Here is a 57671-nt window from a genome sequence, read left to right as displayed (position 1 = left end):
GGCGGGGGAGGAGCTCTGGAACGTCGTCGTGCCGCCCGGCTGAGGGGTTCCCCGGACGGCTGCCCCGGCCGTGCCTGCTGGTCCATTGGACGGACGAGCGATACCTCCGACGGTCCAACGAAGAGTGCGCCTGCGTGCAGTCGGCCGCTCGGGGTGGTTGCGTCGCGCGTGCAGGCTCGGTCGCTCTCGGCGCCCGGGCACACCAGCGAGGGGAGACGGCAGTGACCTCACCGGCGGACAGTGGACCGCAGCCGATGGCGCTGCCGCTGCTGCGAGGGCAGAAGGCGCTGGTGACCGGGGCGAACTCCGGTATTGGCCTGGCGACGGCGATCGGGCTGGGCCGCGCGGGGGCGGATGTGGTCGTCAACTACGTCTTCGGCAAGGAGGCAGCCGAGGACGTGGTCAGCAAGATCCAGAGCTTCGGGGTACGGGCGTTCGCGCACGAGGCGGACGTGTCCGACGAGGGCCAGGTCGTCGGCATGTTCGCGCGCATGATGGAGGAGTTCGGCACCATCGACGTGCTGGTGGCCAATGCCGGCCTGCAGCGCGACGCCGCTGTGACGGACATGACCGTGGAGCAGTGGCACAAGGTCCTGGATGTGAACCTCACCGGCCAGTTCCTGTGCGCCAGGGAGGCGGCGAAGGAGTTCCTGCGTCGGGGCGTCGTGCCCGAGGTGTCCCGTTCCGCGGGGAAGATCGTCTGCATGAGCTCGGTGCACCAGATCATCCCCTGGTCCGGGCATGTGAACTACGCCGCCTCCAAGGGCGGTGTCCTGATGCTGATGCAGACCCTCGCGCAGGAGCTCGGCCCGCACGGGATCCGGGTCAACGCCGTCGCGCCGGGTGCCATCCGCACCCCCATCAACCGCAGCGCCTGGGACACCCCCGAGGCCGAGCAGGAGCTCCTCAAGCTGATCCCCTACCGCCGGGTCGGCGACCCGGAGGACATCGCCGACGCGGTGACCGTGCTCGCGTCCGATCTGATGGACTACGTCGTCGGCACGACGATCTACGTCGACGGCGGGATGACCCTCTTCCCCGGCTTCGCCACCGGAGGCTGACGCCCGGTGGAGGATCATGTCACCCCGCGCCGGGTGGTCATCCTCGGTGGTGGCTTCGCCGGACTGTTCGCCGTCCGGGCCCTGCGCAGGGCACCCGTCGAGGTGACGTTGGTGGACCGCTGCGCGCACCACCTGTTCCAGCCGTTGCTCTACCAGTGCGCCTCCGGGATCCTGTCCAGCGGTCAGATCGCGCAGCCCCTGCGCGCCGTGCTGCGCCGTCACGAGAACGTGCGCTGTCTGCTCGCGACGGCCACGGACGTGGACGTCACCGGTCGGGTCGTGCACGCCGTGCGCCCGGACGGCAGCAGCCTCACCGTTCCCTACGACGACCTGATCGTGGGCGTCGGTGTGCAGCAGTCGTACTTCGGGCACGACGAGTTCGCCGAGCACGCCCCGGGTATGAAGACCCTGGACGACGCTCTCGGTCTGCGGCGCAGGATCTATCGTGCGTTCGAGATGGCGGAGGCGGCCGAGGATCCGCCAGAACGTGCCGCCTGGCTCACCTTCGCGCTGGTCGGGGCCGGTCCCACCGGGGTCGAGCTGGCCGGGCAGATCCGGGAGATCGCGAGCCTCACCCTGGACCGGGAGTTCACCAGCATCGACCCGAGCCAGGCGCGGGTGCTGCTCTTCGACGGCGCGGACGCGGTCCTGGCCGCGTTCGGTCCGGTCCTGGCCCGCCGCGCGGCCCGGACGCTGCGCAACCTCGGCGTCGAGATTCGCCTGGGTGCGATCGCCACCGAGGTGGACGAGCGGGGGTTGACGGTCCGCCGGCACGACGGCGGCACGGAACGCTTCGAGGCCCGCACCGTCCTGTGGACCGCCGGGGTCGAAGCCCCGCCCCTGGCTGCGGCGCTGGCCCGGGCGACCGGAGCCGAGCGGGACCGGGCGGGGCGGATCATGGTCGAACCGGACCTCACCATTGCCGGCCACCCCGAGATCCGGGTAGTCGGCGATCTCATGAGCCTGAACAAGCTGCCGGGTCTGGCCGAGGTCGCGATGCAGAGCGGCGCCTACGCGGGCCGCCGGATCCGGCACACCCTCGAGGGCCGGACCGGCAAGCCGCGCCCGTTCCGCTATCTGGACCTGGGCAGCGCGGCCTACATCTCCCGTGGCCGGGCGGTGGTGAAGATGGGCCGGTTCCACGCGTCGGGGTTGCCGGGCTGGCTGATCTGGCTGTTCATCCACATCGTCTTCCTCACCGGCTTCCGCAGCCGGTTCGGGGCACTGATCAGCTGGGCGGTGGTCTTCGCCTCCGGTTCCCGGCGTGAACGGGCTTTCACCTCATCCCGATCGCGGGGCGCGATGGCGGACGCGCCGTCCCTGTCCGGTTCCCCGGCTGATCGGACGATCACCCGGCACGATCCACCGAGGCCCGCATGAACACCCTCACGGCCCTGCTGGCCAGCGGCGGCCCCGCGCAAGAGGCGCCCGCCCGCCAGATGATGGCCTTCACCCTGGGCTACCACATCCTCCTGGTGCCCTTCGGCGTGGCACTGCCGTTCATCACCCTGGTCATGCACCACCGGGCGCTGCGCAAGAACGACCCGGTCGCGCTACTGCTTGCGCGCCGCTGGTCGGCCGTGATGGCGGTCCAGTTCGCCGTCGGCATCGTGACCGGCACCGTCCTGACGTTCGAGTTCGGCCTGCTGTGGCCGAAGATGATGGGCACCTGGGGAGACGTCTTCGGCCTGGGCTTCGGGGTCGAGGCGTGGGCGTTCTTCCTGGAGGCGGTGCTCATCGCGATCTACCTCTACGGCTGGCGCCGGCTCAAGCCGTGGACGCACTTCTGGCTCGCCGCGCCGCTGCCGTTCACCGCGCTGATGGGCGCCTTCGGCATCATCGGCGCCAACTCCTGGATGAACACCCCCCAGGGCTTCACCCTGGACTCCAGCGGCAAGCCCGTGAACGTGACCGTCCAGCAGGCGATCTTCACGCCGATGTTCGGCCCCGAGTACTGGCACTTCGTGGCCGCCATGTTCCTGACGGCGGGGTATGTCGTGGCCGGCGTCTACGCGGTGGGCTGGCTGCGCGGACGCCGCGACCGCTACCACAAGCTCGGCTTCTGCGTCCCGTTCACCCTCGCCGCCATCCTCACCCCGGTGCAGTTCTTCCTCGGCGACAACATCGCCCGGCAGATCTACCACAAGCAGCCCGAGAAGTTCGCCGCAGCCGAGATCGTCTGGAACACCGGCACCCACGTCCCCGAGTACCTCTTCGGCCGACTGCAGTCCGACGGCAGCGTCAAAGGCGGCCTGAAGATCCCCGACCTGGACTCCTTCCTCGCCGGATTCAGTGCGAAGACACAGGTCACGGGCCTGACCTCGGTCCCGGCCGACGACCGGCCCACCACGGCGGAAGCCACCCTGGTGCACTTCACCTTCGACATCATGGCCCTGATCGGCAGCGTGCTGATCCCACTCGCCCTGTGGTATGCCGTGTACTGGTGGCGGCGCCGGGACCTGCCCAGGACCCGGTGGTTCTTCCGCTGCGCCGCCCTGGCCGGCGTGGCCAGCTGGATCACCGTGGAATGCGGCTGGATCACCACCGAGGTGGGCCGCCAACCCTGGATCGTCTACCAGTACATGCGGGTCTCCGACGCGGTCACACCCACCAAGGCGAGCTCGCTGTGGACCACGTTCGCCATCATCGTCGTGGTCTACCTGCTCCTGGGCGGCGCCTTCGTGGGAGTGCTCCGGATGATGAGCCGACGCTGGCGCCGCGCCGACCTGGGCCTGGCCCGCCGAACGGACGAAGGCCCCGAGACCGACACGCCCTACGGACCCCGGCCGGAACCGGCAGCCGTCGCCCCGGGGTCCTCCGGTGCCTCCGGGTCCTCCGCGTTGCCGCCCGACCCCGGGACCGGGCCGACGAGGGGAGGCACCCAATGACCGCCGGCGTCGTGGCGTGGATCCTGCTCGTGGCGGTCGCCGCCTACGCCTGCGGCGGAGGAGTCGACTACGGTGCGGGGTTCTGGGACCTGGTCGCCGGCGGCACCCAGCGCGGAGAGCGTCCACGCTGGCTGATCGACCACGCGATGGAACCGGTCTGGGAGGTCAACAACGTCTGGCTGATCTTCGTGTTCATCCTCATGTGGACCGGCTTCCCGGTCTTCTTCGAGGCCGTCTTCAGCGCGATGTGGCTGCCGTTGGCCCTGGCCGCCGTCGGGCTGGTGCTGCGCGGCGCGGGATTCGCCCTGCGCAAGCCCACCACGCGGTTGGCCCGACGCCGGCTCTACGGTGCCGTCTTCGCGGTCTCCTCCCTGGTGACGCCGTTCTTCCTGGGAGCCGCGATCGGCGGAGTGGCATCCGGTCGGGCAGCTCCGGGCGTCACGGCCTCGGCCGAGGTGTGGGCCAACTCCAGCTCCGTCATCGCCGGCCTGCTCGCGGTCGCGGCCACCGCCTTCCTGGGTGCGGTGTTCCTCACCGCGGACGCCCGCCGCTTCGACGCACCTGACCTGGAGAAGTACTTCCGGCTGCGGTCCTGGTGCGCCCTGGTCGTCGTGGGCGTCCTGGCCCTGATCGGCCTCGGCACCACCCATAGGCACAGCTCCTACGTCTACCACGGGCTCACCCACGGACTCGGACTCCTCCTGGTGCTCCTGTCGCTGGTGGCCGCCCTGGCCACCGCAGGGCTGGTCGTCGGGAAAGCGGGTTGGGCCCGGTTCACCTCCGTCGCCGCCGTGGCCCTGGTCATCTTCGCCTGGGGCACCGCGCAGCGCCCCTACCTGGTGCCGACCTCCCTCACCGTGCAGCAGGCCGCCGGCGCGACCAGACCACTGCAGTGGCTCATCCTGGTATTCCTGATCGCGATCGTGCTCGTCGGGCCTCCGCTGTTCCTGCTCTACCGCCTCGACACCCGCGGCCTGCTCGAAGCGCAGACCGAAGCGGACGTCGAGGGCGGCTCCACCCACCCCGACACCCCGTCCACCTGATACGGCGGTTGCGGAGGGGCGCATGACGAAGCGTCGGGCATCCGGAGGCATGTGTTGACGACAAATCAGATTCTGGTGGGCCTCGGCCTGATCGTCGTGCTCGCCGTCGGCTCCCAACTGCTGGCGAGCCGGTTGCGCATCCCCGCGCTCATCGTCCTGCTGCCGGTCGGATTCACCGCCGGCGCACTGACCAGCGACGTCAACCCCGACCGCCTGTTGGGCCCGGCCTTCTCCCCGATGGTGTCGCTGGCTGTGGCAGTGATCCTCTACGATGCCGGACTCGAACTGGACCTGCGCAGACTCCAAGGACACAAGCGCCGTGTCGTGGTCCGGCTGATCTGGATCGGCACACTGGTCACCTGGGCGTCCGCCGCAGCCCTCGCCGCCCCGCTCCTGGGCATCTCATCCGGTTCGGCCGTGATGCTGGGAGCGATCCTCGTCGTTTCGGGACCGACGGTCGTGGGGCCGCTGCTCAACTTCGTGCGTCCGACCGAGCGGCTGCAGCGCATCCTGGTCTGGGAGGGCTCGCTGATCGACCCGGTCGGCGGCATCCTGGGCGCGCTTGTCTTCCACGGCGTCATCTCCAGCACCCACAAGGGTCTGGGCGCCCAGGTGGCGCAGTTCGCGGCGAGTGCGGCGGTCGGCCTGCTCGGGGGCGCGGTGGGAGCCGCCCTGCTCTGGGTGCTCTTGCGCAGTCTGAGGCTCGGTGAGGTCCTCGGGACGACGGTGCAACTCGCCGCCGCGGTGGGCGTTGCGGCGGCCTGCGACGCCATCCGTGACGACACCGGGCTGATCGCCGCGGTCGTGATGGGGATGGCGCTCGCCAACCTTCCCGGCCTGGACCTGCCGGCCCGGCGGCCGTTCTTCGAGACCCTGGTGTCGCTGATCATCGGGCTGCTGTTCATCTCCATCTCCGCCACGGTCACCCCCGCGTCCCTGCGGCATCTGCTGCTGCCCACGCTCGGCCTCGTCGCCGCGCTGGTCCTGGTGGTCCGGCCGCTTGTCGCGGCCCTCTCCACCGCCCGAAGCGATGTCCCGCGCGGGGAGCGCGCGTTCATCGGCTGGATGGCGCCGCGCGGCATCGTCGCCGCGGCCACAGCGTCGACCTTCTCGGCCACGCTGGTCACCAAGGGCGTCGGTGGCGCCGAGAAGATCCTCCCGGTGACCTTTCTGGTGATCGTCGCCACGGTCACGCTCTACGGCCTGACGGCCTTCCCCGTGGCCAGGCGCCTCGACGTGCTGCGACCGGCGCGCTCGCGTCCACTGCTGGTCGGCGGGGAGCCGTGGGCGGTCGATCTGGGGCTGGCGCTGCGTTCGGCCGGCCTGGACGTCCTGATGTGGGCCGGCAGCGACCGCCAGCGCGAGCAGATCAGCGAGGCCGGGCTGGAGCTGGCTCAGGGCGAACTGTTCGCGGCGGCCACCGGCGAGGGCGCGGAGCTGGAAGGGATCACCGGAGTCCTGCTGCTCACCGAGGAGGACGACTTCAACGCACTGGCCGCGGTGACCCTGCGGGGCAGCGTCGAGGGTCCGGTCCAGCGCCTCGGGCCCCCCACGCGCAGTCACGGCGTGGTCGCCCCGTTCACCGGCGGGGAGCCGCTCTTCGGAGCAGGGCTCACCCGACCGGAGCTGGCCCGCAGATATGAGACCGGCGCCCGGATCGTGACGCACCGGGTCGACGGTGGCGGCATCCCTGCCGGGCACGACGCGCTGTTCCTGGTGCACCCGGACGGGCGGCTCACGCCGGTCACTCAGAGCCGGCAGGCGACGCCGCAGGCCGGAGACATCGCCGTCCTTCTCAGCCCCGCCTCCGCGTCCCCGCCCGGGTAGGCGGCAGGCGCGGAGGCGGGAGCCGGGGCTGAGCCGTCGTCAGCGCAGGCGGTCGGTGATGTGGTCACCGACGCGCATGGCGTTGGCGATGGCGGTCAGCGACGGGTTCACCGCGCCGATGCTCGGGAAGAAGCTCGTGTCCACGACGTAGAGGTTGTCGAGGTCGTGGGCCTTGCAGTTGACGTCGAGGGCCGAACTGCTCGGGTCGTCGCCGAAGCGGACGGTGCCCGCCTGGTGTGCGGTGGCGCCGATGGGCATCCCCTTGTGCAGGTAGAGGCTGTGCGGCATGAGGTGGTGCGGATGCATGCCCAGATGCCCCAGCATGCCCTGCAGCTTGCGCTGCAGGTGCTTGAGCCCCTCGATGTTGTTCTTCTCGTCCAGGGCCAGGTGGATGCTCCCCTCGCCGTCCAGGGTGACCCGGTTGTCCGGCTGGGGTAGGTCCTCACCGCACAGCCAGAAGTCCACCGCGTGGTGCGCCAGCACGTCGAACGGCATGTCCGGGGAGGCCTTGCCGGCCCAGCGCGGGGCCTCACCGCGGATCTGGTCGGCGTCGGACTTGCCCAGCATCTGGATGCCGCCGAGTGGGTAGTCCCAGTCGTCCGCCCCGAGGTACCAGTCGTTCATCGCGAGGGTCTTCTGGAACTCGGTGTCGTTCGGCTCCTTCGAGACCGCCATCAGGGCGAGGTTGTTGTGCCGCATGTAGTGGCGGCCCACCACGTCCGAGCTGTTGGCCAGGCCGCGCGGGTGCCGGTCGTTCGCCGACCGAAGCAGCAGCGCGGCGGAGTTCACGGCCCCGCAGGCGACCACGACGATGTCGGCGCTGAAGTCGGCCGTGGATCCGTCGTCGAGCACGGTGACCACCTTGGTGACGACCCGTCCGGTCGCGTCGGTCTCCAGACGCTGCACGTTGGCGCCGGTGACCATCCGCACGTTGTCGTGCTCCAGGGCCGGCTCGACACAGATGACCTGCGAGTCGGCCTTGCCGCGTACCAGGCAGGGAAAGCCGTCCACCCGGTTGCAGCGGATGCAGACACTCTCATGGGTGGCCCGGCCCTGCTGGTCCTGGGTGAGGTTGACCCCGATCGGCAGGTGGAACGGGTGCAGCCCCTGCTTCTCCAGATCATCACTGAGCTGCTGGATCCGCGGCTCGTGCTCCACCGGCGGATAGGCGTACTGCGCGCTGACCGGGCCCTCGCCGGGGTCCTCGCCGTGCCGGCCGTGCACCAGGTAGAGGTGCTCGGCCTGGGTGTAGTACGGCTCCAGATCCTGGTAGTCGATGGGCCAGGCGGGTGAGATGCCGCCGTGGTGCCGCAGTTCGCCGAAGTCCTCGGGACGCAGTCGGAACAGGGCGGCGCCGTAGAACTTGGTGTTGCCGCCGACGTAGTAGTTGACCTCGGGCTGGAACTCGTTGCCGTGTTTGTCGTACCAGGCCTCAGGGGCGAGGTACTTGCCCTTGACGAAGACGGCCGTGGACTCCCAGTTGTCACGTTCCCGCGGCAGGTAGCCGCCGCGTTCCAGGATCAGGACCCGCTTGCCCGAGCCGGCGAGCCGGTGGGCGAGGGTGCCTCCGCCCGCGCCGGTTCCGATGACGATGACGTCGTAGTGCTGATCGTCGGCCATGCTGGCCTCCGTCCTCAGGTCGTCGGCCTCGCCGCGGCGCGGCCAATCCATGTCAAATCGCAAGCTATCGGGCGCTGCTCCCCTGGGCGAGTCGGGCATCGGGGCGGGGCGTTCGTTCACTCGAACGCACCGGCTCCTCAGAGAATCGCGATCGGATTGACGGGGGAGCCGGTGGCCCCCGGCAGGCGCAGCGGCGCGACGACGCACAGGAACGACCAGCGGTCCTCCTGCTCACAGACCGTCAGCAGGTCCTCGAACTGGAGGTAGTCGAGGAGGTGGACCCCGAGAGCATGGATCCCGAGGACGTGCACGGGGAAGTCGACGCCGTCCGTCGAACTGCGGGCCGTGTCGTTGTTGCTGTCACTGCCCAGCACCGCCACGCGACGCTCCGCCAGGAACTCCATGGCGGTGGGGTGGAGCCCGGCGCGGGCGGTTGCCGAGTCCCAGGGTCCGGATTCAGTGCGCCGGCGTCGGTGGCCGACGCGGACGAAGAGCAGGTCGCCCTCGCCGACCCTGACCCGCTGGGCCGTCTCTGCGGCGACGAGGTCGCCGTACGTCACATGGTCGCCCGGTTCGAGCCAGGGCACGCCACGCAGCCGTGGGATGTCGAGCAGCACGCCGCGCCCGACGATCCCGTCGTGGGCGATCTCGACGGAGAGGGCGGTGGCTCCGGTCGGCTTCAGGGTGTCCGCGGGGACACCGCCGTACAGGGTGCCGTCGTAGACCACATGGCAGAGCGCGTCCAGGTGGCTGTCGGCGTCGCCGTGCACGTTCATGCTGAAGTGGTCTGTCGCGAAGTGCAGCCCGACGGGTGCTGCCTGGTCTTCGGGCGGACTGGTGAACCGATGACCGGCGGGCTGCGGATTGTCGGGTCCGGGGTCGGTCTCCACCGGCGCGGCCAGGGTCACGGTCCGGCCGGTGCGGACCTCGGCGGCCGCTGCCCGAACCCGCTCCGGCGTGATGATGTCCAGGGCGCCACGAGCACCGCCGGAGGACTGCCCGCTCAGACGCTCGTACAGTGCCCGGAAGTCGTCCGGGCTCATCCGCCCTGCGCCCGAGGGCCCTGGCTGCGTGTGGGTGTCCATGGACTGGTCCGTTTCCCGTCAGTTCCCGGTCGTACTGCCGGCACGATCCAATATCGGACAGGAGCGGCGTTCCCGCCTGGCCTGCGGCGGAGCTTGGATTGCCGATTTCCGCGGCCGCGCTGTTACTGGAGGTGACCGCAGGGTGCGGAGAGTGCGACGACGGAACGCGGAGGTTCTGCATGGACATGATCCATGTCCGCCTTGTCAGCCCCGCGGATCTCACTGAGCGGGCGCTCGAGATCCTCGGCAGTGAGCCGAGCGTGCTCAACCTGGTCGTCCAGAGGGAAGCCGCGCGAAACCCGGACGGCGACCAGATCGTGTGCGACGTGCTGACCGGAGGGGCGAACGAGGTCCTGCGCCGCCTGCGTGTCCTGCGCTTGGACCGGCGCGGCTCAATCGTCATCGAGCCGGTGGACATGGCCTTCTCCGATCGGGCCGACGAGATCAGAGCCGGCAGACTCGGCGCGCTCGGCAACGCGCCGGTCTGGGAACAGGTCGAGGCCCGCATCCGCGCGGAGGGGACGTACGCGCCGAGCTTCTACCTCTACCTGGTCGTCGCGGGCCTGCTCGGAGCTGTGGGGATCGTCACCAACTCCCAGATCCTCATCGTCGCCGCGATGGTCGTCGGGCCCGAGTACGGGGCCATCGTGAGCATCGCGCTCGGCATCGACCAGCGCTCGCGGCCCAGGATCCGCCAAGGCCTGGCCGCGCTGCTCGTCGGCTTCCTGCTGGCCATCGTCGCCACGTTCCTGTTCAGCCTGCTGATCCGCGGATGCGGGTTCCAGTCGAAGGCGTTCAGCGTCGGACTACGCCCCGTCTCCCATTTGATCGACACGCCCGACTTCTTCTCGTTCGCGGTCGCGGCGCTGGCCGGAATCGTGGGCGTCGTCTCGCTGACGGAAGCCAGGACGAGTGCGCTGCTCGGAGTCTTCATCTCCGTCACCACCATCCCGGCGGCCGCGGACATCGGCGTCTCGACGGCATTCGGCAGCTGGAGCGAGGCTCGCGGATCGTTGGTCCAACTACTTGTCAACATCGTGGTGTTGATCGCGGTCGGCACACTCACGCTCAAGGTCCAGCGAGCCATCTGGCGCCGGGTCGGCCGACGCGACGCGGGCCTGCGCGATCACGGGGCGGCGTGAGGGGCCGCCGCGGCTGCTTCCTGTCGGCTCAGCTCCGGTGGTTCCACTCCGGCTCGACCTGAGCCCACTCGTCCTCCCAGGACCGCTCCACTCGCCGGTTCAGTGCCTGCCCGGCCCAGGCGTGTCCGCCGACCAGGAGCGTGGCGCACCCGGCGAACGCCGCCATCGCGTACGCCACGGCGGTTCCCGCGCTCTGGGCTGCCCCAGGCGGGGCCGCCTGCGGGACGTCGTTCCGGTCGACCCAGAGGACCACGTGGTCGCCCGGCCTCGTCGTGGCCGGAACCGGGTCCTGCACGACGTGCTTGCCGGAAGCGTCAGTCCAGTCGAGCGTCGCGATCCTCGCTCCGGCGCCGCCGGGCAAGGGTTGTGCCACGGCTTCCGCGGTGACCCGATGCAGTCGCTCGGCGTGCCGGACCACGGAAGCGCGGTCGGCGGCGTAGAAGTGGAGGCCCAGCAGGACGCACAGGGCGGCGGTGACGGCCAGGCTCACGACCAAGAGCGCCCGCAACCAGCCCCGGAGGAAGTCACTGCGGCGCCTCAGTGGATTCCGCGTACCGAGCCCGGGCCCCGGTGGGTGCGGCTCGAATGATGGCGTGGCCACCGCCTCCCTTCTCCTCCCGGAGAAGGCAACGGGGTCCGGATGGCCGAGGCTTCTCGAGTGAGGGGCTGCAGAACGTGGCCATTCCATGGTGTGCCGATCGGCCGACCTGCGCCTGCCGAGCAGTGTCGCGCGTCAGCGCCTCATGGGGCCCGGCGGCGCCTCCTACGGGTCCGAGGGTGCGACCGCACGGACGATGAGCTCGACCAGGTCGTCCACGAAACGTCCGTCGGGCAGCTCGCGTTCCGCCAGCAGCCGGTAGACCAGCGGCGCCGCCACGAGCGTGGCCGCAGACCGGATGTCGACGTCCGACCTCACTTCACCACGGACCAGTCCGCGCTCGAGAATGATCCGGGTCTCACTCGTCACGCGGTCTTCGTACGCGGTGTACGCCTCCCGGTCGAGGCTGCCCCTTCTGGCCGCGCCGATCAACTCGGTCAGCAGTCGGTCGGTTCCCGGCAGCCGGTAGGACGCCAATCGCGCGGTGAACACTTCGCGCAGCTCCGCCCGGAGATCTCCCTGGTCCGGCACCGAGAGCGGCCCGATGCGGCTCTCGGCAGCCGCGACGATCAGGGCCTGCTTGGACGGCCAGCGACGATAGATCGCGGGCTTGCTCACCCCGGCTCGCGCGGCCACCGCGTCCATGGTGACGGCCGCGACACCCTGCTCGGTTATCAGCTCGATCACGGCCTTCATGGCCGCGCTGGTGACACGTGCCTCCCGCGGACGCCCCGGCCCCCGCTCGACCCCCAGTGCCTGTGTGCCGACCATGGTCCGAGGATACGGGCCGACGCAGGGTGTCGGTCGTGAGCCCGGAGAATGATTACCACAGGTAACGAAATTAAGACCCGCAGACCCTTGCCGAGTGCGCGGCAGATATCGATACTTCCGGTAACGAATCAGTGGTCGCCCCTTGGAGGTACCCCATGGCCACGTCTGCCGCGCCCGCATCCGTCCTGGACAAGCCCCTGATCCACTTCGGGCGCCGGGTCCTGGACCGCACCGCCCCCGGAGCCCCGGCGGCCGAGTACCGGATCCTGGACATCTCCCCGCTCACCCCGCACATCGGTGCCGAGATCAGCGGTGTCGACCTCGCGCAGCCGATCGGTGAGGATCTCGCCGGCGAGCTGCGGCAGGCGCTGCTGGAGTGGAAGGTGATCTTCTTCCGCGGTCAGCGCGACTTCGGGCCGGAGCGCCACCTGGCGCTCGCCGGGGTCTGGGGCGAGCCGGAGGCGAACCCGTTCTTCCCGACGGGGGACACCCCGGGCGTCTCGCGGCTGGCCAAGGACGCGATGGCGGTCGGTAACGAGAACATCTGGCACAGCGACCACTCCTTCATGGCCGCGCCCGCCTTGGGTTCGGTCCTGCGTGCCGTCGAGGTGCCGGATGCCGGCGGCGACACCATGTGGGCGGACATGGGGGTCGCGTACGACAACCTCAGCGAGGAGATGAAGGCCCGGATCGAGGGGCTGACCGCGGAGCACGACTGGGTGCCGACCTGGGGTTCGTTCATGACGGAGGAGCAGATCGCCGGGCTCCGCAAGACCCTGCCGGCCGTGCAGCACCCGGTGGTCGTCCGCCACCCGCAGTCCGGACGGAGGGTGCTGTACGTCAACGAGCCCTTCACCACGCGGATCGGCGGCCTCTCCGACGCCGAGAGCCAGGACCTGCTCAACGAGCTCGTGCTGCAGGCCCGGATCCCCGAGTTCCAGGTGCGCTTCCACTGGCAGCCGGACTCCGTCGCCATCTGGGACAACATCGCGGTCCAGCACTACGCGATCAACGACTACTACCCGCAGCGCCGCGTCATGGAGCGCATCGCGATCGCCGGAGCCCCGCTGTCCTGAATCCGTGAGCACCGCAGCGGCCACCCCGCGCCCGGTCCGCGCCGTGGCGCGTCCGCTGTCGGCGTTGTCCGCGCCCCTGACCAGCACACTCTCGGAGGACTCCGGTGACAGCCGCCGACACACCCGCCAGAACGCTCCGCGCAGACCCGGCAACCGATCGGGGACCCGGCACCCGCGCCTGGGTCGTCACCGGCCTCCTCGTGCTCTTCATGATGGTGAACTTCGCGGACAAGTCCGTGTTCGGCCTCGCAGCCGACCAGATCCGCGCGGACATGGGGCTCTCCGCCACCCAGTTCGGGCTCGCCAACAGCGCCTTCTTCCTGCTGTTCTCGGTGGCTGCGGTCGCCGCGGGCCTGCTGTCGGACCGGGTGCGACCGAAGTGGCTGCTGCTGGGCATGGCCGTGCTCTGGTCACTCGCGCAGGTGCCCGCGGCTCTGGGCGGCGGTCTGGCCGTGCTGGTCGGCTCGCGGATCGTGCTCGGGGCCGCCGAGGGGCCCGCGTTCCCGGTCGCCCAGCAGACCGCGCTGTCCTTCTTCCCCAATCACCGCCGGAACCTGCCCGGGGCCCTGGTGACCCTGGGCATCACGCTCGGCGTGATCATCACCGCTCCTGGTCTGACCTGGGTCATCGGACACCACGGCTGGCGCGCCGCGCTGTGGGTGGTCGCGGCCGCCGGTGCGGTGTGGGCCGTGTTGTGGGCCGTGTTCGGCGGCCACGGGACGCACCGCGTCGGCACCCCGGACTCGCCGTGCGCCGAATCCGCCGAGCCTGCCGAGTCCGGCGGCTCCGCAGCGAGGCTCCCGTACCGTCGGATCTTCGGCAGCCGTACCTGGATCGGTACCACCGTCGCCTACTTCGCCACCTACTGGTGCGTGGCACTGATGCTCGTCTGGATGCCCTCCTACCTGAGCAACGGTCTCGGTCACTCCGCCGCCGTCTCCGGACAGCTCGTCGCTCTGCCGTGGCTCCTGGGAGCCTTCGCGCTCCTGGGCCAGGCGGCCCTCACCGGCTGGCTGATGCGACGCGGCGTCGGCAGCCGCTGGTCGCGTGGCGGGGTCGGCGGCGGCCTGCTGGCGCTCGGGGCCGCTGCCTGCCTGGCCCTTCCCCTGGCGCCCGGCGCCGGAGCGAAGACGGCGCTGCTGGTCGTCGGCTTCGGGCTGGGGGGATCCTTCGCGACCGTCGCGGTCACCACCGTCGCCGAACTTGTCCCGCCCGCCCGGCGCGGCGGTGCCCTGGGCACGATGAACGCCGTGGTCACCACCGCGGGTCTGATCGCCCCGGCCATTGTCGGAAAGCTCGTCGACAGCCAGGGGGCGACCGGCTACCAGACCGCCATCGTGGTCTCGGGCGTCCTCCTGCTGGTGGGCGCGCTCGCGGCCGTCACCCTGATCGACCCGGCCCGCGACGCCGCCCGCCTCGCCGCCTGACCCGCCCCCGCTCGACCACCCTTCTGCCCCAGGCGGCACCCCGCGGCTACCCACTGCCTGACGGCCACGGGCGAGGCGTCGCCGAGACCCTGGCCCCCGAGATCGCCCGTCAGCCGCATCGGCGCACGTTGCCTGACGGGAGCCGCTGATCGAGTGGCAGAGCCTTGTGCCCCTGCCTGCAACAGACTTGATGGAGCATCCATGGCTGACCTTGTTGGTGGCGGCACGTGGAGACGCGTCGACACGACCGACGAGGCGGAGTCCTCCACGACAACCGGCACTGCGCCTGCCGATCACTGTCCTTGAGCGGCAGCGTCGACCGCTCCGGATCGTCAGCGGCGCTGCGGTGTCCAACGTGGCAGCCGCGACGGCCCGTTAACTTTGCCAACTCTTTACAGCAGGAGCCGGTGCTGGTTCGTCTCTCCGCCCGATCAGGAACGCAGCACGGCCGACCCCTTGGACGGGGTCGATCGTGCCGATGAGAGGGAAGCTGTTCATGCGTACAAGTGTTGTCATCACTTCCGTGGCCCTGGCCTGCACCGTTGTGCTGGGTGGGGCGGGTTCCGCCCTGGCCGCGTCCGGCTCGGCGCCCGCCGCCGCGACGAGCGCCACGCCCACCGCCGCGCCGGGCGCCGCGACGAGCGCTACTCCCACTGCCGCGCCGAGCGCCGCGACGAGCGGCACTCCCAGTGCCGCGCCGAGCGCGTCGCCCTCGCAGGCGGGGGGTTCGGGTGGTGTGGGCGGCACGCCGACCGTCGCGCCCTCGCAGTCCGCCGCCAGCGGCCAGGTCGGTGCCGTGCCCAGCGGTGCGCCCGACACCGGGGTCGCACCGGTCGCGGGACAGGGTGCCGGGGACACCGCCGTGACCGAGGCGGCAGTCGCTGGAGCGGTGCTGGTCGGCGGGGCCGGCCTGCTGGTCTTGCGCCGCCGCAAGACCCGGGCCTGATCCGTGTCGGTGAAGTACGCAGGCGCGTGGCTGGCTGTGCTGAGCCTTGCGGTCGTGTCGCTGGCCTCCGGATGCGCCGCCGACTCGTCGTCCGCGGTCGGGGCCTCGACAGTCGCGAGCAGCCCTGCCGGTGCGCCGCTGCAGACGCCGGTCGGGACTCCAGGGGCTCCGGCCGACGGGACGTCTGCGCGCGCGCTGGCGCGCTCGGCGCCAGTGCGGCTGGAGATTCCCGTCATCGGGGTCGATACGCCTGTCATGCGACTGGGGCTTGATGCCGACGGGACCGTACAGGTGCCCCCGATCGAGGCGAACGCGCCGGCCGGCTGGTACCAGGGGTCGCCTACGCCGGGCCAGGTGGGTCCGTCGGTGATCCTGGCGCATGTGACGGTGGGTCAGTTCGGCAACGGAGTCTTCCTGCACCTGGCCAGACTCAGGAGCGGCGACCGTGTCACCGTGCGGCTCCAGGACGGTGCCTCGGCGGCCTTCACCGTGTACAAGGTGCAGACCGTCAGCAAGGCGCAGTTTCCGACGAGCGAGGTCTACGGGAACGTCGACCGCCCCGAACTGCGTCTGATCACCTGCGGCGGTCCCCGGGACAGCAGCGGACACGGCTACCTCGACAATGTGCTCGTCTTCGCGTCGCTGGACCCCGGACAGTGATCGGTCGCTAGCAACAGTCAGTCAGCCGGTGGGTGGGGTGCGCGGTGCCGCACGCCCCACCCACCGGACCCCCTCGCACAGCCCTGGAGAACGTTGAGCAGGTCCCAGGACGCCGCAGCGTCCGAGCTGTTCGCTGCCATCTACCCCGGCCTCGCCGGCTGGTGCCGCCATCTGACGGACGATGACGGGACCGCCCACGAGATCGCCGCGGAGGCGTTCACCCGCCTCTGGGCCCGCTGGACCAAGGTGGAAGAGCCGCGCGGTTTTCTCTATGTGACGGCAGCGAACCTGGTCCGCGACCACTGGCGGAAACTCGAACGCGAGCGGCGGGCCATGCGCCAGGCGTCCACCGAGGCCTTCGTCGGGGCGCAGGGCGAGCACGCCGACATGTCCGTGCGGCTGTTGGCGCAGTCGCTGCCGGAACGCCTGCGCACCCCGGTGCTGCTGTACTACTACGCCGATCTGCCGGTCCGGGAGATATCCGCGCTGACAGGGCGTAAGGAAGGAACCGTCAGGGCCGATCTGCACGCAGCCAGGGAACTGCTGCGTGCCAAGCTTGGAGGACATCTTGATCACGCGCGTTGAGGATCCGGAGGACGAGCGCGACAGTCAGCTGTCCGCGTTGCTGCAACCGGACCCGGTGCTGCTGATGCCGCCCCCCGGCACATTCGAGCAGATCCGGCGCGGTGCGACCTGGCGTAAGCGGTTGCGCGCCGTGGCCGGCGGAGGCGGTCTGGTGCTGGCCGCGGCCGCGGCCGTGGTGACACCGCTGTTGCTGAGCGGGACCTCGGCCCGGCAGATCCCGGCGGCCCCGATCGTGTCCCCCACGGCTTCTGGCCACGGCACACCTTCTCCATCACCGTCGGTTTCTCCTGCTCCGTCGGCGTCCCGATCAGCGGGGCCGTCGGCGACCCCGTCCCTCGCACCGTCCACCTCGCCCCCTGCGGGCAACGGGGGAAGCAGCGGCGTCGGCGGCACGAGTGCCGCTCACCAGACCGCGACGCCGAGTTCTGCCGTCAGCACCTCTCCGGCCGGACCGGCCACGATCCCCGCTCGGAGCCCAACCCCGAATCCCAGCCCCACACCGAGCGATACGCCGACCACCGCGCCCAGCGCATCCGCCGGTTCCGGCGGTCATTGAGCCGCCTCGGCGGCGTTGCCGCCGGGCGGGAGGGCAGGAGCGGTGTGCCCCGCAGTGCGGCCTGCGGTGGCCGCGCTGATCGAACTGCGCCATCCTCGACCGGAATCCGCGGACACCCCCGCGATGCGTCAACCGAAGGAGACAAGGCCGTGAGCCGACAGGAACCGAGCTTCGAACGGGACATCCGGCCCCTCTTTCGGGCGAAGGACATCGAAGCGATGTCGAAGGCTTTCGACCTGTCGTCCTACCAGGACGTACGTGCCAACGCCGAAAGGATCCACCAGGCGCTCGCGAAGGGTGTCATGCCCTGCGACGGCGCCTGGCCACCCGAGCGGACGCGAGAATTCCAGGCCTGGATGGAGGCCGGCTACCCCCGCTGACCGCCGACCCCGGCGCTACAGGCGGCCGGCCTGCTGCCCAGGCCATGACGGACCCCGCCTGGCAGGCGCGCTGAACTATCGTGGCGGGATGAGCGACCAAGCCCAGTCCTTGTCCGTACGGACGGCGCGCGCCGACGAGACGGATGCCGTCGTCGCCACGCTGACCACCGCTTTCTTCGAGGACCCGGTGTGGGGGCCGGCCTTCCCTGATCCCGGGCGGCGGGCGACGCAGGCGGGTGCACTGTGGCGGCTTATGGCCACCTCCGCGCTGCGCTACCCGTGGCTTCTGGTCAGCGAACAGGTGGAGGCCGCCGCGGTGTGGATCCCGCCGGGCGGCACAGAGCTCACCGAGCAGGAGGAGCACGGTTTCGCTGACTTCCTGCTCGAGATCACCGACAGGGAGACGGCCGCGGTGATCTTGGGGGTTCTGGAGCCGATGGCGGCGGCCCGCCCGCGCGAGCCGCACTTCTACCTGAGTCTGCTCGGCACCCACGACGCCCACCGCGGCAAGGGGCTGGGCATGGCACTGCTCCGCGAGAGCCTGGCTCGGATCGACGAGCTGAACATGCCCGCCTACCTGGAATCCAGCAACCCCGCGGCCAACGACAAGCGCTACGCCGCCGTCGGCTTCGTCCCGAACGGCGAGCTGAGGATGCCGAACGGCCATGTCGTCACCACGATGTGGCGCCCGGCCCGCGGCTGACCCTCCGTAACCGTCCGCGGGACTGCCGCCCGCGCCGCGAGATCTCCCCGTGGCGCTGTCGGCGCATCGCGCACTCCTTGGACCGGAAAACCTCTGGTCGGGGGTGGCGACACCCTCCAGACGGAGGTGCTCCGGGTGCCGGCAGGTCCGACAGAATCGGCGGCTGGATCACTCGCGTGAGCGATGGAGTGTCCCGGCCGTGGGGGGACGGCCGGGACCTCGATCAGGCCACGTCGGCGGCGATCACTGTCCACGCTTTGGTCGACGTGTCGTCCAGCCGCAGATCGAACGAGAAGGTGATCGGCCCGCGCTTGCGTGCGTCACCGCGGAGCACCTGCTCGCTTCGGCGGTCGACCTCGTAGTAGACGCCCTCTGCGTCGACCGCGACACGGAACACGATGGGGTTGCGCGAGACCAGCGAGCGCACCTTGACCGACGTGATGAGAGCGTCACGCATGACGGTTCGATTGACCGTGCGAACGGACGTGAAGTCGAGGCTGCCGTCGTTCATGACCCACTCCTCGAGGAACCGCTCGACGGCGACCTCGAGAACCGACTTGTCGAACCGGCCGTCGAGCACGCTCAGATCGCCGACGGCGGCGTCGGCATCCGTGCTCCACGAAATACTGGTCAGCGACAGGATGTCGCTTACACCCTTGACCGCGGTCTTCCCGGCCACCTCGAGCACCGCTTCCCGAGCGACCTCCTTCTGATCCCAGCCGTCCGTCTCGATGGCGCTGGTCAGGTGGTGTGCACCCTCGGCCGCCTGCTCCACCGACGACACGATCCACTCCCCGGCGCTGCTCTTGCGCAGCGTCCAGTACTCGACCGGGCGCGTCGAGCCGTCCTTGCGCACGTCGTCCGCGCCGTAGTTGCGGCGGACGTAGTCGTTGAGCGTCGCGGTGATCCGGAAGGTGACGGTGTCGTTCACCTCACCTGCACGGTTCGCGACATCGACCAACTCGACCACCGGGCCGGAGAGGACCTCCACGACGTTGACCTCGCCACGTGACGCGTAATCGCGCAGCTCGTCAGCCCACTTGCCGTAGAGCACCGGGGACAGGATCTGCTGCAGGGTGGCGTGATCGCGTTCCGTCCAGGCCCGTTGGGCAGTCACGTACAACCAGACAGCGCGGCGCTCCAGCGCACCGCGGTCGAAGGTCGCATCCGTGTCGGCGAGCGCATCGACCCGGGCCCCGACCTGGGCGGCGCGGTCGCGCGCCTGTGCGTCCGCGCGGTGCGCCGTGCGGTCCGACACCGTGTTCAGACCGGCTGCCTGCCCCGCCTTCCGGCGCTGGGACCTGAGCCACAAGATCAGGAGGACCACAGCCACGATCAACAGCAAGGGGAAGATCCCACCGCCGCCGACTCCAAGGCCGACTCCGAAGCCGCCGCCGAAACCGTGGCCGAAGCCGCCGCTGGTCGACCCGTGGAAGCCACCACCATGGCTGCTCCCGCCCCCGCCGAACCCGTGACTACCGCTGCCACCACGGGCATACGCGACCGTCGGGCTGCTCAGCGCGACGACTCCAGCGACCACACATATCCACCGACGGGCGCGCACCGGGCCCTCCCCCAGGAATCAGATCAGAGATGTTCCACGCCACCCTACAAGCCAGGTCACCTGGGAAGCTTCGAGGACAACGACCGTCGTCATCACGATGTGGTGCCCGGCGCGCGGCCGGCGCTCAGCCGGTGGCTTCGAGGGCGGGCACCGCCCGGGCCGCGCGCCGTTCGGCGGACAGCGCGGGGTCCAGGACCGGGACCGCCTCCAGGAGCCTGCGGGTGTAGGCGTGCTGTGGTGCGGTGAAGACCCGCTCGGCAGGTCCCGACTCCACGACCTGCCCTCGGCGCATCACCGCGACCCGGTCGCTGACCTGGCGCACCACCGCGAGGTCGTGGGCGATGAAGACCAGCGAGAGCCCCAACTCCCGTTGCAGGCGGCCGAGCAGCTCCACCACCTGGGCCTGCGTGGTGACGTCCAGTGCGGAGACCGGCTCGTCGCAGACCAGCAGGCGCGGGCGCGGGGCCAACGCCCGGGCGATGCCGACCCGCTGGCGCTGGCCGCCGGAGAACTCGTGCGGATACCGGTTGTACCAGTCGGGGTTGAGACCGACCAGGTCGAGCAGCTCGCGGACCCGCCCGGCGATCGCCCGGTCGTCGCGCTCTCCCGCCGCGCGCAGCGGGTCGGCGATGGACTCGCCGATCGAGCGGCGCGGGTTGAGCGAGGAGACCGGGTCCTGGAAGACCATCTGCAGTTCGCCGCGCACCGGCCGCAGTTCGCGCTCGCTCGCCCGTCCGATCTCGCGGCCGTCATAGACCAGCCGTCCGCCGCTGGGGTCCAGCAGCCGTACCAGCATCCGGCCCAGGGTGGTCTTGCCGCTGCCGGACTCGCCGACCACGCCGAGGGTCTCGCCCTGACGCACTGTCAGCGAGACGCCGTCGACGGCGTTCACGGTCGGCGCGCCACGGCGGCGGAACTCCTTGCGCAGGTCGACGGCCTCTAGCAGGACGGGACGGTCGTCGCCCGGCTCGTCCCGCTCGTCCAGCCCGCCCGTTTCGTCCGGCTGGTCCGTCCCGCGAAACTCGACGGCCTCGCGGCGCGCCGTCTCGACCCGTGGCACCGCGTCCAGCAGCTCGCGGGTGTACTCCTCGCGCGGGGAGCCCAGCACCTCGGCCACCGGGCCGAGTTCGACCGCACGGCCGTCCCGCATCACCAGGACCCGGTCCACGCTGTCGGCCACCACGCCCAGGTCGTGGGTGACGAGCAGCAGCCCGGCCCCGGTCTCGGCGCGCAGCTCGTGCAGCAGGTCGAGGATCTGGGCCTGGACGGTGACGTCCAGCGCGGTGGTCGGCTCGTCCGCGACGATCAGACGGGGTTCGCAGGCCAAGGCCATGGCGAGGAGGGCGCGTTGGCGCATTCCGCCGCTGAACTCGTGCGGGCGGGAGCGGGCGCGGCGGGCCGCGTCGGGGATGCCCACCCGGTCGAGCACCTCGACGGCGCGCTGCCGCGCAGCCCGGCGGGAGACGCGGTTGTGCACCCGGTACACCTCGGCGATCTGGTCGCCGACGGAGTAGTAGGGGTCGAGCGAGGAGAGCGGGTCTTGGAAGACCATGGCGGCCAAACCGCCACGCAGCCGCCGCAGTTCGGCCTCGGGTGCGCCGAGCGGGTCGACTCCCGCGACGCGCACGCTGCCGCCGGTCGCCGCGCCGGTGCCGCGATGCAGCCCGAGCAGCGCGTAGGCCGCCGTCGACTTGCCCGAGCCGGACTCGCCGACGATGCCGAGCGCGGCGCCCGGCGCCAGGTCGAAGGAGAGTCCGTCCACCGCGCGCACGGTGCCGCCGCCGTCCACCGGGAAGTCCACGGTGAGGTCGCGGACCTCCACCAGCTGCTCGGTCGCCAACGGCTCGGTCGCCGGCTGATCGGTCATGAGCTCTCCAGTCCTGAGCTCTTCAGTCCTGAGCTTTTCGGTCACGACAGCACCACCCGTCGGTCGGCCGTCGCGTACAGGAGGTCGGCGACGGCGTTGGCCAGTACCACGCAGAACCCGGTGACCAGCACCAGGCCCACCACCACCGGCAGGTCCACGATCGCCACCGAGGAGACCAGCAGCTTGCCCAGCCCCGGCAGGCCGAAGAGCGACTCGGTCAGCACCGCGGAGCCGAACATGGTGCCCAGGTCGAGCGCGCTGAGCGCGATCACCGGGGTGAGCGCCCCGCGCAGGGCGTGCCGGGTGACCAGTCGGCGCTCGGCGACACCGTAGGCGCGGAAGGTGCGGATGTGGTCCTCGGCCAGGGTCTCCAGCATTGAGGAGCGGGTCAGCCGGGCGTACTTGGCGGACTCGATCAACGCCAGCGAGACCCAGGGCAGCAGCAGTCCCCAGAACCACTGCTGCGGATCCTGGGTGAGCCCGACATAGCTCGGGAAGGGCAGCCACTGCAGATAGGCGCAGAAGAGCAGCAGGAGCAGCAGTCCGATGACGAAGACCGGGGTGGCATTGCCGGCCAGGGTGAGCGCGGTCAGCGCCCGCTCGGTCAGCCGGCCCCGGCGCAGCACGGACAGCAGTCCGGAGGCGACGCCCAGCAGCAGCCAGAGCACCATGGCGCCGAAGGCGAGCGAGGCGGTCACCGGCAGCCTGTCCCACAGCATGGTGGTGACCTGCTCGCCGGTCTTGTAGGAGATCCCCAGGCACGGCGCGTCGCAGTGCACCGAGGCCGAACCGGCCCCGAAGTCCCGTCCGGCGAAGATGCCTTGAACGAAGTGCCCGTACTGCGCCCACACCGGGGCGTCGAGCCCCAGCTGGTCGCGCACCTGCGCCACCTGCGCCGGGCTGCACCTGGGGCCGCAGGCCAGCTGCGCCGGGTCGGCGGGCACCAGGTAGAACGCCGCGTAGACGGCGACGGACAGCACCAGCAGCACGGCGACCATGCCGAGCAGCCGGCGCAGCACGAATCGGCTCAGCCCGTTCATGCGGCGGCCTCCCCGGTCTGGGACGTCTGGGACGCCTGGGACGTCTGGGACTTCTGCCGCCGCTTGCCGCGGCGTGGCCGCTCGACGCCCACCCGCAACCGCGAGGCGGCCCGCGGGTCGAGCGCGGTGCGGACGGCGTCGCCGACCACCGTGAAGGAGAGGGTGGTGACGAACAACAGCGCGGCGGGCAGCAGGACGTACATCGGATCGGACTGGAACCAGGTGGTCGCCGAGGAGAGCATCTGGCCCCAGGAGGAGGTGGGCGGCTTGACGCCGACGCCGAGGAAGGACAGACCTGCCTCGCTCACCACGTTGGACGGCAGCAACAGCGCGGCGTACGTGATCACCGGCGCGGCCAGCGGGGGCAGCAGCTCGCGCCGGGCGATCCGCCAGGTGCCGGAGCCGCCCAGCCGGGCGGCGGCGACGTAGTCGAGCTCCTTGAGCGTGAGGGTCTGCGCGCGGACCACCCGTGCCGTTCCGCCCCAGCCGAGCAGGCCGATGACCAGCATCAGCAGCAGCGGCCGGGGGAAGGAGGAGGGGACCACGGCCATCAGCGCGATGGCGAACACCAGCGAGGGCAGCGCCAGCACGATGTCGCTGAGGTTGCCGATCACCTGGTCCGCGAGCCGGTTACCGAGCCCGGCGGCCAGCCCCGCAGCCATCCCGACCACCACCTGGACGAAGGTCGAACCGACCGCCACCAACAGCGAGATCTGGGCGCCGTAGACCAGCCGGGCGAACAGGTCCCGCCCGGTGCCGGGCTCGACTCCGAGCCAGTGGGTGGAGTCGATCCCTCCGAGCGATCCCGTGGGCACGCCGCCGAGCGCCGAGTTCAGCAGCCCGTCGTGATACGTCGTCGGGTCCTGTCCCTCGATCGCGGACAACAACGGCGCGGCCACCGCGACGACGACCAGCAGGGCCAGCACCACGAGCCCGGCCATCGCGGCCCGGCTGGAGCGCAGCCGCCGCCACACCAGCACCCCGGCGGACTCCACCCGGGGGTATTCCTCAATGCTCATGACGGATCGCCAGTTCCCCTACTGCTGCTTCCCCTGCTGCTTCCTTGCTGCTACTTCACCGCGACGTCGGAGACGTCGAGGCGGCCGTCCCAGTCATTGATCACGACATTGCGGATGTCCGTGCCGTACAGCCGCTCGTAGACCGGGTGCAGCAGCGGGACGGTGTAGGCGTCCTGGCCGAGCTTCTTGTCCAGCGCGCCCCAAGCCTGGGCGGCCTGGGCGTGGTCGGTGATCGCGTTGATCCGGTCGATCTCGGCGTTCACCGCGGGGTCGTTCAGCTGCGCGTTGTTGAAGTTGGCGCCGTCGGTGACGATCTGCCGTCCGTCGAAGACCGGCGCCAGGAACGGGCCACCGCTGGGCCAGTCGGCTCCCCAGCTGGCCAGGTACATCCCGGGCTCGGTGTTCACCGAGTTCACCAGCGAGGAGTAGTCGCTGTCCTGGACCGGGTTGAGCTTGACGGTGATCCCGGCGGACTTCAGTCCGGCCTGCACCGCCGTGGCGATCGCCGGTCCGGTGTAGCTGCCGTCCGAGGCGTCGTGGGTCAGCGTGACAGTGATCCCGTTCGGGTAACCCGCCTGCGCCAGCAGCTGCTTGGCCTGGGCGGCGTTGCCGCTCGCGCCCGCCGGGAACCAGTCGTACGGCGTGTAGCCGAAGGCCGCCTGGTTCGGCAGGAAGGTGGTGGCGGCGGTGGCCAGCGCGGAACCGCCCGCCGCGTCCACGACCGCGGTGCGGTTGATCGCGTAGGAGATCGCCTCGCGCACCTTCGGGTTGTCGAAGGGCTTCACCTTTGGGTTGAAGGCGATGTAGTAGGTCTCGCCGAAGTGCCCCGTGCCGACCCGGGAGGCGAGGCCCTTGTTGCCGGCGATCTGCGCCAGCTCCGAGGGGCCGAGGTTGGTGTCCGTGGTCACGGCCGCGGCGTCCGAGCCCGAACTGGTGGACAGCCGCTGGTTGATCACCGCGGGGTCCAGGCCCGAGTCGTAGTCGATGACGTCCGGGTAGGCCTTGCGCTGGCTGTCGGTGGCGGCGCTCCAGTACGGGTTGCGCTTGAACGCCATGGTGGTGCCGTTGTTCTGGTTCTCCGTCACCTCGTAGGGACCGGAGGAGATCGGGTGCTTGTAGTAGTTCGCCCCGGTGTCCTTGGCCTGCGGTACCGGCGAGAACTGCGTCATCGTTGCCAGGTAGGGGAAGTCGCCCTCGGGCTTGGTGAGGTGGAAGACGATCGTGGCGGCGTCGGGCGTCGCGATCGAGGCCAGGCCCTGCTTGTTCTGGTACGGACCCTGATAGCTGGCACCGCCCACCAGCCAGTCCCGCAGGTACGAGGGGCCGCCGGAGAGTTCGGGGGCGAAGCTGCGCTCGATGCCGTACTTGATGTCGGCAGCGGCGATCGGTGTACCGTCCTCGAACTTCAGCCCCGGCTTGAGGTGGTACGTCCACACCGTGGCGTTGTCGGAGGGCTCGCCGGTGTCGGTGGCCAGGTCCGGGACGACCTTCGTGCCGGCGGCGCCGCTGACGTGGGCGCGGGTGGTCAGGGTGCGGAAGACCAGCCCGGGCACGTCCCCGCCGCCGGTGGTGTAGAGCCGCGCCGGGTCGAAGTCGGTCTGCGGGTTCTCGTCGAGGACGGTGAGAGTACCGCCCTGGTGCGCGGTCGCGTCGGCGCTGGAGCCGGTCGCCTTCGGGCCGCAGGCCGCCACCGTCACCAGGATCGCGGAGACCAGCGCGACGGAGGAGGCGGCGCGCAGGCCGCCCGGTATATGAGAGCGCGACATGACTGTTGGGGTGCCTTTCACTTCACTGCGACGAGTACGGAGGCCGGTGTGCGGCCCCGGAGGAAGACTGGGAGAGGACTGGGAGAAGACGGAGCAGGACCAGAGTCGAACCGGGCAGCCTGGGGCGCCCGGTTCAGCCGTCCCGCCGCGGAGGCAGTGCCTCGACGCGACCGGAGAGGACCGGCGTCAACGACAGTGGGTGTCCGACACGCACATCAGCGCCACGCCGATCAGCACGAGGCAGTGACCGTTGGTGGTGGCGGAGGCAAGGGTGGTGCGTGGCATGAAGAGGATACTGAAGGATTTCTTATCTAATGTCAAAGCAGTCCTGATATCTCTGGCCCCGCCCCTGCGTCTGCCGCGAATGTCATCCACGCAGTTCAGAGCCCGGTGGCCGGGTTGCGACAGGATGATCACCTGGGTCGCTGCGCTTCGCCTTCCTCGGTCACCCGCGCCTTCGCGGCGGTGCGGCTGTTGCCGATGAGCGATTGCGAGAAGGAAGCGGAGATCCTGGTCCTGCGCCACCAGATCACCGTCCTTGAGCGGCAGCTCGGTTCCGCCTCGGACAACTGCCCCAACAGACAGTGCACTTTGAACTATCTTGCTCGGGTGGACCAGTTGACCGGCAAAGACCCGCGCTTCATCGGCCCCTACCGCCTGATCGCCCGGTTGGGGGCAGGCGGCATGGGCCTGGTGTATCTGGGGCGGTCCGAGCAAGGACGCACGGTGGCCGTGAAGGTCGTCCAGGCCGAGTACGCCGGGCACCCCGAGTTCCGCCGGCGCTTCGCCCGGGAGGTCGCCGCCGCCCGGCTGGTGGGCGGCAGTTGGACGGCGGCCGTGCTGGACGCGGACCCCGAGGCCGACATCCCCTGGGTGGCCACCCAGTACATCCCCGGGCCGGACCTGCAGACGGTGGTCGCCAAGGACTTCGGGCCGCTGCCCGAGGACTCGGTCCGCATCCTCGGCAACCGGCTCGCGCTCGCCCTGCAGGCCGTCCATGGCGCGGGGCTGATCCACCGCGACCTCAAGCCGTCCAACGTGCTGGTGACCGTTGACGGCCCGCGGGTCATCGACTTCGGCATCGCCCGCGCCATGGACGGCCTCCTCGGAGACAGCCTGCACACGCACACCGGCATGCTGATCGGCTCCCCGGGGTTCATGTCGCCCGAGCAGGTCCGCGGCCTCGAACTCACCCCGGCCAGCGACGTGTTCTGCCTCGGCGCGGTCCTTCTCTACGCGGCCACCGGACGGCTGCTGTTCGGCGCCGGCGAGAGCGGGCTGAACGCACACCTCTTCCGCATCGCGGAGGAGGAGGCGGACCTGACGGGCGTCCCGGAGTCGCTGGCGGAGCTCGTCGGCGCGTGCCTGCACAAGGCCCCGGCCGAGCGGCCCACCCTCCAGCACGTCGTCGAGCAGACGACGACCGATCGGGCCACGGAGTGGCTGCCCAGTCCGGTGCTCGCCCAACTCGGTCGGCATGCGGCCGAGTTGTTGGACTACGTGCCGGCACCCACGCAGGCGCCCGTGGCGCAGCCGACCCCGGTCGCACCCTCCCCGGCATCGGCATCGGCGCCGCCGCAGCCGCAGTCCCCGGCTTACACCCCGACGGCACCGGCGGGGTGGGCGGGGCCGGCGGGCGCGACGCCCCCGGGGTTCGGGCCGCCGCAGGGATTCGGACCGCCCCCGGGATTCGGGCAGCCGCCGGGGCCCGGGCAGGGTGCCTGGGCCGCCTCGCCCCTGTTCGCCCCCGCGCCCCAGGACTCAACGCCCGCCGACCAGATGCCCGCCCACCGAGGACGTTGGTGGGGCCTGATCGCGGTCGTGCTGGCGCAGTTGCTGGTGGGCCTCCAAGTGGGCACGTTCAACATCGCGCTCCCGTTGATCCAGATGGACCTGCACATCTCCAACGCCGAGCGGTCGACGCTGGTCAACAGCTACACGCTCGCCTTCGTCGCGCTCGTGGTGCTGGGCGGCCAGGTCGCGGACCTGCTGGGGCGCAGGGCCACGATGGTCATCGGCCTGGCTGTCTTCGCGGTGGCCTCCCTGCTCGGCGGATCGGCGCCGAACGCCGCCCTGCTGATGCTCGCCCGGGGTCTACAGGGAGCGTCGGGCGCGCTGGTCACCGTGGCCGCCTTCGCGCTGGTGGCCGTGAACTTCACCGACCCGCGGGAGCGTCGCACGGCCTTCGGCCTCTACGCCGCAGTCGCCGGCGGCGGCTCGGTCCTGGGCATGTTCGTGGGTGGCTGGTTCGCCCAACTCATGAGCTGGCGCCTGGCGTTGTACGCCGACGTCCCCGTCGCTGTGATCGCCCTGGTCGGTGCGCTCACCCTGCTGCACGAGGCGCCGCGCGGTGCCGTCGCCCGCTTCGATGTGGTCGGCGTGCTGCTCGGCACGTGCGGGACGGTCGCCGTCACCTTCGGATTCACCCGGGCCGGGACCAACGGCTGGAGCGACATCGGGACGGTGATCCTGCTGGTGGTGGGCGCTCCCGTGTTCGCCGGCTTCCTGTGGTGGCGGTCCCGGAACGAGCCGGCGTTCTCTCCGGGCGTCACCCCGAGTGTCGCCCCGGGCGTCGCCACGGACCGCAACAGGCTAGGCTCCGCTGTGGCCATGGTCCTGACCGGCGCCGGCGTGTTCGCCCTGCTCACGTCGCTGAGCCTGGCCGCACAGAGCGCCCTCGGCTACTCCCCTGCGGCGGTGGGGGAGGCCTTCCTTCCGATGGCTCTCGCACTCCTCCTCGGCGCGACCCTGATCTCCGCCCGCCTCGCGGGCCGCCTTCCGGCCCGCGTCCTGATCGCGGCCGGCCTGGTCACCGCGGCCATCGGGCTGGCACTGCTGACGGACGTCTCCCTTACCGCCGACTACACGACGCAGATCCTGCCCGGCCTGGTCCTCACCGGCCTGGGTGTGGGCGTGGCCCTGATGCCGCTCCTTGCCACCGCGACCTCCGGCGTCGCCCCCTCCCACACGGGCGCGGCCTCATCCACCGTCAGCGCCGCGCTCCAACTCGGCGCGGGCGCCGGCTCCGCCCTCTTCGTCACCGGCCTCCTCCACCTCTCGGGCACCTCCCTCCAACTCACCGAACTCCGCGCCACGATCCTCCACGACTACACCACCACCCTTTGGTGGGCCGCCGCCCTCACCCTCCTGGCGGCCATCGCCGCCGGCCTGCTCATCACCGCCCGCCCCGAGGACCCCGCCCCCTCCCGCTGACATCCACCATCCCGCCTCGGTCGGCGCTGCCCCGGGCACAGCAGCGGCGGGGTAGCCCTTCCGGGCGCCCCCGCTGCGGGGGCGGCTCAGCGCCTGGACATGTAGAGGATCGAGGGCTCGGTGGAGCGGTCCTTGGACGATGTCGGGATCCCAGCGTTGCCGAGCCGCACGCGGGCCCGCTGTCGTGCCCTCAGGTGCCCCATTGCTGATCCCATCTCCGTGGGCGGGTGTCGGAGTTGCGAGTGGGGAGCGTCGTGTCCGAGTGCGACCGGGTGGGGTGTGTCATAGGCGTGCCAGTTCGAGGAGCTGCCCCATTGTCTCGGTGGGCAGGCGGGTGACCGGGCAGAGGCCTTGGCGACCTGCGGGTCCGGGTCGCTGATCAGGGCGATCACTGTGGGGGTGGGCAGTTGGGGGTGGTCCGCGATGCTGCGGCGGACTGCCGGGTCCTCGTCGCGGGCCAGGTGCCTCCGTCAGCGGCCAGGTGCCACCCATGGTCGACGGCTGCAGCCAGACCTGGAGTGACGCCGGCACCCTGAGCTTCAACTTCAACCCCGACAGTTCCGGCTACTACGAGGCCAAAGAGGACTTCCACCTCTGGTAGGCAGAGACCCGTAGCACCACCACGGGCGCCTCAAACAACAGCTCCCATGTACTCAGCCCCTTGGCAAGCACACAGACGCAGGTCCTCGCGGCTCTACAGGTCACCGGCACCATGGCGGTTACCGGCTCCTGGAAGCTCGCCACTCAGCTCAACGCGTGGACCCGCGTCATCGTCCACGTTCCCGACACCTGCGCCACCACCCAACAGGCGATCTACACGATTCACATGGGCGACGGCGCCACCGAGAACCGCATCATCAACACTGCGTCTGCCGAAAATGTCATCCGCCCATTTCAGAGCCTTGCCGGCGGTTGCGGCAGGATGATCACCTGTGTTGCTGCGCTTTGCCTACCTGGCGGTCACCCATGCCTTCGCCGCGCTGCGGCTGCTGCCGATGAGCGACCGGGAGAAGGACGCTGAGATCCTTGTTCTGCGTCATCAGATCGCGGTCTTGGAGCGGCAGCTCGGTGGGGACAGGGTGCAGTTAGGTCCGGAGGATCGTGCGTTCCTCGCTGCTTTGCTGGTGCCGTTGCCTCGGGAGTTCCTGCACCGTATGCGGTTGCTGGTTCAACCGGACACCATCCTGCGGTGGCATCGTGATCTCCTGCAGCAGCGCCACGCGCGAACCTGCCGGCCGAAGCGGTCCGGGCGCCCGCCCACGGTCCGCTCGATCCGGCTCCTGGTCCTGCGGCTCGTGCGCGAGAATCCGTCCTGGGGCTACCGCAGGGTCCACGGCGAACTCTCCACTCTCGGCATCAAGGTGGCTGCCTCGACCGTATGGGAGATCCTCAAAGCAGAGGGCATCGACCCCGCACCGGACCGCGGCGCCATCACCTGGGCCGACTTCCTGCGCACTCAGGCCGATGCGCTGCTCGCCTGCGACTTCATCGAGACGGTCACCCTGACTGGCCAGCGCCAGTACATCCTGGCGGTCATCGAGCACGCCACTCGCCGCGTTCGGATCCTCGGCAAGACTGCGCACCCGACCGCGAACTGGGTCGCCCAGGCTGCCCGGAACCTGGTCATGGACCTGGAGGACGCCGGAGCCACCGTCAGATACCTGATCCGGGACAGGGACTCGAAGTTCCCCGCGCTCTTCGACCAGATCTTGGCCGATGCCGGCATCCAGGTCGTGCTCACCGGCGTTCGGATACCGCGCATGAACGCCATCATGGAGCGCTGGGTGCAGACCTGCCGCCACGAACTCCTGGACCGGACACTGATCTGGAACGAGAGCCACCTGCGCCGGGCACTACGCGAGTTCGAACAGCATCACAACGCCCACCGGCCCCACCAAGCCATCAACCAGGCGGCACCACTACGCCCGGTCCCTGAACCACTCGAACCCGGGCAGATCACCCGCCTGGACATACGTCGGAGAGACCGACTCGGTGGCGTCATCCATGAGTACCGACATGCTGCTTGAACTGCACGGATGAAGTTATCGGCAGGTGCAGTGTTTTGGAAGACGCCCGGGATCGTCGCGTGGGCCCAAGGGCGCGCGTTCGCTTGGGTTGACGACGAGATCACCGACGCGGATCGCGCCTGGGTGGCAGCTCACCATGATGGACCCGCACTGCTGCACCGGGTCGACCCCCGGCTCGGGCTCTCCGTCGACGACTTCACCTCGCTGGCGAAATGGGCAGCGACAGTGCGGTGACGTCTTCGTGTGATCGCGCATGCGGCTGACCAGACCAGTGGGCTCGGAAATCACTCGCAGCCCGAGTGGGTGGCTACGCTCCCGGGACGGAGCGTGGTGATCGTGTGGCGGGGGGCGGCAATGGGATTCGCGGTAGGAGACGCGGGCCCGCTGACCAGCGTAGGACGCGGATCTGACAGATCGCCAGAACCCAAAGCAAATGGGCCACCAGCCGCCGACGATGTGCCGGAGCCATGGCTGCTGGCGCGCAGTTCCGGGTGGAGTTCTCGGGGCTGGCCGGTAAGCGGCCCAAAATTGGCACTTGACCGATCGTGAGGTGCGTCAAGTACGCGCCCGCTGCGCAGCGCCTGCGATTACCGTGAGCGATGAAGTGCTCCGCAACGGTGACCGGATGGCCCGATATGCGGCTGGAAAGGGCTCTAATCGACCCCTCCTGGCTGGGGAGGGCAGCTCGTTCGAGCCCTCGCGTGGCGAGGCGGTTGTGAGAAGCAGGCTGTGGCCTACGCCAGAGGCCGCTTCCTCGCGAGCGAGAAAACGACCTCTGACCTGCAACGACCGGGCGAACCCCAGTCGGGACGACAGGATTTGAACCTGCGACCCCTTGACCCCCAGAAATGCCGTCATGCCACTCTGTTCTCATGGAAGTTGGGGGACGTTCGCAGACGCTCCCAACAATGGAGAGCATTTCATGCGCTCTTGATTGATGTTCGGCATTGTGACCCCGGATGCACTTGCCGCCAATATGTCCATTTTATGACTTCCCTTTGAGGGGTCAATGCCATCCCCGGTCTGGGCTGTCGAAGATTCTCGAATCCACGCGGCGGGAGCTTGGTCCGGCCGGGCGGCGCATTGGGCGGCATGGCGTGCGCCCCCTTGTGCAACCTGCGACCGCCCCCATGCCGGTGGCTACGGTCGTCCGAACCTGGTCGGCAGCCCGTCGTGTTGCTTCATGCCGACGCTCGTCGCCCATGGCGTTGTCGCGGATGAGCGGGAGGGGGAAAGGTGGGGGTCCGAGGTGGCGGAAACAGAACGGGCTTCGAGCAGGTCGTTGCGCAGGCGGTGTCGCGATTCGGCGCCGAAGTCACTCCGAAGCTCAAGGGTGGGGGATGGCCCGAGGATCAACTTCGTGGTCCTTTGGAGAACCTGTTCCATGCTGCCTGCCACGGCCTCGGCCTCACGGTCACCCTCACGGGCGAAGTGCCGCTCATCGAACTGGACGCGCGCCCGGACTACGCGGTCACTGTTGACGGAGCTTGCATCGGATACGTCGAGCTGAAGCGACCTGGCACCACAGCCGATCCACTGAACCTCACGGGCCGCAATGCCGTGCAGTGGAAGAAGCTCGCGAGACTGCCCAACGTCCTGCTGTGCGACGGGAATGAGTTCTCGCTCCACCAGAACGGTGAGCAGATCGGCGAAGTCGTGCGATTGCGCGGGTCGGTGCGCACCTCCGGCTCGCGCCTGGCCCCAAACGACGGCAGGCTGGCTCGCGTCCTTCACGACTTCCTGACGTGGGCGCCTCAGGCCCCCCGAAGCGCAGGGCAGCTGGTCCGATCGGTAGCGGGGCTATGCCGCCTGCTGAGCGACGAGGTCGCGGAGGCCATCGTCCAGGAGAAGGCACATGAACGTCCGCCGACCTTCACTGAGCTCGCGGAGGAGTGGCGCGTTCTGCTGTTCCCGGAGACCACCGACGTGGAGTTCGTCGAACAGTTCGGACAGGTCGTGGTCTTCGCCCTGCTTCTCGCCCGGGTGGAAGGGATCGTATTCGAGGGCGACACCGTCCACGGCATCGCAACGAAACTCGGCAAGAAGCACTCCCTGATGGGCAAGGCGCTGGAGGTGCTCACCGTAGACTCCGCCGCCGCCCTCTCCACCACGTTGGAGACATTGCTTCGCGTCGTCGGCGCGGTGGACTGGGACAGGTTGGACGATGGAACGGGAGACGCGTACTTCCTGCTCTACGAGCACTTCTTGCAGCTCTACGACGCGGACCTGCGGATGCGTACGGGCTCCTACTACACGCCCCATGGCGTCGTGTCGGCCATGGTGCGGTTGACGGAAGCCATACTCACAAGAGACTTCGGCCTCCCAGAGGGCTTCGCATCCCAGGATCTGGTGGTTGTGGACCCGGCCATGGGCACTGGCACGTTCCTCCTCTATGTGCTGGAGCGAGCCGCCGGGGCGATCGCGGAGAGGGAGGGGCCGGGAGCCGTGGGCCCGCGGCTGCGCGAGATAGTCGGTGAGCGACTTGTCGGATTCGAGATGCAGACCGGCCCATTCGCCGTTGCCGAGCTGCGGATGCACGCCATGCTCAAGCGCTACGGCTCCGCGGCCCCAGCCCGGGGCATGCGGTTGCTGGTCGCGGATGCGCTGGACAGCCCGACCGCCGAATTCAACTGGATCCCCCATACCTACCGAGCTCTCGCCGAATCCCGCAAACAGGCCAACAGCGTCAAACGCGACGAACGCGTCATGGTCGTGCTGGGCAACCCACCGCACGATGCCGTCGGGCGCGGCGCCGGCAAGTGGGTGGAGAGCGGAGACCCTGGGGCACTTGAGCCCCCGCCCATCGATGCCTTCCGGATCCCCGGGAACGGCCGCTACGAATCGAAGATGTCGAACCTCTACGCCTACTTCTGGCGCTGGGCCACCTGGAAGGTCTTCGACGCGCACCAGGACGCCCCCTTCGGGGTGGTCGCACTCATCACGCCGAAGGCCTGGCTCAAGAGCCGCGCCTTCGCCGGAATGCGCCGCTACCTGCGTTCCAGAGCCGACGAGGGCTGGATAGTCGACCTCTCACCAGAGGGACACCGGCCCGACGTCTCGACCCGCATCTTTCCCGGTGTCGCGCAACAACTGTGCATCGCCGTGTTCGTGCGCCGCAGCCAGCGAACAAGCTCTCCCGCCACCGTCAGGCACATCCAACTCTTCGGCCGGCGCGAGGAGAAGATCGAACAACTGCAGACACTCGCTTTGGATGATCTCCGATGGCGCGAATGCGCCCATGGGATGACCGACGCATTCCTGCCCCCGAGCAGCAACCTGTGGGCCTCGTCACCTAGCCTGGACGAGCTGATGCCATGGTCCTCGCGCGGGGTAACCCCCGGTCGGACCTGGGTCTACGCCCCGGACGCAGAGACGCTGCGGCACCGCTGGAAGCGATTCCTGGCGGCCGATGCAGATCGACGCCGTGAGCTGCTGGGCGAGGCGCCTGATCGAACCATCGACTCACTGGTGGAACCGCTGCCAGGAGTGGACGGCTACTCCCACAGCACGCTGCGCGAGGAGCGACGGGAGCAGCCGAAGTCCGTACCCGTGGGCTACCGATCCTTCGATCGCCAACTCATCATGCCCGACCACCGATTGATGGTCCGCGGCCGCCCGGACCTGTGGCGTGTCCGCAGTGTCCGCCAGATCTACACCGTGGAGCAGAACGCCCACCCGATCACGGACGGCCCCGGACTCGTGTTCAGCGCCCTGATCCCTGACATGCATTACTTCAATGGCCGCAGCGGCTGCGCCCGTCCGTTGTATCGCGACGCCGAGGGTCGGCATGCCAACATCGCACCCGGCCTTCTCGGCCTCCTCAGCCGCCCGTTCGGTGCGCCCGTCTCGCCCGAGGACCTGCTCGCCTACATCGCCGCCGTGACCGCCCACCCCGGCTACACCGACCGCTTCCGCGAAGACCTGGAAGACCCAGGAGCCCGCATCCCACTCACCGACGAACCGGCACTCTGGCAGCGCGGCGTCGACATCGGCCGCCGCATCCTGTGGGCTCACACCTACGGCGAACGCTACGTAGACCCCGAGAACGGACGGCCCGCCGGAGCGCCTCGCCTCCCCATCCACCGGCCGCAATGCGTGGAAGAAATACCGGACGACGAGGCGTCCATGCCCCAGCAACTGATCTATGACCCGGTCACCCAGGAGCTCCGGGTCGGCGAGGGACGCATCTCGCCGGTGCCGAGCCAGATCCGCGCATACGCCGTGTCCGGGATGAACGTACTCGACAAGTGGTTCGGCTACCGCAGGAAGCAACCGGCCGGCAAGCGCCGCCTCGACCTTGACCACGTCGTCGCACAACGATGGACGCCCGACCGAACGACCGAACTCCTGGACCTCCTCAACGTCATCGGCTTCCTCGTCGAAGAGGAGCCGCACCAGGCCACGTTGCTGGACGAGATCTGCTCTGGGCGTCTCATCACTCAAGCTGACCTGACAGCGGAAACGATCCTGCCCGTGTCCCCAGGGTTCCGCCGACCGGTGAAGGGAGGTGGAGCGCAGGAACCACGGCTCTTCGAATGATGAGCCCGCAACCGACGGACTTTAGCCCACAGGGTTGCAGAGCGTGCGGCACCCCGTCCTCTCTCCACGACCAGGGTTGAGAGGGATACTTCGGTCGCCGGGACCTTTTCGGCTACCTCGGCGCGATCGCCGTAGGTGTGCGGGAGGAACTGACTGCACGCCGGAGCGACCGCGATCCCTTCATCCACGAGGTACCGACCTGCCGCTTGAGCAGCGCGGATGAAAGTGTCGGCAGGCGCAGGTTCCGAAGGCGATCGACACGCAGGCTCGCTGTGCGCCCAACTCATCCTGCCTGCAGCGTCATTGACGAGCCCGGGAACTGGTTACCATACGTGGTCTCGAAGATCGATCGTCAGTGGGGGCGGGACATGGTTCGGGCATGGACGGTACGGGGCGGCCGGCACGGCGAGCGAGAGGACGCGGCCCTTGATGGGGGCTTGGTGATCGCTGGCTGGGAGCAACTCGGTGATCTCACCGAGTGCAAGACGATCGATGACCTCGGTACCCTGCTGCGCTCGACGTATCCGGGCGAGGCGCCCCGCACGTTGGAGAACTGGAAGCACCAACTCTGGCGATTCCGCTCGACGATGGCAGTCGACGATCTCGTGGTCATGCCGCGGAAGTATCGCAAGGTCGTGGCGATCGGACGACTGACGGGGGACTACGAGTTCCGGGCGGACGCCCCGGCGGGACTTAGGCACGTCCGTGGCATCACCTGGATACGCAAAGACGTGGACCGTGCGGTGGTGGACGGTGATCTGCGCGACAGCATGGGTGCCTTCCTGACCATCAGTGAACTGAATCGCCGTGACGCGTCCGCCAGGGTCGCTGCCCTGGCGGAGTCTGGCAAGGATCCGGGGTACCACGGATACGTGGAACCGCCGACGGATTTTGAGGCGTTGCGGTTGGAGGTCGCCGAAGTCGGTACCCGCCAGTTGACGGCCCGCGATCTTATCGGGCTGGCGGGGTGGCAGCGGCGCACCGCCGAAGTGATTGACATCGTCGACCGAGCGCTCGCCGACCTTGCGTTGCAGGTCGAGCCACACTTCACCGAGGTGCCGCTCGATGGGCTGGTGACAGTATCGGCACTGGAGTCCGCGGAGGCCGCCGAGTCGACGAATGATCTGACGCCGGAGCCACAGGGCGGGCAGAGCAAGGGTGTGGCGGACGACCTCGCACTGAGGATCGCGCACCTGCCGCTCAGTCGCGAGGTTCTGACGATAGACGAGGGCGCTCCCTTGGAGCGCGCGATCACCTGGCTGGTGGAGGGGCGGTGCACCCAACTCCCGGTGGTGGATGCACATCAGCGGCTGCGCGGCGTCATCTCCTTGGAGAGCCTCGCCAAGACCGGGCTCGCAGGCCGCGCCGAGTCGCTCGTGGATGCCATGGATCGGCACCCGAAGATCGCCCGTGAGCAGGAGGAGCTCTTCTCTCGGATCGATGACATCCGAAGGCACGGACACCTGATCATCGTCGACTCCGAGAACGTCGTCGTCGGCCTGCTCAGTGCCGCAGACCTCGCTCAGCAACTCAAGCAGCGGATCCGACCCTTTATCGTCCTTGAAGAACTCGAGCGTCGCCTTCGGCGTGCAGTGAGTGGCCTGTCCGTGGATGAGCTGCGAGCGGCACTCGGCCGCAATACGGGCAAGGCATCCAAGATCAAGGAGCCCAAGGACCTCACCTTCGGCAACTACCCCTTCCTACTGGACGACGACGTGCGGTGGTCCAAGCTCGACTGGCCTTATGAGCGGGAGGACATCGTGACCAGGCTCCGGGAGGTCGTCACCTATCGCAACGACCTCGCGCACTGGGCTGTGGACGCACCCGCGGAGGACGTCAAGCGTCTCGCGACGGCGGAGCAGTTGCTGGTTCTGCTGAAGGCGATCGATCGTGATCCGTCCTCCTGACAACTGGACGGCGAGTGGAGAGATCAAGAAGGCCACGAGGGAGCCTCTGATGGGAAGCGTGCGCAAGGCCAAGGTCACCGAAGCGGTGAAGCGCGAGCTGTGGCGTCTCGGCCTCGGGATGTGTTACCTCTGCCGCGAGCCCCTCGACTCCGGAATAGGAGGCACTTCTCCGACCGCTCACTACGCGCACATTGTTGCCCAAGCGGACAAGGGTCCGCGCGCGGTTCCGGGCATGCCTCAGGGCCAACGCGACGCAGTGACGAACCTGATCCTGCTCTGCCCTGGTTGCCACGACTTGATCGACAAGCAGCCGGCCGCATATCCGACCCCGGCGCTCCAGCAGCGCAAGGTCGACCACGAGACCTACGCCGCCTCGCTCCGCGAGTCCGGACGGCTGTGGCGGGTCCGCTACGCCACCGTCGACTACCTCAACATGCCGCGGATGGCGATGCGTGAGTCGGGCGCGCTGCTCCAGCTGGTTGCCGATCGGGTCGGTTTCGACACCAATAAGGCCTTTCATGGCCAGGGCATCAAGTCCGGGCAGTTCGTGGGGCAGTTGCGTTCCGTCTTCGAGGGCTGGAACGAACAGGCCACCCCGCTGGATGAGGATCGCGTCGAGTCACTGGCCGTCGGCATGCTGGTGTCCTTCTCCGGGGCGATGCGTTGCCGCAACGCGCCGACGATCCCGCCGGCTCCGCTGGAAGGCACGTGGGAGCACGATCCGCAGCTGACCTTCCAACTGGGGTTGCGCACCGTCCGGGTCCGGTTCGATCCCGCATGGCTGACGACCACCACCGCGACCACGGACCTTAGGTCCGACGATGCGCAGCACTATGCGGGTGTCGGTTTCGTGGTTGGAATTTCCGACCGGGCGATCAAGGTGTCCGCGCTCGTCTTCGGGCACCCGCAGACTCAGGCCGCTTCCCTCTTCGAAGTCGCCTCTACGCACGACGGTAGCGTGCCGCGGCAGGTGCCCCTTGGTCAGGCGGAGCACTCACCAGCACAGCCGCTGGCAGCAGCGCCCCGGCAGTCCACCGCCATGGCGCCGCCCGTCTCGGTGGCCCTGCACTTCGACGAGGATGAGGTCCTGCCCGGATGGATCGAGCGGGCCACCATCTGCCAGGCCGCACGAGTCGTGCCGGAGTACCGCCGCGATTGCCGGGTCGGGACGATGAGCCTGCTCGTGCGCAAGCTCCTGGAAGACGGAGGGGTTGACGACCTCGCCGCCAAGCTCTTGTCCCTTGGTGGCGAGCGTCACTGGAGTAGCTTCGAGGTGGTGGGGCTGGCGGCCCTGCTGGCCACCAAGAACGTCGCGGTCGCCGTCGTCGAAGGGCTTCGCGCACATCAGCTTCAGGACTTGCACGAGGCCCTGTTGGAGCAGTCCGAACCGTACCTGGGGGCACTGGAACTCGACGCCCGGAGTCCACTGCACCGGCGCGCCTATGCGAGCCGGTCCACTCTGCGCCTCGTGGGTGCCGATCTGCGAGTGCTGTACAGCGTCGGTGATTATCTCCCAGGCGAATGGGACCACCGGGACCACAGCGTGCTCGATACCTGGGAGAAGTCCGGCTTGTTCCCCACGGTCAGCTGGGAGGAGGACGCTGAGCGCAGCGCCGCCGAGGAGCGCGACGCCTGGGCACAGTTCCGTGAGCTCCAGCGACGGTTCGGCGTCGACTGAGTCGAGGAAGCGGTGGTGCCGTTGTGGCTCACGCGAACCGGGGGCCGATGTTGTGGGTGCCGAATACTGCGTCCATACAGGTCAGGAGGTTCCTGCACCCGGGGGTGTTCCGATCCGGCATGATCGCGTCTCGTGTTCATGCGCTTCGCGTACTTGTCGGTCTCCCGGGGCTTCGCGGCCCTGCGCCTGTTTGCGATGAGCGACCGCGAGAAGGATGTCGAGATCCTGGCCTTGCGCCACCAGCTCACGGTCTTGCAGCGGCAGCTCGGTGGTGAGCGTCCGAGGTTCAGGCCGGAGGACCGGGCGTTCCTGGCAGCGTTGCTGTCGGGACTGCCCTGGCAGGCGCTGCGTAGGATCCGCCTGGTGGTCAGCCCGGACACGGTCCTGCGCTGGCACCGTGACCTGATCAGGCGGCGACACTGCGCCTGCCGAGAATGTCATCCGCCCAGTTCAGAGGCTGATGGGGGTACGGCAAGAGGATCGCCTTTGTTGCTGCGCCTTGCCTACCTGGCGGTCACCCACGCCTTCGCCGCCGTGCGGCTCCTGCCGATGAGCGACCGCGAGAAGGACGTGGAGATCCTCGTGTTACGCCACCAGGTCGCCGTCCTTGATCGACAGCTCGGCGGACGCAAGGTGACGTTCACACCGTAGGACCGTGTGTTCCTCGCCGCTCTGCTGCACCGTCTCCGGGCGGACGAGCAGCCGCAGCCGATGCAGGAACATCCGTGGCAACGGCACCAGTAGGAACGCGGTGATGGAACGCACCTTTAGGGGATCGGCACAGGTCAGAGCCTCTGGACCGGCTGCGTGGTCGCCAGGTGGTCGCATGGGCGGCCATACGAAGATCGAAAATGGAGTCACTGGGCCAGCCCTGCTTGGGAGGCGATCACCATGCGTGCCATCGCGGGTCGTGGACGTGTCTACCGTCGCTGCGGATGCCGAGATCCTCAGCGCCGCCAGCTCGGTGCCCGCTGCCCGGACCTGCTCTCGGATCCGGGGCACGGGACCTGGACCTTCGCCGTGGACCTGCCCGGCACCGACCGCCGCACCACGGTCCGTCGAGGCGGCTTCCCCACCGAGCAGGCCGCCCGCGCCGCCCTGCGCCGGCTGCTGGAGGGCACGGCCGTCGGCTTCAACGCGGATCCCAACCAGACGCTCGCCGACTACCTCAGCGCCTGGCTGGAAGCCAAGCAGCTGTTGCTGAAGCCGACGACCTTCGCGCGCTACCGCGACTACGTCGCCAACGACCTCATCCCCGCCCTGGGCGACGTGCTCCTGGACGACCTCGGCTACGCCCACCTGGCCGGCTACGTCCACACCCAGCTCGAACGCGGACGCGGGAAGGTCACCGTCCACCAGATCCTGGCCACCCTGTCCAGCGCGCTCGGCGACGCGGTCCGCCACCACCGCCTCGCCCGCAACCTCGCCCGCCCCACCGTCATCCCACGCCCCGCCGCCGCGGAACGCCACATCTGGACCCCGGACCAGGCGGCCCGGTTCCTGCGCTGTTGCCACACACTCGACCCGCTCTTCGCCGACCTCGTCGAGGTCATCATCGGAACCGGCCTGCGGAAGGGCGAAGCGCTCGGACTGCACTGGGACGACATCCACCTGACGGAGCGCATCCTCTTCGTCCGGTGCACCCTGTCGGCCGTCGACAACAACCGACTGGTCCTCACCAGTCCGAAGACCCGCAGCAGCAAGACCTGGGTCGCGCTCTCCGACCGCGTCGCCCACGCCCTCGAAGACCGTGCAGCCGCAGACGACTTGGCCGATGGGGGAGGGGATCACGGGGGATTCGTCTTCAGCCGGGCCGGTGGACGGCCGCTGCACCCCGCCTGCGTCCTGCGGCGCTTCTACTGGCTCTGCGACAAGGCCGACGTGCCCCGGTGCGCCATCCATGACCTGCGGCATCTCGCCGCCACGATCTCCATCACCAATGGTGTGCCGCTCACCGTGGTCTCCAAGACCCTGCGCCATGCCACCTTGTCCACGACGGCGAACATCTACGCCCACCTCACCGCCCAGGCCGCCCGCCAGGCCGTGTACACCATCGACGACACGCTGGACCGGGCCGACCGCGCCGTCCTGCCGACCGTTGTGGCGCTTCGGGCGGTGTTGCGACCACAGGACGACCACATTGCGGGGCACCGGAACCAGCTGATCGAGCTCAAACCGATTCCAGGTCAAGCGAATTGCGACAGTCGGTCCACGCGGCTGCCGCGTGGTGCGACCACACTGCGACCACCAGGCGCGAAGACAACGAAAAGGCCGTCCCCACCTCTCGGTGGAAACGGCCTCCGACCTGCGAAAACGCTGGTCGGGACGACAGGATTTGAACCTGCGACCCCTTGACCCCCAGTCAAGTGCGCTACCAAGCTGCGCCACGTCCCGTGACTGCGTTGCCTTGCGGCTTTGCGGTCCGTCCCCGGTCTCCCGGGCACAGGAAGAACAATACAGGATCCGGGGCCGTGCTTGTGCACAGGTTTGCCGGGGGATGTGTGCAGGTCACGGGGTCATGGCATCACGGCGTGGGCGTGCGCGAGTCGTAGCGGAGGAAGGACGGGTAACGGGCCAGCAGGAGTACGAGGCTGGCCAGGCAGGCGAGGCCGCCGGAGGTGGCGGAGATGGTGGGGGAGGTGAGCTGGGCGACCAGGCCGGACTCGAAGTCGCCGAGGCGCGGGCCACCGGCGACCACGACGATGAAGACGCCCTGGAGGCGGCCGCGCATGTCGTCCGGGGCGGCCTCCTGCATCATCGTGTTGCGGAAGATCATCGAGACGGTGTCCGCCGCGCCCGCGCCTGCCAGCAGCAGGAGGCCGAGCCAGAGCTGGTGGACCAGCCCGAACCCGGCGATGGTGAGACCCCAGGCGGCGACGGCCCAGGCCGTGGCCAGGCCGTGGCGGTGGACGCGGCTGACCCAGCCCGAGAAGAGTGCGCCGATCAGCGCCCCGACCGCCGGGGCCGCGGCGAGCAGGCCGACGGTGCCCGCGCCACCGCCGTAGAGGGTCAGCGCGAGGGCGGGGTAGAGGGCGCGCGGCATGCCGAACACCATGGCCGCGATGTCGGCGAGGAAGGTCATCCGCAGGTTGGGCCGCTCGCGCAGGAAGCGCAGGCCGTCCAGGACGGAGGCGCGCTTGCCGGAGGCTGCCGCCCGGTCCGGGAGCATGGACGGCAGTCGCCACATCGCGTACAGGGACGCCGAGAAGGCCACGACGTCGAACAGGTAGGCGGCCTGGTAGCCCCAGAGCCCGATGCCGAGCCCGCCCAGCATCGGCCCGACCGTCAGGCCCAGGTTCATGCTGACCGAGGCGAGCGCGTTGGCCGCCGGGAGCTGCTCGGCCGGGACCAGGCGCGGGATCATGGACGAGCGGGCCGGTGCGTTGAGGGCGAAGCAGACGGCCTGCAGCGCGACCGCCGCGTAGAGCAGTCCGACCGTGTGCAGGTTGAGCAGGGCCTGGACGGCCAGGAACACCGACACCACGGCCGCGCCGCTCGCGCCGAGGAGGCCCAGCTTGCGGCGGTCCATCCGGTCGGCGATCGCGCCGCCATAGAGCCCGAAGGCCACCAGCGGGAGCAGTGAGCAGAGCCCGATCAGGCCGGTGGCCAGGGGCGACCGGGTCAGTGCGTAGACCTGGACGGAGACGGCGAGTGCGGTCATCTGCTGGCCGACGCCGGACACGGACTGGCCCAGCCAGAGCCGCCGGTAGTGCGGGTGCTCGCGCAGCGGCGTGATGTCGGCGAGCGCGCTGCCCGCGAGCCGTCGCAGGCGGCCCGCCGCGGACCGCGGTTCGGAGCCGGGCTCGGGCGGAACGCCGGGAGCGGCCGGAACGCCTGCCTCGCGAACGGGCTCGGGTTCGGGCGGATGGGAATCGGACTGCTGTGCGGTGGCCACGGGGCATCTTCGCCCACGTCCGATCGCCGGTGGCAGCCGGTCCCGGTTTCGTGACCTGCTCGCGACCGAGGACAGCTGATCTACCGATCGACCTACTCGATGCGGCGGAAGAGGCCCTCCTGCATCACCGAGACGACCAGCTGTCCGCTCCGGTCGAAGATCTGCCCGTGTGCGAGGCCCCGGCCGCCGACCGCGATCGGCGACTGCTGCTGGTAGAGCAGCCACTCGTCGGCCCGGAACGGCCGGTGGAACCACATTGCGTGGTCCAGTGAGGCCATGTCGAAGTTCCGCTTGCCCCACAGCGGTTCGACCGGAACACGGACCGAGTCGAGCAGGGTCATGTCGCTGGCGTAGGTGACCGCGCAGGTGTGGATCAGTGGGTCGTCCGGGAGGGCGCCGTTGGTGCGGAGCCAGACGGCGCTGCGCGGTTCGAGCTCCTTGACCTCCTCCTCGGTCCAGCGCAGCCGCTCCACGTAACGCAGGTCGAACGGCTGACGGCGGCTGATGAAGGGCGGCAGCTCGCCCAGGACCGAGCCGACCTCCTCCAGCGCGGACGGGACCGACTCCGGTGACGGGACGTCCGGCATGGTGACCTGGTGCTCGAACGGCGACTCCTCCGGCAGGTGGAAGTCGGCGGTCAGCGCGAAGATCGTCTTGCCCTGCTGCACGCCCAGCACGCGCCGGGTGGTGAACGACCGGCCGTCCCGGATGCGGTCCACCTGGTAGACGATCGGGACGCCCGGCGTGCCGGGGCGCAGGAAATAGGCGTGCAGCGAGTGCACCGGGCGCTCGGGGTCGACGGTGCGCCCGGCGGCGATCAGGGCCTGACCGGCCACCTGGCCGCCGAAGACCCGCTGCAGGGACTCCTCGGGGCTGCGTCCGCGAAAGATGTTGACCTCGATCTGCTCGAGGTCGAGAAGGTCCACCAGTCGGTCGACAGGACTGCCCACGAGGTTCCTCGCTCTCCATCTGTACCGCTCCACCGCAGCAGCTGTACCGCTCTACCGCTCTACCGCTGCACTGCTCCACTGCTGCGGATCCATTGTCACAGCTCACCGGGGTGGGTGACTTGTCCGGACGCGTACAGGAGGTCAGAACTTCGGGATCGTCCGGGCCTCGCGGGCTGCCGCGGCGACATCCGCGAGCGACGCGCCGGTCGACGCGGCGACGACGGCCGCGACGCCGCCCTCGACGAAGGGTGCGTCGACCACTACCACGTCGTCGCGGCCCAGCTCGGCCAGGACCAGACGCGCGGTCAGTACGGCGCTGCCCAGGTCCGGGAGCAGCAGCACGCCGGCTCCGGCGTCCGCTGCGGCCACGGCCGCCTCGATCCGTTCGTAGCCGGTGCCCAGCGCGCCCTCGGGACTGCCGTCGTCCATCCCGCCTGCGGGGACCACGCGGACCAGGCCGCCCCCGAGCGGATCGAGCAGCTCGCGCAGACCGTCCGCGAGCCGCGCGCTGTGGGAGACCAGCACCAGACCCACCAGGCCCACCAGGTCAGATGAGCTTTCACGTGCAGGACGTGCGTTCGACATATCAGCACGATCGGTGGGCGCGTTGCTGCTCTCAGTCATGTAGCGATGCTAGTTTCGGCCTCGCCGAAGTCGGAGCATTGCGACACAGAAGTACAGAAGTCAGAGGTACAGACGTACAGAAGCACAGAAGCAGCGCCCGAGGAGGATCTGGTGAAGAAGTTCCTCAACACCCCCGAGTCCGTCCTGGCGGACACGCTCGCGGGCCTGGCGGCGGCGCATCCGTCGCTGCGCGTCGAGACAGGCAGTGCGGGCGGCGGCGGGCCGTTCGTCACGCGGGCCAGCCGGACCAGGCCAGGAAAGGTGGCGCTGGTGTCCGGCGGCGGATCCGGGCACGAGCCGCTGCACAGCGGCTTCGTGGGCCTGGGGATGCTGGACGCGGCCTGCCCCGGCGAGGTGTTCACCTCCCCGGTGCCCGGTCAGATGCTGGCCGCCGCGCAGGCGGTGGACAGCGGTGCGGGCGTGGTGTTCGTCGTGAAGAACTACACCGGCGACGTGCTTAACTTCCAGATGGCGGCCGAGCTGGCGTCCGAGGACGCCGGGATCCGGGTCGAGACGGTCCTGGTCGACGACGACGTGGCGGTGCGCGACTCGACCTGGACGGCCGGGCGGCGCGGCACGGGGGCGACGGTCTTCGTCGAGAAGATCGCCGGTGCCCTGGCCGAACGCGGGGCTGGGATCGGCTCGGTGGCGGACATCGCGCGGCGGGTCAATGCCCGCTCCCGCTCCTTCGCGGTGGCACTGACCGCGTGCACAACTCCCGCCAACGGCAAGCCCGGATTCCAACTCCCGGACGACGAGATGGAGATCGGCGTCGGAATCCACGGCGAACCGGGGAGGAGTCGTCAGAAGCTCGCCCCGGCACGGGAGGTGGCGGCATTGGCCCTCGATGCGATTCTGGCCGAGTCGGTCTTCGACGAGAGTGGCGACAACGAGAGTGGCGACCCGGATCCGCGCGAGGTGATCGCGATGGTCAGCGGGCTCGGCGGAACCCCGCTTTCGGAGCTCTACATCCTCTTCAACGAGGTGGCACGGCAGTTGGACGTCCGGGGGATCACCATCGCGCGCAGCCTGGTCGGCGACTACGTGACCAGCCTGGACATGGCGGGGGCGATGGTGACGCTGTGCCGCGCGGACGACGAACTGCTCGACCTGTGGGACGCGCCCGTGAACACTCCCGCGTTGCGCTGGGGCGTATGACATATCGTCAGAATCTGGAAAGGGACGCCGGCTTGAACATGGACGATCGCCCTGCCGACGGCAGCCCGGCGCAGCAGCCCGACACGCTGGACCTGGTGCGCTGCCGGGCCTGGATCGAGGCGGTGGTGACTGCCGTCGGTGAGCGCAAGGGTGAGCTGACCGAACTCGACGCCGCCATCGGCGATGCGGACCACGGGACCAACCTGCACCGTGGATTCACGGCCGTGCGGGCCGCGCTGGGTGGCGACTTCGCGCCGGGGACGGTGGGGCAGTTGCTGGTGAAGGTCGGCATGACGCTGATCTCGAGTGTGGGCGGCGCGTCCGGCCCGCTCTACGGGTCCGCGTTCCGCGCAATCGGCAAGCAGTTGGCCACGCCGGAGGCCGACGCGGACCAGTTCGCGCTGGCGCTGCGGTCCGGGCTCGACGCGGTCCGGGCGCTGGGCGCGGCGGCGGCCGGGGACAAGACGATGGTCGACGCCCTCGGCCCGGCCGTCACGGCGTTCGACGACGCGGCCGGCAAGCGCCTCGGCTTCGCGGACGCGGCGCGCGCGGCAGCCCACGCGGCGGAGGACGGCGCGAAGGCGACGGTGCCGCTGCAGGCCCGCAAGGGCCGAGCCTCCTACCTGGGCGAACGCAGCATCGGTCACCAGGACCCGGGCGCGACCTCCACGGCGCTGATCTTCACCGCGCTGGCGGATGTCTTCCAGTGATCGAACGGTGATCGAACGAAACGAAAACGAAAGGGCCCGTCGCGTGGTCGTGCCACCCGACGGGCCCTCCGTCGTGTCATGCGCTCAGTCCTGCTCCGACGACTGGTCCCGCTGTTCCCACTGCTCCCGCTGTGGCACCGCGCAGCCGTCCGGGCCGCAGACCGGGACGTCCTCACCCGTCGACGTCGGCAGGCCGGGAAGCTGGAGCAGCGGTACCAAGGGCACCAGAGGGGAGTCGGTGGGTGCGGCCGCGTCGTCGTTCATATGGAGGTCAACGGCCTCCCGCGCGCATTGATTCCGTCTCATCGCGTCAGTGGCCCAGCGTCGAGCCGGGGCGGACGATCATGATGATGGTGACGGCGACCCAGAGCAGGTTGAAGACGCCGGTGAACATCGCCAGCTGCTTGGTGTCCTTGACGGTGACCGCGCGGTCGCCGGCGCCCTTGCCGGTCAGCAGTTCCGTCTGGCGCGGCAGCACCAGGGCGGCGAGGACGACGGCGGCGATCGCGGTGAGGACGATCGAAACGATCACCCAGGTCTGGCCGGTGACCTTCATCACGCCCGCTGCCGCGAAGCCGAACATCGGCACGGCCAGGGCCACCAGGGCGTAGACCTTGCAGATCCGGTTGAGCACGCCCAGCGTCGCGGTCTGCTCGACCTCGTCGGGGGCGGCGAGCACCTTGCGTGCGACCGGCGGGAACATGCTCGCGGCGATCGCGACCGGACCGATCGCGATGATCGCGGCGATGATGTGGATGATCAGGAAGAGCTTCGTCACGGCGTTGAGTCTAGGCAGACCCCGTAACAGCCCCGCCTGCCGGGTCCGGCCTCGTCCCGGACAGCGCCTCAGGGGTCCAGGACAGGGCCATCAGGTGTTGCGGATCGCGGACCGGGGCGAAGCCCGCGCGGGCGTAGACGTCGTGCGCGTCCACGGTGGCCAGCATCAGCCGCTTGAGCCGGTACGGCGCGAGCTCGGCGACGACGGCCTCGGCGATCCAGGTGCCGATGCCGCGTCCGCGCAGCTCGCGGGCGACGTAGACGTCGGCGAGCCAGGCGAAGACCGCGTAGTCGGTGACCACCCGGGCGAAGGCCACCTGTTCGTCGTCCCGGTAGACGCCGAAGACGAGCGAGTGATCGATCGATCGCATCACGGTTTCGTGGCTGCGACCCATCGCCCAGTAGGCGTCGGACCCCAGCCAACCGTGCACCCGGTCGCGGTCGATGCGGGCCGGGTCGGTGTCCAGGACGAGGCCGTCGGGCCGAGCGATCAGCATGCGTTGCAGCGTAGGTGGGACAGGGACGGTCCGCTCGCAATATTGTGCGGGTATGGATCTTGAAAAGATGGACCGGCCTTCGGTCGAACAGCGGCTTGAGGCGATCGAGCAGAAGCTGGACGTGCTCCTTGCCCACTTCGGGTTCGACGCCTCGGGGAACCGTGCCGGGTTCGGCGGCGACCCGGCCCTCGTCGACGTCGAGGACGCCGTGCGCGCGGGCAAGAAGATCCAGGCGATCAAGTTCTACCGCGAGCGGACGGGGGCGAACCTCCGCGACGCGAAGGCGGCGGTCGATGACATCGCCGCCGAGCTGCGGCGACGCGACGGCCGCGTCGAAAGCCGCTGACCGCCGCGCCACCTGACGGTCACACCCCGGCCGCGCGGACGGCCTCGTGGAACTCCGCCGCCAGGTCGATCAGGTGGTGGGCGTCCTTGCCGCTGCCCTGGAGGTCCAGCAGGAGTTCGTGGACGCCCGCCGCCGACGCCGCCGCCACGTCCGCGAGGATCTGGGCGCGGCTGCCGGTGAACTGCTGACGGCCCTCCTCGGTCAGGGCGTCCGGGGTGATCCGGATGTTGGCCCGGCCGATGAGCTCCATGCCCGAGGCGTCACGCCCGTGCGCCTCGGCCTCCTCACGGAGCCGGGCCCAGACGCCGGGCAGTTTGTCGAACGGCACCCCGACCGGCAGCCAGCCGTCCGCGCGGCGGGCCACGCGGGCCAGCGCGGGACGGCTCGCGCCCGCGAGCAGCACCGGGATCGGACGGACCGGCTTCGGCCCCACCACGGCGGGGGCGACCTTCGTCCACCGGCCGTCGTAGCTCACCGGATCCGCGCCCCACACCGCCGCCACGACGTCGAGCAACTCGTCGAGCTGCGCGCCACGTTCGGCGAAGGGCACGACCGAGGCCGCCGCGTACTCGTCGTGGGACCATCCCGTGCCGAAGCCCGCCAGCACCCGGCCGCCGCTGGCGGCGTCGAGCGTGGCGAGCTGCTTGGCCAGTTGGAACGGTATGTGCAGCGAGGCGACCAGCACGCTGCTGCCGATCCTGACCCGTTCGGTGACCGCGGCGGCCGTCGCCATCGTCATCAGCGGTTCGGCGACCGAGCGGTAGGTGTCGGGCCAGGGCAGGCCGGGGACGCCGAAGAGACCCTGGGTGGGCTCCTCGGGCACCAGCAGCCGCTCGAACACCCAGACGCTGTCGTAGCCGATCCGCTCGGCGGCGCGTGCCACCTCCGCGACGTCCTTTCCGGGCGTGTACTGCTTGAACTGAGGCAGGCTCAGCCCGAGGCGCAGTGTCATGGCGGTCCTCTCCGTCGGCGAACTTTCCGTCGGTGAGGTCAATGTGCGGGGGCCCGCGCTTGTTCCCCGCGCCCGACGACCGCCGACTCGAGCCCGACTCCAGCCGGCTTCGAGCCGCGCGACCGTGCGGCGGACGGCGTGCGAACGGTCGATGAACAGTCCCTGAGACCCCTCCCACGCGTCCCGCGCGGTGGGTCAGGATCACGCCGTCTCGTCAGACGCGCACCACTCCAAGCCCCCTGACAAGCCCCCTGAAAGGGACACCCATGCCTCGTCGTCGGATCACGACGGCCTCTGCCATCGCGGTGGTCGGGCTCGCCACGACCGCCGCGCTGCTCGGTCAGGCGTTCGCCGCGGACGCTCAGCCCGCCCACTCGGCCCAGTCGGCGCAATCCGGTCACCGTCACCGGAGCCCGGCGGGCTACTCCGTCGGTACGCCCGTCGTCGACACCGTCCAGGGCGGTCCGTGGACGCTCGCCCAGGGCGACCTGACGGCCGGTCAGTCCTACGGCTCGTCGCTGCCGGTCTACGCGGCGGGCGGCACGGGGACGGTCACCGTCGGGGGCGTCACCTACCCGAACCTGGCCGTCGACCCGGCCGCAGGCAGCGGCACCGTCCCGGCGCAGAGCGGCGTCACCGGCACGCCCGGCCCGCTCCCCGGCTACTGCAGCAGCGGCGGTGCGACGCCGGAGACCGGCACGGTCGTGCGTCAGCCCAAGGGCACCACGCTGCCGATGCAGCCGTACTACTTCCCCTTCGTCACCAGCAGTAACGGCGGTCGCACGCTGACCGGCCTGTTCGACTACCGGCCCAAGGACACCGACGAGGCCGTGGTCTCCGCCGTCTCCCACGACCACGGGAAGACCTGGACCTACACCGGCGAGGCGCTGGAGCAGAACCAGGGCCTGTGCGCCGACGGCAACACCGACGACGACGGCCAGGGCCACGCGTTCACGCTGACGGTCCACGGCAAGGAGTACCTCTACACGCTCAGCCGCCCGAGCGGTGACAATCTCGGCGTCAACCTGATCGTGCATCAGCTTCACCCGAAGGGTGACGACCCGCTGGCCGGGCTGCCCTCCGCCGAGCCGGTCGGCATGGGCGGCGCGACCACCGCGACCGCCGCGGTCTCCGTCCCGGCCGGTCCGGGCGGCGACGGCGTGACCGTCAACGTCGGCGACACCTCGAACTTCGAGCAGGCCGGCCACTTCAACGTCGACGGCCACATCGTCGACTGCAACGACAACAACGCCACCGCGACCGCCTTCACCGGCTGCACCACCCGCGACGGCAACGGCGTGCAGATCACCGCGGGCGACAAGGTCACGGCCGACGCGGTCATCCCGGCCGACGCTCAGCAGACCGGCGGCCTGATCGCGCCCGACGGCATCATCAGCACCGTCTCGCACCTGAAGGGCGCGCCGCGCGGCAGCGTCGGCGTCCTCTACACCGAGAAGATCGTCAACTACTACACGCCGACCACCACCACGGCCGCGGTCACCCTGCCCGCCGCCGCCGTGCCGGTCGGCAGCACGGCGCAGCTGCCGCTGACGGGCGGCTCGATCACTGTCAGCCTCGGCACGGCGGCCGGGATCGTCCAGGTGACCTGCACCGGTGAGGACGCCACCGACCTGACCGGCTGCAGCGGCGGCACCGGTTCCGTCGCCAAGGGCAGCGACGTCGGCGCGCCCGGCGCGGCCGTCGCGCCCTACGCGACGCTGTCCAAGACCGGTGAGGGCAAGAACAAGCCCAAGACGCTCTTCGGCAACAACGAGGACTACACCGTCACCCGCGCCGCCTACACCACGGACGGCCTGCACTTCACCGACCTGGGCCAGGTCAGCGGCCTGAACGACCCGACCTCCAACAGCGCCAGCGTGCTGCGCTGGGTCGGTTCTCGCGGCACCGTCATCACCAACCGGGACGGCAGCTACGGCCTCTTCCTCTCCGGCGCGTACGCGGCGGACGGTGACAGCGACGCGTTCAACCAGATCTTCTACTCGTCCTCCAAGGACGGGATGAACTGGTCCGCGCCGCAGAAGCTGATCGGCACCGACTACACCTTCTCGGCGCTGCAGCAGCTGAACGCCAAGGGCGGCCCGCTGGGCGTCTCCGGCTACTACTCCGGCCGCGTCTACGACCCGACCGTGGTGCCGAACGCCGACGGCACGCTGACCATGCTCTTCGCCGGCTACTCGACGCCGAAGCCGCTGCCGAGCGTCGGCGACACCTACGGCACCAACGCGGCCGCGCTCTACACGGTCGGCGCCGCGCAGCCCGCCGAGTACCGCACCATCCTCAGCGTCACCCTGCGCCCGAACGGGAACGGCTGACACCTCTGAACGTCACCGGCGGAACACTCCCTCCGCCGGTGACACTCCCTCCGCCCGTGCGCTCCGCCCGTGCGCTACGCGCCCGAGTCGCCGTCCTTCGACCGCCCTGCGGTCGGGACGCGGCTCGGGCGCGGTCGTTCCTCCGCCTCCAGCAGCGGCAGGTAGCGCGGCGCGACCACCTGGGACAGCGCGATGACGCTGGTGGACCGGGACACGCAGGGGATCCGGCTGATCTCGATGAGGGTCTGCTGCAGCCCGTCGTGCGAGGTCGCGGCGACCCGGCACTGTACGTCGCTGGAGCCGGTGGTGCCGTAGGCGTCCAGCACGCCGGGAACCTGGGACAGCTCGTTCGCCAGCTCGGCCAGGCTGCCCTGGGAGATCTCCAGGTTGACGAAGGCCATCACCGGGAACCCGGCGGCGGCCAGGTCGACGTCCGGTCCGTGGCCGGTGATCACCCCGTCGGCCTCCAGCCGCTGGATCCTGGCCTGGACCGTCGCCCGCGACACGCCGGTCAGCCGGGAGAGCTCCAGGAACCCGGCACGCGGATGGTCCTTGAGCGCGCGGATCAGCAGCACGTCCAGCTGGTCGGGTTTTCTGCGCTGAGCTTCCATCTGGCGGCCTTCCTTTCCGGATCAAGCTTGGCAGATTGCCTACCTCGACCGCCGGACGTTGTCAGCGAGCGAAGCTAGGCCCTGTACTGCTGATCGTCAATACTGGTCCTGTCAGGGCGCCGGACGGGGTCTGTCCGGGGGCCGAAGGCACAGCAGCCCGGGAGGCGACGAAGGTGGCCTACTACCGCAGCGTGGGGGCGATCCCCCCGAAGCGGCACACGCAGCACCGAGCAGCCGACGGTTCGCTCCACTACGAGGAGCTGATGGGCGAGGAGGGCTTCTCCTCCGACTCCTCGCTGCTCTACCACCGCGCGATCCCTTCGGCCATGGTCGACAGCCGGGTCTGGCGGATCGACGACGCCAAGCCGGAGCCGAACCACCCGCTCAAGCCGTTTCACTTCAAGCTGCACGAGCTCTTCCCGGGCGCGTCGTGGCGGCAGGCCGACCCGGTCCGTGACCGGCGGGTCGTGCTGGCCAACGCCGACGTCCGGATCGCCTATGTCGCCGCCGGGCTGCCGTCCCCCCTCTACCGCAACGGGATCGGGGACGAGTGCGTCTACGTCGAGTCCGGCGCGGGCGTGATGGAGAGCGTCTTCGGCAGCATCGAGGTGCGCCAGGGCGACTACGTCGTCATCCCGCGGGCCACCACCCACCGCTGGCTGCCGACCGGCGACGCGCCGCTGCGCCTCTACGCGATCGAGGCCAACAGCCACATCACCCCGGCGAAGCGCTACCTCTCCAAGTACGGCCAGCTGCTGGAGCACGCGCCCTTCTGCGAGCGTGACCTGCGCGGCCCGGTCGGCCCGCTGGTGGTCGAGGACGGCCCGGACGCGGACGGTTCGGGCGAGGACGTCGAGGTCTACGTCAAGCACCGCGTGGGCGGCGGCATCGGCGGCACCGTGATGGTGATGCCCACGCACCCCTTCGACGTGGTCGGCTGGGACGGCTGCCTCTACCCGTACGCGTTCAACATCGCCGACTACGAGCCGATCACCGGCCGGATCCACCAGCCGCCGCCGGCCCACCAGGTCTTCGAGGGCACCAACTTCGTCATCTGCAACTTCGTGCCGCGCAAGGTGGACTACCACCCGCTGTCGATCCCGGTGCCGTACTACCACGCCAACGTGGACAGCGACGAGGTCATGTTCTACTGCGGCGGCGACTACGAGGCCCGCAAGGGCTCCGGGATCGGCCAGGGCAGCGTCTCGCTGCACCCGGGCGGCCACACCCACGGCCCGCAGCCGGGAGCGTACGAGCGCAGCATCGGCGCGGAGTTCTTCGACGAGCTCGCGGTCATGGTCGACACCTTCCGCCCGCTGGACCTCGCCGAGGGCGCCCGCGCCACCGACGACGGCCGCTACGCCTGGAGTTGGAGCGGACGCGGCCCGGCGGACCAGCCGCACCGCGACACCGACGGGGGGACGGCGGAGTGAGGCCTGCGCACTCGGTGCCGCCGCTGTTCACCGGCCTCTGCGACGACGCGGCCCTCTTCCCGCCCGGCAACGCCCCGGTCGAGGACGCCGTCCCGGCGCACCGGGCCCACCGCAAGGCCTGGTACGCACCGCTGATCGGACCGTTCCTGCTCGGCGCGGACAGCATCGCCGACGTCGGCGCGGCGGCGGGGGAGGAGCCCCTGGACGTCGTGCTGGTGGTCCGCGCCGGACCGGCCGCGTTGCCCGCCGCCATGGCGCAGTTGGAGAAGTGGCCCGCGCTGCGCCCGGTCGGCGTGGAGCTCGGCCCCGACCCCGAAGGCTCCCCGGCCGAGTCCGCCGCACGCGGCTGTGCCGCGCTGGACCGGGAGTTGCCCGGCCAGCACGTCACGGGCGCGGTGGAACTCCGACGTGGCCCGGGTCTCGAACTGACCCTGGACGTCGTCGCCGCGTCGCCGTACCGGGCCAAGTACCGCACCGGAGGCCTGGATCCGGCCGCCTTCCCGAGTGTCGAGGAGCTGGCGGCGTTCGTCACCGGCTGCGCGATGCGCGAGGTCGCGTTCAAGTGCACGGCCGGGCTGCACCATGCCGTACGGAACACCGACCCGGCGACCGGCTTCACCCACCACGGCTTCCTCAACATCCTGCTGGCCGCGCACTTCGCGGTGCAGGGCGCGGACGTCGAGGCGGTGTCGCAGGTGCTCGGCGACCACGGGGCGGACGGACTCGCGTCCGTGGCAGCGGATCTGACGTCCGCACAGTCCGTGGCCGCGCGTGGTGCGTTCACCGCCTACGGGACGTGCAGCGTGCTGGAGCCGCTGGAGGACCTCTCCGCCCTCGGGTTGCTGCCCGCCGACTGACGTCTGCCTGATGGTTGACGATTCATCACCTCCCGCCCGTACCGCTACCGTTCTCTGTCGACCCGTCGACCTGTCGACCACCCCGTGGAGCACCGCGTGACCACCGCCTCCTGGCTGGACCTGCCCGCCGACTCGCCGTTCGGGATCCACAACCTCCCCTACGGCGTCTTCAGCACCCCGGACGACCCGCGCCCGCGGATCGGCGTCGCCGTCGGCGAGCAGGTCCTGAACCTGGCGGCGGTGGCCCACACCGTCGGCGTCGAGCCGGAGCTCACCGACCTGCTCGACGCGCCCACGCTCAACCCGCTGCTGGGCGCCGGACGCCCGGTCTGGACGCGGGTGCGCGCGCTGCTGACCGAGTGGTTGACGGACCCGGCCTTCCAGGCCGCCGTCGAGCCTGAACTGACGCCACGTCAGAACATGACGCTGTATTTGCCGTTCCAGGTCGGCGACTACGTCGACTTCTACGCCTCCGAGCACCACGCCGCCAACCTGGGCCGCCTGTTCCGTCCCGGCAGCGAGCCGCTGACGCCCAACTGGAAGCACCTGCCGATCGGTTACCACGGCCGCTCCGGCACCGTCGTGGTCTCCGGCACACCGGTCGTCCGCCCGCAGGGTCAGCGCAAGGCGCCGGCGGACGCGCTCCCGAGTTTCGGTCCGAGCCGCCGCCTCGACATCGAGGCCGAGGTCGGCTTCGTCGTCGGCGCGCCGTCCGAGCTGGGCGACTCGGTGTCGCTGGGCGGCTTCGCAGACCACGTCTTCGGCGTCTGCCTGGTCAACGACTGGTCCGCGCGCGACATCCAGAGCTGGGAGTACGTGCCGCTCGGCCCGTTCCTCGGCAAGTCCTTCGCCACCTCGGTCTCGCCCTGGGTGGTGCCGCTGGAGGCCCTGCAGCACGCCCGCGTCGCCCCGCCCGCGCGCGACGTCGAGCCGCTGCCGTACCTGGACGACCGCGATGCAAAGGAGCCCTGGGGCCTGGACCTCTCCCTCGAGGTCCGCCTCAACGGGACCGTGGTCTCCCGACCGCCGTTCGCGGCGATGTACTGGACGGCGGCGCAGCAGCTCACTCACATGACGGTGAACGGCGCGTCGGTCCGTCCCGGCGACCTGTTCGCCTCCGGCACGGTCAGCGGCCCGGACCGCGGCACCGAGGGCGCGCTCATCGAGCTCACCTGGAACGGCGAACGCCCCGTCACCCTCCCGGACGGCACCACCCGCTCCTTCCTGGAGGACGGCGACGAGGTCACCATCACCGCGACCGCCCCGGGCCCGGGCGGCACGGTCATCGGCTTCGGCGAGGTCTCCGGCCGCATCCTGCCCGCCCGGGGCTGAGCCTGCTGCGGCTGCGGTTACGGCTGGGCACGAGCCGGGCGTGGGGAGGGCGCGTGCAGCCACCCTTGCGGCGCGTACGGGTGGCGCAGGGGGCCTCGCTCCACCACGCTCGGGAGAGGACCGGCTCGGGACGGGGCCGGCTCGGGAGGAAGAGGGCGTCATGGCATTCCCGCCCGTCGAGGAGATCCGCCGCACCGCCGCCGAGGGGTGGATCTGGGGCTACGCCCTGCTGGAGAACTACCACGTGCTCTACCAGCAGGCGGTCGAGGGCGGGGTGGGCTTCGGCGTGTTCCACCACGAGACCGCGCCCGGCGGCCCCGACGGGCCGCCGTCCGCGTGGGCGTGGCTGGACCTGCGGTCCGAGCCGTGGGTGCTGACCGTCCCGGCCACCGAGCGTGGCTACGTCGTGGCCGTGCACGACCTGGACACCAGCTATGTCGGCTTCGTCGGGTCGGGCAGCACCGGCGGCGAGGGCGGACACCACCTGCTCACCGGCCCCGGCTGGCAGGGCCGGGTCCCGGACGGCGTGACCGGTGTGCTGCGCGCGGACACCACCCTCGTTGGCCTGACCGGCCGCACCCAGCCCGTCGCGGACGAGGACGGCGCGGAGGCGGTGTACACCGCCTTCCGGCGCGGCTTCCGGATCCGGCCGCTCAGTGACTACCTGGGCCGCGGCGCGCCCGAGCCCGCACCCGAGCCGGTCTGGCCGATCTGGCGCGAGGAGGCGATGGACACCGTCGAGTTCTTCGCCGTCCTCGACTTCCTGCTCGGGTTCTGTCCGGTGCTGCCGCTGGAGGCGGTGCTGCGGGAGCGGCTGGCGGCCCTCGGGGTCGGCACGGACGGTGAGTTCGAGCCGGGCGACCTCCCGGCCGGTGCGGAACAGGCCTTCGAGCACGGGATCGCCGACGCGCGCCACCGTCTGGCCGCCGCCAAGGCCGCGCGCGGCCCCGAGTCCGTCCTCTTCGGCACCCGCGCCGAACTCGCCGAGAACCCGCTGGCGCGCGCGGTCGGCGCGTCCGTCGGTCTGCACACCCTGCCGAGCTACGCCTGGTTCTGAGCCAGGTGGCCCCTTGGCCCCATGGCCCCTTGGCCCCATGGCCCTGTGGCGCCTTGGCGCCCTACCTCCCGACGCGGCGCAGCGCGCCCTCCGCGCGCAGGTCGGCCAGGGTCGGGTAGCCGTCGACGGCCATGATCAGGTCCGCCTCGGCGAGCAGCGTGCGCAGCACGTGCCCGATGCCGTCGGTGCCGCCGAGGGCGAGCCCGTAGGCGTAGGGGCGGCCGATCCCGACCGCCGTCGCGCCCAGCGCCAGCGCCTTGACCGCGTCCGCGCCCGACCGGACGCCGGAGTCGAAGAGGACCGGCAGGCCGTCCGCCGCCTCGACCACACCCGGCAGCGCGTCCAGCGCGGGCAGACCGCCGTTGGCCTGGCGTCCGCCGTGGTTGGAGCAGTAGAGCGCGTCCACGCCCGCGTCCTTGGCGCGACGGGCGTCGTCCGGATGGCAGATGCCCTTGAGGATCAGCGGCAGCCGGGTCAGCGAGCGCAGCCAGGCGAGGTCGTCCCAGGTCAGCGGGTTGCCGAAGATCTGCGTCCAGGCCAGCACCGCCGAGGTGGGGTCCTCCTCCGGGGTCTTGTCGAGCCGGGAGCGGAAGACCGGGTCGCTGAAGTAGTTGGCCAGGCAGTGCCCGCGCAGCTGCGGGAAGTTGCCGGTGGAGAGGTCGCGCGGACGCCAGCCGGTGACCCAGGTGTCCAGGGTGACCACGATCCCGGCGAAGCCGGCCGCCTCGGCCCGCTGCACCAGGCTGGCGGCCAGCTCACGGTCGGTCGGGGTGTAGAGCTGGAAGAGGCCGGGCGTCCCGCCGAACTCCTTGGCGACCTCCTCCATCGGGTCCACCGACAGCGTCGAGGCGACCATCGGCACCCCGAGCCGCGCGGCGGCCCGCGCCGTCGCCAGATCGCCGTGACCGTCCTGCGCGCAGAGCCCGATCACCCCGACCGGGGCCATGAACAGCGGGGTCGGCAGCGACAGCCCGCACAGCTCCACGGTGAGGTCGCGCTGCTTGGCCCCGACCAGCATCCGCGGCACCAGGCCCCAGCCGTCGAACGCCGTGACATTGCCGTCCTGCGTCCGCTCGTCGCCCGCGCCGCCCGCGACGTAGGACCAGATCCCGGGCGGCAGCGCGGCCTCCGCCCGGCGGGCCAGCTCGGCG

The 57671-nt window shown here is 70.1% G+C and carries 48 protein-coding genes, 1 tRNA gene and 2 pseudogenes (2 of these 51 cut by a window edge); 31 read left to right on the top strand and 20 right to left on the bottom strand.

Annotation, left to right across the window (positions count from 1 at the left end):
* From ABH940_RS25455 to ABH940_RS25430, 6 genes and pseudogenes are all read left to right on the top strand, one after another.
* A pseudogene (locus ABH940_RS25455) lies at window positions 1-43 on the top strand (NAD(P)-dependent oxidoreductase); its annotated part reaches 506 nt to the left of the window's first position; the annotation flags it as partial.
* Window positions 44-254: 211 nt separating this feature from the next.
* Window positions 255-1061, top strand: coding sequence for an SDR family oxidoreductase (locus tag ABH940_RS25450; RefSeq protein WP_370071400.1), 807 nt, complete (start codon window positions 255-257; stop codon window positions 1059-1061).
* A gap of 6 nt (window positions 1062-1067) precedes the next feature.
* On the top strand, window positions 1068-2441 hold the full coding sequence (locus ABH940_RS25445; protein WP_370106247.1) for an NAD(P)/FAD-dependent oxidoreductase: 1374 nt from the start codon (window positions 1068-1070) through the stop codon (window positions 2439-2441).
* Window positions 2438-3949, top strand: coding sequence for a cytochrome ubiquinol oxidase subunit I (locus ABH940_RS25440; protein ID WP_370071278.1), 1512 nt, complete (start codon window positions 2438-2440; stop codon window positions 3947-3949). The genes ABH940_RS25445 and ABH940_RS25440 overlap by 4 nt, the downstream gene beginning before the upstream one ends.
* Window positions 3946-4992: a cytochrome d ubiquinol oxidase subunit II gene (locus ABH940_RS25435; RefSeq protein WP_370071280.1), complete on the top strand. Its 1047-nt coding sequence runs from the start codon at window positions 3946-3948 to the stop codon at window positions 4990-4992. The genes ABH940_RS25440 and ABH940_RS25435 overlap by 4 nt, the downstream gene beginning before the upstream one ends.
* A 54-nt stretch (window positions 4993-5046) precedes the next feature.
* The gene (locus ABH940_RS25430; protein ID WP_370071282.1) at window positions 5047-6819 is read left to right on the top strand and encodes a cation:proton antiporter; all 1773 of its coding nucleotides are present in this window, start codon (window positions 5047-5049) and stop codon (window positions 6817-6819) included.
* A gap of 39 nt (window positions 6820-6858) precedes the next feature.
* On the opposite strand, the gene ABH940_RS25425 is transcribed toward ABH940_RS25430, so the two are convergent.
* Together ABH940_RS25425 and ABH940_RS25420 are read right to left on the bottom strand one after the other, a co-directional pair.
* Window positions 6859-8439: a GMC oxidoreductase gene (locus ABH940_RS25425; RefSeq protein ID WP_370071284.1), complete on the bottom strand. Its 1581-nt coding sequence runs from the start codon at window positions 8437-8439 to the stop codon at window positions 6859-6861.
* Window positions 8440-8576: 137 nt separating this feature from the next.
* The gene (locus tag ABH940_RS25420; RefSeq protein ID WP_370071401.1) at window positions 8577-9482 is read right to left on the bottom strand and encodes a cyclase family protein; all 906 of its coding nucleotides are present in this window, start codon (window positions 9480-9482) and stop codon (window positions 8577-8579) included.
* Between the two features lie 221 nt (window positions 9483-9703).
* Between ABH940_RS25420 and ABH940_RS25415 the strand changes: the two genes are divergently transcribed.
* Window positions 9704-10666, top strand: a complete 963-nt coding sequence (locus ABH940_RS25415) for a DUF389 domain-containing protein (protein WP_370071286.1) — start codon at window positions 9704-9706, stop codon at window positions 10664-10666.
* Between the two features lie 28 nt (window positions 10667-10694).
* Here the strand turns inward: ABH940_RS25415 and ABH940_RS25410 are convergent, their stop codons facing one another.
* Window positions 10695-11156: a hypothetical protein gene (locus ABH940_RS25410; RefSeq protein WP_370106246.1), complete on the bottom strand. Its 462-nt coding sequence runs from the start codon at window positions 11154-11156 to the stop codon at window positions 10695-10697.
* Between the two features lie 273 nt (window positions 11157-11429).
* Entirely contained in the window at window positions 11430-12035 is a 606-nt protein-coding gene (locus ABH940_RS25405; protein ID WP_370071290.1) for a TetR/AcrR family transcriptional regulator, read from the bottom strand.
* A 155-nt stretch (window positions 12036-12190) separates the two neighbouring features.
* On the opposite strand from ABH940_RS25405, the gene ABH940_RS25400 reads away from it, so the two are divergent.
* The 7 genes from ABH940_RS25400 to ABH940_RS25370 all read left to right on the top strand — a co-directional run bounded on the left by ABH940_RS25400 (window position 12191) and on the right by ABH940_RS25370 (window position 18368).
* Window positions 12191-13111, top strand: coding sequence for a TauD/TfdA dioxygenase family protein (locus ABH940_RS25400; RefSeq protein WP_370071292.1), 921 nt, complete (start codon window positions 12191-12193; stop codon window positions 13109-13111).
* 104 nt (window positions 13112-13215) lie between these two features.
* Complete coding sequence (locus tag ABH940_RS25395; RefSeq protein ID WP_370071294.1) at window positions 13216-14538, top strand: MFS transporter; 1323 nt, start codon at window positions 13216-13218, stop codon at window positions 14536-14538.
* Window positions 14539-15034: 496 nt separating this feature from the next.
* The gene (locus ABH940_RS25390; RefSeq protein WP_370071296.1) at window positions 15035-15484 is read left to right on the top strand and encodes an LPXTG cell wall anchor domain-containing protein; all 450 of its coding nucleotides are present in this window, start codon (window positions 15035-15037) and stop codon (window positions 15482-15484) included.
* A gap of 9 nt (window positions 15485-15493) precedes the next feature.
* On the top strand, window positions 15494-16144 hold the full coding sequence (locus ABH940_RS25385) for a class F sortase (protein WP_370106245.1): 651 nt from the start codon (window positions 15494-15496) through the stop codon (window positions 16142-16144).
* A 93-nt stretch (window positions 16145-16237) separates the two neighbouring features.
* Window positions 16238-16729, top strand: coding sequence for an RNA polymerase sigma factor (locus tag ABH940_RS25380; protein WP_370071300.1), 492 nt, complete (start codon window positions 16238-16240; stop codon window positions 16727-16729).
* 705 nt (window positions 16730-17434) lie between these two features.
* Window positions 17435-17665, top strand: coding sequence for a hypothetical protein (locus ABH940_RS25375; protein WP_370106244.1), 231 nt, complete (start codon window positions 17435-17437; stop codon window positions 17663-17665).
* Between the two features lie 88 nt (window positions 17666-17753).
* On the top strand, window positions 17754-18368 hold the full coding sequence (locus tag ABH940_RS25370) for a GNAT family N-acetyltransferase (RefSeq protein ID WP_370106243.1): 615 nt from the start codon (window positions 17754-17756) through the stop codon (window positions 18366-18368).
* Window positions 18369-18591: 223 nt separating this feature from the next.
* Here the strand turns inward: ABH940_RS25370 and ABH940_RS25365 are convergent, their stop codons facing one another.
* The 6 genes from ABH940_RS25365 to ABH940_RS25340 form a co-directional block, all read right to left on the bottom strand.
* A complete protein-coding gene (locus ABH940_RS25365) occupies window positions 18592-19908 on the bottom strand; it encodes a TIM44-like domain-containing protein (protein WP_370106242.1) in 1317 nt (438 codons plus the stop codon).
* A gap of 148 nt (window positions 19909-20056) precedes the next feature.
* A complete protein-coding gene (locus tag ABH940_RS25360) occupies window positions 20057-21799 on the bottom strand; it encodes an ABC transporter ATP-binding protein (RefSeq protein WP_370106241.1) in 1743 nt (580 codons plus the stop codon).
* 41 nt (window positions 21800-21840) lie between these two features.
* Window positions 21841-22830 (bottom strand): ABC transporter permease, encoded by a 990-nt coding sequence (locus tag ABH940_RS25355; RefSeq protein ID WP_370106255.1) that lies wholly within the window; start codon window positions 22828-22830, stop codon window positions 21841-21843.
* 5 nt (window positions 22831-22835) lie between these two features.
* Window positions 22836-23858: an ABC transporter permease gene (locus tag ABH940_RS25350; RefSeq protein WP_370071312.1), complete on the bottom strand. Its 1023-nt coding sequence runs from the start codon at window positions 23856-23858 to the stop codon at window positions 22836-22838.
* 50 nt (window positions 23859-23908) lie between these two features.
* Entirely contained in the window at window positions 23909-25624 is a 1716-nt protein-coding gene (locus tag ABH940_RS25345; RefSeq protein WP_370106240.1) for an ABC transporter substrate-binding protein, read from the bottom strand.
* A 186-nt stretch (window positions 25625-25810) separates the two neighbouring features.
* A complete protein-coding gene (locus ABH940_RS25340) occupies window positions 25811-26149 on the bottom strand; it encodes a hypothetical protein (protein WP_370106239.1) in 339 nt (112 codons plus the stop codon).
* Window positions 26150-26233: 84 nt separating this feature from the next.
* On the opposite strand from ABH940_RS25340, the gene ABH940_RS25335 reads away from it, so the two are divergent.
* From ABH940_RS25335 to ABH940_RS25295, 9 genes and pseudogenes are all read left to right on the top strand, one after another.
* Window positions 26234-28837 (top strand): MDR family MFS transporter, encoded by a 2604-nt coding sequence (locus ABH940_RS25335; RefSeq protein WP_370106238.1) that lies wholly within the window; start codon window positions 26234-26236, stop codon window positions 28835-28837.
* 661 nt (window positions 28838-29498) lie between these two features.
* Window positions 29499-29858, top strand: coding sequence for a hypothetical protein (locus tag ABH940_RS25330; protein ID WP_370106237.1), 360 nt, complete (start codon window positions 29499-29501; stop codon window positions 29856-29858).
* Window positions 29770-30864: an integrase core domain-containing protein gene (locus ABH940_RS25325; protein ID WP_370106236.1), complete on the top strand. Its 1095-nt coding sequence runs from the start codon at window positions 29770-29772 to the stop codon at window positions 30862-30864. Before ABH940_RS25330 ends, ABH940_RS25325 begins: the two co-directional genes overlap by 89 nt.
* 30 nt (window positions 30865-30894) lie before the next feature.
* A pseudogene (locus ABH940_RS25320) lies at window positions 30895-31098 on the top strand (hypothetical protein); the annotation flags it as partial.
* A gap of 1002 nt (window positions 31099-32100) precedes the next feature.
* A complete protein-coding gene (locus ABH940_RS25315; protein WP_370106235.1) occupies window positions 32101-35403 on the top strand; it encodes a type ISP restriction/modification enzyme in 3303 nt (1100 codons plus the stop codon).
* Window positions 35404-35735: 332 nt separating this feature from the next.
* Window positions 35736-37310 carry a CBS domain-containing protein gene (locus ABH940_RS25310; protein WP_370106234.1) on the top strand — a complete coding sequence of 525 codons (1575 nt, stop codon included), beginning with the start codon at window positions 35736-35738 and terminating at the stop codon, window positions 37308-37310.
* A 49-nt stretch (window positions 37311-37359) separates the two neighbouring features.
* On the top strand, window positions 37360-38988 hold the full coding sequence (locus ABH940_RS25305) for an HNH endonuclease (RefSeq protein ID WP_370106233.1): 1629 nt from the start codon (window positions 37360-37362) through the stop codon (window positions 38986-38988).
* Between the two features lie 138 nt (window positions 38989-39126).
* Window positions 39127-39639, top strand: coding sequence for a hypothetical protein (locus ABH940_RS25300; protein ID WP_370106254.1), 513 nt, complete (start codon window positions 39127-39129; stop codon window positions 39637-39639).
* Window positions 39640-40008: 369 nt separating this feature from the next.
* On the top strand, window positions 40009-41343 hold the full coding sequence (locus ABH940_RS25295; RefSeq protein WP_370106232.1) for a tyrosine-type recombinase/integrase: 1335 nt from the start codon (window positions 40009-40011) through the stop codon (window positions 41341-41343).
* On the opposite strand, the gene ABH940_RS25290 is transcribed toward ABH940_RS25295, so the two are convergent.
* From ABH940_RS25290 to ABH940_RS25275, 4 genes are all read right to left on the bottom strand, one after another.
* Window positions 41306-41382: transfer RNA gene (locus ABH940_RS25290), tRNA-Pro, on the bottom strand. The two genes, ABH940_RS25295 and ABH940_RS25290, sit on opposite strands and share 38 nt — an antisense overlap.
* Before the next feature lie 130 nt (window positions 41383-41512).
* Complete coding sequence (locus tag ABH940_RS25285; protein ID WP_370106253.1) at window positions 41513-42757, bottom strand: MFS transporter; 1245 nt, start codon at window positions 42755-42757, stop codon at window positions 41513-41515.
* 218 nt (window positions 42758-42975) lie between these two features.
* Window positions 42976-43833 (bottom strand): acyl-CoA thioesterase II, encoded by an 858-nt coding sequence (gene tesB, locus ABH940_RS25280; protein ID WP_370106231.1) that lies wholly within the window; start codon window positions 43831-43833, stop codon window positions 42976-42978.
* Window positions 43834-43974: 141 nt separating this feature from the next.
* Window positions 43975-44418: a PTS-dependent dihydroxyacetone kinase phosphotransferase subunit DhaM gene (locus ABH940_RS25275; RefSeq protein ID WP_370106252.1), complete on the bottom strand. Its 444-nt coding sequence runs from the start codon at window positions 44416-44418 to the stop codon at window positions 43975-43977.
* Between the two features lie 150 nt (window positions 44419-44568).
* On the opposite strand from ABH940_RS25275, the gene dhaK reads away from it, so the two are divergent.
* Both dhaK and dhaL read left to right on the top strand, forming a co-directional pair.
* Window positions 44569-45615 carry a dihydroxyacetone kinase subunit DhaK gene (dhaK, locus tag ABH940_RS25270; protein ID WP_370106230.1) on the top strand — a complete coding sequence of 349 codons (1047 nt, stop codon included), beginning with the start codon at window positions 44569-44571 and terminating at the stop codon, window positions 45613-45615.
* Window positions 45616-45653: 38 nt separating this feature from the next.
* Window positions 45654-46325 (top strand): dihydroxyacetone kinase subunit DhaL, encoded by a 672-nt coding sequence (dhaL, locus tag ABH940_RS25265; protein WP_370106229.1) that lies wholly within the window; start codon window positions 45654-45656, stop codon window positions 46323-46325.
* A gap of 84 nt (window positions 46326-46409) precedes the next feature.
* Here the strand turns inward: dhaL and ABH940_RS25260 are convergent, their stop codons facing one another.
* Genes ABH940_RS25260 through ABH940_RS25250 form a run of 3 tightly spaced genes read right to left on the bottom strand, consistent with a single transcriptional unit; the run spans window position 46410 to window position 47599 of the window.
* On the bottom strand, window positions 46410-46589 hold the full coding sequence (locus ABH940_RS25260; RefSeq protein ID WP_370106228.1) for a hypothetical protein: 180 nt from the start codon (window positions 46587-46589) through the stop codon (window positions 46410-46412).
* A 46-nt stretch (window positions 46590-46635) separates the two neighbouring features.
* On the bottom strand, window positions 46636-47103 hold the full coding sequence (locus tag ABH940_RS25255) for a hypothetical protein (RefSeq protein WP_370071328.1): 468 nt from the start codon (window positions 47101-47103) through the stop codon (window positions 46636-46638).
* A 10-nt stretch (window positions 47104-47113) separates the two neighbouring features.
* Window positions 47114-47599 carry a GNAT family N-acetyltransferase gene (locus ABH940_RS25250; RefSeq protein ID WP_370106227.1) on the bottom strand — a complete coding sequence of 162 codons (486 nt, stop codon included), beginning with the start codon at window positions 47597-47599 and terminating at the stop codon, window positions 47114-47116.
* A gap of 52 nt (window positions 47600-47651) precedes the next feature.
* On the opposite strand from ABH940_RS25250, the gene ABH940_RS25245 reads away from it, so the two are divergent.
* A complete protein-coding gene (locus ABH940_RS25245) occupies window positions 47652-47945 on the top strand; it encodes a hypothetical protein (protein ID WP_370106226.1) in 294 nt (97 codons plus the stop codon).
* A gap of 19 nt (window positions 47946-47964) precedes the next feature.
* On the opposite strand, the gene ABH940_RS25240 is transcribed toward ABH940_RS25245, so the two are convergent.
* Window positions 47965-48897, bottom strand: coding sequence for an LLM class F420-dependent oxidoreductase (locus ABH940_RS25240; protein WP_370106225.1), 933 nt, complete (start codon window positions 48895-48897; stop codon window positions 47965-47967).
* A 266-nt stretch (window positions 48898-49163) separates the two neighbouring features.
* Between ABH940_RS25240 and ABH940_RS25235 the strand changes: the two genes are divergently transcribed.
* On the top strand, window positions 49164-51230 hold the full coding sequence (locus ABH940_RS25235; protein ID WP_370106224.1) for a hypothetical protein: 2067 nt from the start codon (window positions 49164-49166) through the stop codon (window positions 51228-51230).
* 74 nt (window positions 51231-51304) lie between these two features.
* Here the strand turns inward: ABH940_RS25235 and ABH940_RS25230 are convergent, their stop codons facing one another.
* On the bottom strand, window positions 51305-51841 hold the full coding sequence (locus tag ABH940_RS25230; protein ID WP_370071338.1) for an Lrp/AsnC family transcriptional regulator: 537 nt from the start codon (window positions 51839-51841) through the stop codon (window positions 51305-51307).
* Between the two features lie 173 nt (window positions 51842-52014).
* On the opposite strand from ABH940_RS25230, the gene ABH940_RS25225 reads away from it, so the two are divergent.
* From ABH940_RS25225 to ABH940_RS25210, 4 genes are all read left to right on the top strand, one after another.
* Window positions 52015-53274 (top strand): homogentisate 1,2-dioxygenase, encoded by a 1260-nt coding sequence (locus tag ABH940_RS25225; protein ID WP_370071340.1) that lies wholly within the window; start codon window positions 52015-52017, stop codon window positions 53272-53274.
* A complete protein-coding gene (locus ABH940_RS25220) occupies window positions 53271-54131 on the top strand; it encodes a hypothetical protein (protein ID WP_370106223.1) in 861 nt (286 codons plus the stop codon). The genes ABH940_RS25225 and ABH940_RS25220 overlap by 4 nt, the downstream gene beginning before the upstream one ends.
* A 96-nt stretch (window positions 54132-54227) precedes the next feature.
* The gene (fahA, locus tag ABH940_RS25215) at window positions 54228-55463 is read left to right on the top strand and encodes a fumarylacetoacetase (RefSeq protein WP_370106222.1); all 1236 of its coding nucleotides are present in this window, start codon (window positions 54228-54230) and stop codon (window positions 55461-55463) included.
* Between the two features lie 160 nt (window positions 55464-55623).
* Window positions 55624-56520, top strand: a complete 897-nt coding sequence (locus ABH940_RS25210) for a DUF1254 domain-containing protein (protein ID WP_370106221.1) — start codon at window positions 55624-55626, stop codon at window positions 56518-56520.
* A gap of 61 nt (window positions 56521-56581) precedes the next feature.
* Here ABH940_RS25210 and ABH940_RS25205 read toward each other — a convergent pair whose 3' ends face one another.
* Window positions 56582-57671, bottom strand: the 3' portion of a protein-coding gene (locus tag ABH940_RS25205) for an alpha-hydroxy-acid oxidizing protein (protein WP_370071348.1). It continues 83 nt past the right edge of the window; only the last 1090 of its 1173 coding nucleotides appear in the window; the start codon falls outside the window, past its right edge — the gene reads right to left on this strand; the stop codon is at window positions 56582-56584.

This window comes from Streptacidiphilus sp. BW17, from assembly GCF_041262485.1.
In the GTDB taxonomy this organism is placed as follows: Bacteria; Actinomycetota; Actinomycetes; order Streptomycetales; family Streptomycetaceae; genus Streptacidiphilus.
Note: the sequence above shows the minus strand (reverse complement) of the source record. Positions and strands in the feature narration are given on the sequence as shown.

Bases quoted from the DNA above. Each gene is read 5' to 3' on its own strand.
- ABH940_RS25450 (WP_370071400.1), top strand. From the start codon at position 255: ATGGCGCTGCCGCTGCTGCGAGGGCAGAAGGCGCTGGTGACCGGGGCG.
- ABH940_RS25440 (WP_370071278.1), top strand. From the start codon at position 2,438: ATGAACACCCTCACGGCCCTGCTGGCCAGCGGCGGCCCCGCGCAAGAG.
- ABH940_RS25435 (WP_370071280.1), top strand. From the start codon at position 3,946: ATGACCGCCGGCGTCGTGGCGTGGATCCTGCTCGTGGCGGTCGCCGCC.
- ABH940_RS25425 (WP_370071284.1), bottom strand. From the start codon at position 8,439: ATGGCCGACGATCAGCACTACGACGTCATCGTCATCGGAACCGGCGCG.
- ABH940_RS25420 (WP_370071401.1), bottom strand. From the start codon at position 9,482: ATGAGCCCGGACGACTTCCGGGCACTGTACGAGCGTCTGAGCGGGCAG.
- ABH940_RS25415 (WP_370071286.1), top strand. From the start codon at position 9,704: ATGGACATGATCCATGTCCGCCTTGTCAGCCCCGCGGATCTCACTGAG.
- ABH940_RS25405 (WP_370071290.1), bottom strand. From the start codon at position 12,035: ATGGTCGGCACACAGGCACTGGGGGTCGAGCGGGGGCCGGGGCGTCCG.
- ABH940_RS25400 (WP_370071292.1), top strand. From the start codon at position 12,191: ATGGCCACGTCTGCCGCGCCCGCATCCGTCCTGGACAAGCCCCTGATC.
- ABH940_RS25390 (WP_370071296.1), top strand. From the start codon at position 15,035: ATGCGTACAAGTGTTGTCATCACTTCCGTGGCCCTGGCCTGCACCGTT.
- ABH940_RS25370 (WP_370106243.1), top strand. From the start codon at position 17,754: ATGAGCGACCAAGCCCAGTCCTTGTCCGTACGGACGGCGCGCGCCGAC.
- ABH940_RS25360 (WP_370106241.1), bottom strand. From the start codon at position 21,799: ATGACCGATCAGCCGGCGACCGAGCCGTTGGCGACCGAGCAGCTGGTG.
- ABH940_RS25350 (WP_370071312.1), bottom strand. From the start codon at position 23,858: ATGAGCATTGAGGAATACCCCCGGGTGGAGTCCGCCGGGGTGCTGGTG.
- ABH940_RS25345 (WP_370106240.1), bottom strand. From the start codon at position 25,624: ATGTCGCGCTCTCATATACCGGGCGGCCTGCGCGCCGCCTCCTCCGTC.
- ABH940_RS25305 (WP_370106233.1), top strand. From the start codon at position 37,360: ATGGGAAGCGTGCGCAAGGCCAAGGTCACCGAAGCGGTGAAGCGCGAG.
- ABH940_RS25300 (WP_370106254.1), top strand. From the start codon at position 39,127: ATGCGCTTCGCGTACTTGTCGGTCTCCCGGGGCTTCGCGGCCCTGCGC.
- ABH940_RS25275 (WP_370106252.1), bottom strand. From the start codon at position 44,418: ATGTCGAACGCACGTCCTGCACGTGAAAGCTCATCTGACCTGGTGGGC.
- dhaL (WP_370106229.1), top strand. From the start codon at position 45,654: ATGGACGATCGCCCTGCCGACGGCAGCCCGGCGCAGCAGCCCGACACG.
- ABH940_RS25260 (WP_370106228.1), bottom strand. From the start codon at position 46,589: ATGAACGACGACGCGGCCGCACCCACCGACTCCCCTCTGGTGCCCTTG.
- ABH940_RS25250 (WP_370106227.1), bottom strand. From the start codon at position 47,599: ATGCTGATCGCTCGGCCCGACGGCCTCGTCCTGGACACCGACCCGGCC.
- ABH940_RS25245 (WP_370106226.1), top strand. From the start codon at position 47,652: ATGGATCTTGAAAAGATGGACCGGCCTTCGGTCGAACAGCGGCTTGAG.
- ABH940_RS25240 (WP_370106225.1), bottom strand. From the start codon at position 48,897: ATGACACTGCGCCTCGGGCTGAGCCTGCCTCAGTTCAAGCAGTACACG.
- ABH940_RS25235 (WP_370106224.1), top strand. From the start codon at position 49,164: ATGCCTCGTCGTCGGATCACGACGGCCTCTGCCATCGCGGTGGTCGGG.
- ABH940_RS25230 (WP_370071338.1), bottom strand. From the start codon at position 51,841: ATGGAAGCTCAGCGCAGAAAACCCGACCAGCTGGACGTGCTGCTGATC.
- ABH940_RS25210 (WP_370106221.1), top strand. From the start codon at position 55,624: ATGGCATTCCCGCCCGTCGAGGAGATCCGCCGCACCGCCGCCGAGGGG.